The organism is Rhodococcus sp. P14, assembly GCF_000256505.1.
GTDB classification, from domain to species: domain Bacteria; phylum Actinomycetota; class Actinomycetes; order Mycobacteriales; family Mycobacteriaceae; genus Rhodococcus; species Rhodococcus ruber.
Map to the genome: position 1 here is coordinate 1 of NZ_AJFC01000130.1, position 44082 is coordinate 44082.

Consider the following 44082-nt stretch of genomic DNA (forward strand, 5'->3'; position numbering starts at 1 on the left):
AGACGCCCCATCGGGGTCCGGGCTCCGGCGACGATGACAGAACTGGTCACGATGGCTTCTCCGATCCTGTTGGCGAGCAGTGGTATTCGACTACGTTCTCAGACGAGCTCGTCGATGCGGACCTCGAGCGGCGCCGCGGTGGCCGCGAGGACCTCGTCGACGGTGACGCCGGGAGCGAGTTCGCGCAGCGCGAGGGTCCCGTCACCCACGACGTCGATCACCGCGAGATCGGTGATGATCCGGTCGACGACACCCTGACCGGTCAGGGGCAGCGAGCAGGTGTCGACGATCTTCGAATTGCCCTCGCGGTCGGTGTGTTCCATGACCACGATGACGCGGCTGGCACCGTGCACCAGGTCCATGGCGCCGCCCATGCCCTTGACCATCTTGCCGGGGACCATCCAGTTGGCCAGGTCACCCGTGCGGGAGACCTGCATGCCGCCGAGCACGGCGGTGTCGATGTGCCCGCCGCGGATCATCCCGAACGACAGTGCCGAATCGAAGAAGGCCGCACCGGGATTGACGGTCACCGTCTCCTTGCCCGCGTTGATCAGGTCCGGGTCGACGTTCTCCTCGGTGGGGTAGGGGCCGGTGCCGAGGATGCCGTTCTCCGAGTGCAGCGTCACGTGCACGTCCGGCGGGAGATGGCCGGGGATGAGCGTCGGCAGTCCGATGCCGAGATTGACGTACTCGCCGTCGATCATCTCCTCGGCCGCGCGGGCCGCCATCTGATCTCGGGTCCATCCTTTGGTGCCGGTCATCGTGCCGCCCCTTCCGTGGCCTGAACTGTCCGCTTCTCGATCCGCTTGACCTGCGGGCCGGTTTCGACGATGCGCTGCACGAAGATTCCCGGCAGGTGCACCTGGGCGGGATCGAGTTCGCCGGGCTCGACGAGTTCCTCGACCTGCGCGACGGTGACCTTGCCGGCCATCGCGGCCAGCGGATTGAAGTTCATCGCCGTCTTGTCGAAGATCAGGTTGCCCGCGGTGTCGCCCTTGACCGCGTGCACCAGTGCGAAGTCGGCGGTGATGCCCTGCTCCATCACGTACCGCTTGTCGCCGAAGGCCCGGGTCTCCTTCGGCGGGGACGCCACGGCCACCGAGCCGTCGACGTTGTACCGCCACGGCAGTCCGCCGTCCGCGACGGGGGTGCCGACGCCCGCGGGGGTGAAGAAGGCGGGGATGCCGGCGCCGCCGGCCCGCAGCCGCTCGGCGAGGGTGCCCTGCGGGGTGAGCTCGACCTCGAGCTCACCGGCGAGGTACTGACGGGCGAACTCCTTGTTCTCGCCGACGTAGGAGGCGGTCACCCGGCGGATCTGCCGACCGTTGAGCAGCAGGCCCAGGCCGTGGTCGTCGACGCCGCAGTTGTTGGAGAACACCTCCAGGTCGCCGACGCCGGACTCGACCAGCGCGCGGATCAGGGCGTCGGGGATGCCGCACAACCCGAACCCGCCGACGGCGATCGTCGCGCCGTCGGACACGTCCGCGACGGCCGCCGCGGGCGTACCGAACACTTTCGTTCCCATCAAGACCCCTCTCGAGAATTCGGTCCGTCCGGACCCGGTGCAGGATGTGTTCACTCAATGGACGAGCTCACATCGATCGCTTACCACTACAAACGCCAGGTACCCAGATTTCAAGACCTTGTCAGAGGCCCTTTCGAGATTGCTCGCCCATCGGAACGTCGTTACGGCTGGCGTTCACTGAGTGGACGTATCCTGGGGGCATGACGGACGAGCAGAGACCTCAGGTGATCGCGCGGGTCGGAGCACTCCTGCGGGCGATCGCCGGGCACGAACCGGTCGGATCGTCGACGTCCGACCTCGCGCGGGCGACGAGCCTCGCACGGCCGACGGTGCACCGCCTGCTGACCTCGCTCGCCGACGAGGGACTCGTCGACCGCGACCCGAAGACCGGCCGATGGTCGCTGGGACCCGAGCTCTACCTCCTCGGTTCGCTGGCGGCCGGCCGGTACGACATCACCGACCTCGCCCGCGACGTCCTGCGCGACCTCGCGCGGGAGACCGGTGAGAGCGCCTTCCTGTCCGCCCGGCGCGGGGACGAGACCGTGTGCCTCGCCAGTGAGGAGGGCAGCTTTCCGCTGCGCTCCCACGTCCTGCACGTCGGCATCCGGCTGCCGCTCGGGGTCGCGTCCGCGGGCCTGGTCATCCTGTCCCATCTCTCGGACCGCGACATCGACGAGTACCTGTCCCGCACCGACCTGACCGCGGGGTGGGGACCGGACCACACCCGGCACGCGGTGGAGGAACGGATCGCCGCGACGCGCCTGGCCGGCTACTCCACCAATCCCGCCCTGCTCGTGGAGGGAAGCTGGGGGATGGGGGCTGCCGTCTTCGACCATCGGGACGCACCGGCCTGGGCGCTGAGTATCACCGGGGTCGAGAGCCGTTTCCGCGAGGATCGCCGCCCCGAACTCGGGGAACTGCTGCTTCGGCAGGCGCACCGGCTCACCCAGTTGCTGCGCCACCGCCCCCGGCGAACGGGCTAGGACCGTCCGGCGAGGGCCTCGCGGGCCATCTCGGCCAGCTGCGCCGGCCGCCGGGCGAGGGCGTCGACGTCTATGTCCTGACCGCCCATCGTCCCGGCGCGGAACCTCGCCGCCACACCCTCCGCAATGGCGGCGAGCTTCCACAGCGCGAAGGCCTGGTGGTAGCGCAGGTCGTCGAGATCGCGCCCGGTCGTGTCGGCATACCGCGCGGCGACCGTGTCGACGTCGAGGAAACCCTCGGCGGGATCGGGTGCCCAGCCGATCACGTCGGCCGAGGCCCAGGTGGCGGTGAGCCACCCGAGGTCGGCCATGACGTCGCCGACGGTCCACAGTTCCCAGTCGAGAACCGCCCGGACCTCACCGTCGGGCCCGATCAGCAGGTTGCCCGGCCGGAAGTCGCCGTGCACCAACCCGGTCCACCGTTCGGCGGGCAGGTTCCGGGCCAGGAGGTCGTGGACGTCCCACACGGGACCGGGACCGACACCGCCGTCGGCGAGCTGACGGCTCCAGCGCCGCAACTGGCGCTCGAGGTAGCTGCCGGGTCTGCGCATCTGCGCCGGCGGTCCGGTCGTGGTGTCCACCGCGTGGATCTTCGCGAGGGTGTCCACGATGCTGTAGGAGGCGGCCCGCCGGTGCTGCCGGGGGAGCGCGGCGACCGTCTCGGCATCGTCGAGGACGATGCCGTCGACATGCGTCATGACGTAGAAGTCCGCGCCCGTCACCGCGTGGTCGGTGCAGTAGCCCAGTACCGGCGGTACCGGCACCGGGCCGCCGGCGAGCAGGTCGAGGATGCGCCACTCCCGCACGACGTCGTGGGCGGAGGAGAGCAGCGTCCCGGTCGGCGGCCGGCGCAGGACCCACCGCGTCCCCGCGTCGTCACGGACCCGGTAGGTCAGATTGGACCGGCCTCCGGTGATCAGTTCGAAGTGCAGCGGCGGTGCGACCGCCGGGAGGTTCTCGACGAACCACGCGGTGACGCGCGCGGCGTCGATCCCGATCGGCTCGCTCGCGGCATTCGACTGGGCCATCGCGCTCTGCTCTCGGTGGAAAGTCGTGTGTGCGGATCCTTCATGCCTACCCGCCCCGCGCACCGATCGGTGCGTGCCGTGCCGGGCGGGCCGAAAGTTCCGGAACGCCGTCCACGGGGATGGGATCTCGGCGACCGTGCGAGTATGAGGCCCGTGAATGTCCTCACCAGAAACCACGTACGCGTCACCGGCCGGGCCGGCGCGCCCGTCGTGGTGCTGGCACACGGGTTCGGTTGCGACCAGAACCTGTGGCGACTGGTGGTGCCGGCCTTGGAACGCGACTTCACCGTGGTGCTGTTCGACCACGTGGGCGCGGGCCGATCGGATCTGTCGGCGTGGAGCGCGGAGCGGTACTCGGATCTCGACGGCTACGCCGACGACGTGCTGGCGGTGTGCCGGACGCTGGATCTCGGACCGGTCGTCTTCGTCGGGCATTCGGTGAGCGCGATGATGGGGGTGCTCGCCGCCGCGCGCGACCCCGGCGCGTTCGCCGGGCTGGTGCTGCTCGCCCCGTCGCCGTGCTTCGTCGACGATCCGTCCACCGGATATCGGGGCGGGTTCAGCGTCGCCGACATCGACGAGCTGCTCGAGTCGCTGGAGGCGAACTACCTGGGCTGGTCGGGTGCGATGGCGCCCGCCATCATGGGCAATCCGGAACGTCCCGAACTCGGCGAGGAACTGACCGCCGCCTTCTGCCGCACCGATCCGGCCATCGCCCGGGTCTTCGCCCGCGTGACCTTCCTCTCCGACAACCGGGCGGACCTGGCGAACGTGAGTGTTCCGACCGTGGTGGCCCAGTGCTCCCGCGACGCGATCGCCCCGCCGGAGGTGGGTGCGTTCGTCCACGCGCAGATTCCGGGAAGCCAGTTGGTGACGTTGGACGCCACGGGGCACTGCCCGCAGCTCAGTGCCCCGGACGAGACCGTGGCCACGATCGCCGCCTTCGCTGGTTCGGTGGGCTGATGATCCCGGCCCGGGAGACGGACGACGGCCGGAACCCGGGCGCCGGGGCGACGGCGGGCGAGGATCGCGAGATGCGCGCCGCGCTGGCCGAGGACAGCGCCGAGAGCCTGTACGAGAACGCGCCCTGCGGCTACCTGTCCACCCTGCCGGACGGGCGGATCGCGAAGATCAACGCGACTCTGCTGCAGTGGCTGGGACTCCGGCGCGACGACGTGGTGGGCCGGCGGTACTTCTCCGACCTGCTCACGGTCGGTGGCCGCCTCTACCACGAGACCCACTTCGCCCCGCTGCTGCGCATGCAGGGGGAAATCAGCGGCATCGCACTGGAATTGAGGGCGGCCGACGGCACCCGCCTGCCCGTCCTGGTCACGTCGGTGGTCCGGTACGACAGCGGCGGGCAGCCCCTGCTGATCCGCACCACCGTCTTCGACGCCCGGGAGCGCCGGGCGTACGAGACCGAACTGCTGCGCGCTCGCCGGGAGGCCGAGGACGAACGACGACGCCTGCAGCGGCTGACCCGCACCCTCCAGGCGACGTTGCTGCCACCCGACCTGCCCGAGGTGCCCGGTCTCGATGTCGCCGCGCACTACCACATCGCCTCTCCGGACGAGGTCGGCGGCGACTTCTACGACCTGTTCCCGCTCGGTGCCGGCACCTGGGGCCTGTTCCTCGGCGACGTGTGCGGTAAGGGGGCGGCCGCGGCGGTGATGACCTCCGTCGCGCGCTACACCGTGCGTGCCGCGGCCGTCTACGCCTCCGGCCCGGCGGCGGTCCTGGCCGACCTGAACACCGTCCTCGTCGATCGGTACCGCATGCACGATCCGCGGTTCTGCACCGTCGTGTTCGGGATGCTCACCCCCGACGCGTCGCCGGGTAGCTTCCGCGTCACCCTGGCGTCGGGTGGGCACCCGCCGGCTCTGTTGCTGCGCGCCGACGGCAGCGCCGACTACGTGCCCATTCCGGGTGGTCAGCTCATCGGGTTGCTGCCGCGGGCCCACATCGCCAGCGCCGTCGTCCGGCTGGATCCCGGGGACACCCTGGTGCTCTACACCGACGGTCTCACCGAGGCCCGCACCGCTCCGGGCGCCGACGAGCGCTTCGGCGAGCAGGCTCTGCTCGACTTCGCCCGGAGGCTGGGTCCGGTCACCGCCGCGGAGGCCGTCGCCGCCGTCCGCGACCTCCTCGACACCCTCGGCACCGGGGTGGAGGACGACACGGCCGTCCTCGCCGTCCACGCGCCGCGCCGCAGCGTCGGGTCCTGACCCGGGTTCCCGGTCACACGGGGCTGCCGGAAGCGATTGACATCACACCGTCCCCGGCGCACACTATGCAAGCGCTCAGCAACTTGAATCTGACGTCAAGTTATGTGACTCCCTGCTGTGAAGGAGCACCGGATGACCGACGCACCCGCCGCGACGACCCGCGGCGTGGCCACCACCGACGACCTGGTCCTCGCCGAGCGGCGCGGACCGGTCGTCCTGCTCACCCTCAACCGGCCGGTCAAGCTCAACGCCTGGAGCAACGCCCTCGAGGACCGCTACTTCGACCTGCTCGAGCAGGCGGACGACGACCCGCAGGTCCGGGCCGTCGTCGTCACCGGCGCCGGCCGCGGATTCTGCTCCGGTGCCGACCTCGACGACCTGCGCCACGTCGCCGACGCCACGGACGACGACCTGGTGCGCCCGCGCCCGCGCGACTTCCCGCTGCGCGTCCGCAAGCCGATCGTCGCCGCGATCCGCGGCCCCGTCGCGGGACTCGGCCTGGTCGAGGCCCTCTACTGCGACGTCCGCTTCGGCGACGCGACCACCCGCTTCACCACCGCGTTCGCGCGCCGCGGACTCATCGCCGAATACGGCGTCACCTGGCTGCTGCCCCGCGTCGTCGGCCACAGCCGCGCCGCGGACCTGCTGCTGTCGAGCCGCATGATCGACGCCGGCGAGGCCCACCGGATCGGCCTGCTCGACCACCTGGTCACCACCGGCAGCGTGGTCGACGCGGCCGTCGCGTACGCGACCGACCTCGCTGTCCACTGCTCACCGCGGTCGATGGCGACGATCAAGACGCAACTGCGCGACGACGCAGACCGGTCCTACCCGGACGCCGTGGCCGGCGCGGACCGCCTGATGGTCGAAGCCTTCCGCGGTCCCGACGTCGCCGAGGGCGTCGCCAGCCACCTCGAGCGGCGCGCCCCCGAGTTCGCCGCACTGCCCGGGAGTGCCCATGCCACTGCGTGAAACCGTCGGCATCGACCCGGACGCGATCCAGCGCTGGCTGGGCGATCTCGGCATCGAGCACACCGCACCGCTGACCTTCGATCGCATCGGCCTCGGGCAGTCGAACCTGACCTACCTCGTGCAGGACGGCGACGGGCGCCGGTGGGTGCTGCGGCGACCACCGCTCGGGCATCTGCTGGCGTCCGCGCACGACGTCGCGCGCGAGGCCCGCATCCTCTCGGCACTCGAGTCCACCGACGTGCCGACACCGACCGTGTTCGGGCTCACCGACGATCCGGCGATCAGCGACGTGCCGATGGTGCTCATGGAGTACGTCGACGGACAGGTGGTGGACCGGATGTCCGTCGCCGAATCCCTGACGCCGGAGCGCCGCCGCCGGATCGGGTTGTCGCTCGCGCGGACGCTCGGCCGCATCCATGCCGTGGACCTCGACAGCACGGGCCTCGCCGCCCTGGCCCGCCCCAAACCGTATGCCGAGCGGCAGTTGCACCGCTGGGCCGGACAGTGGGAGAAGTCGAAGACCCGCGAGCTGCCCGAACTCGACGACCTGACCCGCCGGCTCCTGGCCGCGGTGCCCCCGCAGCACGAAACCACCCTGGTGCACGGCGATTTCCACCTCCGCAACGTCATCACCTCGTACGACGGCGGTGACGTCGTCGCGGCGCTGGACTGGGAGCTGTCCACCGTCGGCGACCCGCTCGCCGACGTCGGGTCGCTGTTCGCCTACTGGCCCGAGCCCGGGGAGGACACCGGCGGCGACTTCCCCGCCTCCACCCTCGAGGGCTTCCCCAGCCGCGCCGAACTCGCCGCCGTCTACCTGGACGAGACGGGCCGCGACCCGGCGGCACTGCAGTTCTGGCACGCGCTCGGATTGTGGAAGGTGGCAGTGATCGCGGAAGGCGTGATGCGTCGCGCGCTCGACGAACCGCAGAACAAGGCCGCGGCCGGCACTCCCACGATCGAACGCATCGACGCCCTGGTCCACAAGGCCCGCGAGATCGCCGACGACGCCGGCATCTGACGCCCCGACCCCTCGACACGCAGGAGACGACGATGTCCCCCGACGAGCAGACGACCGCACGCGACCTCTCCGCGCGTGTGAAGACGCTTCTGTCCGAACATGATCCGCGCACGACCCAGTCCGAGGACTTCCTCGGTGCACGATTCGACGCCGGTCTCGCCTGGGTGCACTTCCCGCCGGGCCACGGCGGTCTCGGCCTGCCGCAGAGCCATCAGGCGCAGGTCGAGGCCGAACTGGCCGCCGCCGGCGCGCCCCGGCCCGCCGCCGGCCGCAACGGCATCGGCCTGGGCATGGCCGCCCCCACCATTGCCGCCTTCGGCACCGAGGAGCAGAAGAGCCGGTTCCTGCGCCCGATCTACACCGGACAGCACATCTACTGCCAGCTGTTCAGCGAGCCCGGCGCCGGCTCCGACCTGGCCGCCGTCGCGACCCGCGCCGTCCGCGACGGTGCCGACTGGATCGTCGACGGCCAGAAGGTGTGGACCTCCGGCGCACAGAACGCGCAGATGGCGATCCTGGTGGCCCGCACCGATCCGTCCGTGCCCAAACACGCAGGGCTGACGTACTTCCTGCTCGACATGAACGATCCCGGCGTCGACGTGCGGCCGCTGCGGCAGATCACCGGTGAGGCCGAGTTCAACGAGGTGTTCCTCACCGGAGTGCGGGTACCCGATGCCGACCGGCTCGGCGACGAAGGGCAGGGCTGGCGCGTCGCCACCACCACCCTCAACAACGAACGCGTCGCGATCGGCTCCGGCGCACCCCGCGAGGGCGGCATGATCGGCAAGGTCACCGAGGCCTGGCGCGAGCGCCCCGAGGTGCGCGACCCGGCGCGGCACGACGAGCTGATGCGGCTGTGGGTCGAGGCAGAGGTGACCCGGTTGACCGGGGAACGCCTGCGTCAGCAACTCGCCGCGGGCCAGCCCGGCCCGGAGGGCTCCGGCATGAAACTCGCGTTCGCCCGGCTCGCCCAGACGATCTCCGGCTTCGAGGTGGAACTGCACGGCGAGCAGGGCCTGCGCTACGACGACTGGACCCTGCGCCGGCCCGAATCGGTGGACTTCACCGGCCGCGAACCCGGATACCGGTACCTGCGCGCCAAGGGCAACTCGATCGAGGGCGGCACGTCGGAGATCCTGCGCAACGTCGTCGCCGAGCGGGTGCTCGGGCTGCCGCCGGAACACCGTGTGGACAAGGACATTCCGTGGAAGGACATGGCGCGATGACCGACCTGCTGTACTCCGACACCGAGGACGCCCTGCGCGACAGCGTCCGTCGCATGCTCACCGAACGCTGCCCTGCGTCCGTCGTGACGACCGCGTACGACGCTGCGCCCGCTGACTTCTCGGGCGTGTGGAAGACCGTGGCCGCCGAACTCGGACTGGCCGGACTGCTGGTCCCCGAATCTCTCGGCGGCGCCGGCGCGAGCACCCGCGAGGCCGCGGTCGTCATGGAGGAGATCGGCCGGGCCGCCGCCCCGGTGCCGTATCTGTCGAGCGCGGTGCTCGCCACCGTCGCGCTGCTGCGTGCCGGCGACACCGGGACCGTGCCGGACCTGGCGGCCGGTGCCGTCACCGGCGCCCTCGCGGTCCCGCTGTCGACGGGGCCGGACGCCGCGATCACCGGGGTGCGTCGCACCGGCGACGGCCTGACCGGCCGGGTCACCAGCGTTGCCGGAGCACACGAGGCCGACGTGCTCGTCGTCCCCGTCGCGGGCGCCGACGGCCTCGAACTGCACACCGTCCGGTCGGACGCCGCCGGCGTCACCGTGACCCCCGTGCTGTCCCTGGACATGACCCGGCCGATCGCCGACATCGAGTTCACCGGGGCCGCCTCCACCCGCGTCGACGACGGCGACGCGGCAGCGGCGGTGGCCGAGGCGCTCCGGTGCGGGGCGGTGCTGCTCGCCTCCGAGCAGCTCGGGGTGGCCCAGTGGTGCCTCGAGACGACCGTCGCCTACGTCAAGGAGCGCCGCCAGTTCGGTCGCGCCGTCGGCTCGTACCAGGCGATCAAGCACCGGCTCGCCGACCTGTGGCTCGAGGTGGGCGCGGCGCAGTCGGCCGCCCGGTACGCAGCCGACGCGTACGCGCGCGGCGACGACGACACCGCGATCGCGACCGCCGTCGCCCAGTCGTACTGCAGCGACGTCGCGGTGCACGCCGCCGAGGAGTGCATCCAGTTGCACGGCGGCATCGGAATGACCTGGGAGTACCCGGCGCACCTCTACCTCAAGCGGGCCAAGGCCGATCAGCTCGCGCTCGGCGTCCCGTCCCGGCACCGGGCCCGCCTGGCCGAGCTCGTCGACCTTCCGGTTGCATGAACTCGACTGCGCTGCAACAACACACGAGAGGACAGGTGTCGCGACGATGAGCTGGTACGACGACAGGCCCTGGATGGCGCAGTACGATCCCCGCGTAGCCGAGGCCGGGCCCGTCCCTCGGCGGACCGCCCTCGAGGTGTTCGCGGACGCCGTCGCCACGGCGCCGGACGGGCCGGCGATCACGTATCTCGGTGCGACGCTGACGTATCGGGAGGTCGACGAGCTCAGCGACGGGGTGGCGGCGTACCTGCTCGCGCAGGGATTCCGCAAGGGTGACCGGCTCGCCGTGTACCTGCAGAACGTGCCGCAGTTCGTCCTCGCGCTGTTCGGTGCGTGGAAGGCCGGCGGCGCGGTGGTGCCGCTGAACCCGATGTACAAGGACGAGCTCGACCACATCCTCACCGACGCAGGCGTCGTCGCCGTCGTGTGCGGTGAACAGGCGTGGGCGGACCGGGTGGCCGAGCGGGCCACCGGGGCGGGCGTGACGATCGCGTTGACGGCGAGCGAGCTGGACCTGCAGACCTCGAACGACGAGCGGCTCTTCACCGGTGTCGAGCGCCGCCGGACCCCGGGTGTCCCCGACCTGCTCGAGGTCGCCCGCGAGTGGGCCGGCCGCCCCGTCCCCGACCCGGGCCTGGTCCCCGACGACATCGCGCTCGTCTCCTACACCTCCGGGACGAGCGGACTGCCCAAGGGCGCCACCAACACCCACGCGAACCTCACCGTCAACTGCGTTCTGCTGCGTCTGTACGACGAGATCCCGGCGGGTTCGCCGATCTTCGCGCTCGCGCCGCTGTTCCACATCACCGGGATGGTCGTGCAGCTGCTCACGGCGGTGGATCTGGCCGGTCCGCTGGTCCTGGCCTACCGCTTCGACGCCGGGGTGGTGCTCGACGTCCTGAAGCGGGAGCGGCCCGCGTTCATGGTCGGCCCGTCGACCGCGTTCATGGCGCTGCTGGCGCATCCGTCGTTCTCCTCGGACGCGTTCGAGTCGCTGCTGACCCTCAATTCCGGTGGCGCACCGCTGCCGCCGGCCATCGTCGAACGCTTCCGTGAGCGGACCGGCCTCTACATCCGCAACGGTTACGGCCTGACGGAGACCAGCGCGCCCTGCGTCGTCGTGCCCTCCGGTCGCGAGGCACCGGTGGATCCGGACTCGGGCACACTGTCCATCGGTCTGCCGCTGCCCACCGCGACGGTGCGCATCGTCGACGAGGACGGCAAGGACCTCGGACCGGGGGAGGTCGGGGAGATCGCCGTCGAGGGGCCGATGGTCGTCCCCGCCTACTGGAATCTGCCCGAGGCCACTGCCCAGTCCATTCCGGGCGGACGGTTGCTGACCGGTGACGTCGGCTTCATGGACGCACAGGGCTGGGTGTACGTCGTCGACCGCAAGAAGGACATGATCAACGCCTCCGGGTTCAAGGTCTGGCCCCGCGAGGTCGAGGACGTGCTCTACCGGCATCCGGCGGTCCGGGAGGCCGCGGTCGTCGGCGTGCCCGACTCCTACCGCGGCGAGTCGGTCGCCGCGTTCGTGAGCCTGCGCCCGGACCAGCAGGTCGACCCGGACGAACTGGTGACCTGGTGCCGCGAGCGGCTGGCCGCCTACAAGGCACCCCGGTCGGTCGAGATCCTCGACGAGCTGCCCAAGACCACCAGCGGGAAGATCCTGCGCCGCGAGATGCGCAGGGTCGCATCGTCCTGACCCGAGGAGGAGACACGTGCCGAGCATCGACGAGATCCTGCGCCTGCGCGAGATCGCCCCGGCGACGTTCCGCGCCGCCCCGGTGCCGACCGAGATGGAGCGCACGTTCGGCGGTCAGGTCGCGGGGCAGGCGCTCGCCGCGGCGGCACGGACTGTGCCGCAGGAGTTCGGCGTGCACTCGGTGCACGGCCACTTCCTGCGCCCCGGCCGGCCGCTCGAGCCCGCCGACTACCACGTGGACGCCGTGCGGGACGGCGGCAGCTTCCGCACCCGCTACGTCACCGCGGTCCAGGACGGCGAGACGGTGTTCACCCTGACCGCCTCCTTCCACCGCGGCGACGACGGGCACACCCACCAGGCGGCCATGCCGCCCACGACCGGACCGGAGGAGGTCACGGAGAACGGGCGCCCGTGGGCCGCGTGGTACGACTTCCCGGAGTGGGACGACTGGGAACGTCGCTGGCTCCCGGCGGACGAGGCCACACCCGACGCGCCGGCGCGCCGGCGGCTGTGGATCCGGCACCGCAGCCCGCTGCCCGACGACCCGGTCCTGCACGCCTGTGCCCTGACCTACTGCAGCGACATGGCGCTGCTCGACATCGCCGTCCTGCCGCATCCCGAACGCCCGATCCAGGGGGCGTCGCTCGACCACGCGGTGTGGTTCCTGCGGCCGTTCCGGGTGGACGAATGGCTGCTGTTCGATCAGGTGTCGCCGTCGTCCGATTCGGGACGCGCCCTGATCCAGGGACAGATCTTCGACACGACCGGACGACTGGTCGCCGCCGTCGCGCAGGAAGGCATGGTGCGGTTCCACACCGAGCGCGCCGCGGCCGTCGGTGCCGGACGCTCAGAAGGGCGGGATCGATGAACCGCGCCGCGCCCGAGCGCTCGGCCGTCCTCGTCGACTTCGGTGGCGTGCTCACCACGAGCGTGTTCGCCGCGTTCGAGCAGTTCGGCGCGGCACTCTGCGATCCGGGACTGCCGCTGCGGCTGCTCGGCGGCGACCCGGACTCGCGACGGCTGCTCGCCGACCACGAGTCGGGGCGCATCGACGCGGAGGAGTTCGAGCAGGGCTTCGCCGGACGGCTCCGCGCCCACGGAGCTGCCGTGACCGCGGAAGGACTCGCCGCCCGGATGCAGGCCGGGCTGCGGCGCGACGACCGGACGGTGGCCCTCCTCGACGATCTGCGGGCCGCCGGCGTGCCGGTGGCGCTGGTGTCCAACGCCTTCGGACGGGACTGCTACGCGGGCTTCGAGCTGACCGCACTCGCGGACGAGGTGGTGATCTCCGCCGAGGTCGGCATCCGTAAGCCGTCACGCCGGATCTACGCCCTCGCGTGCGAGCGCCTGGGGGTCGCCCCCGAACAGGCCGTCATGATCGACGACCTGCAGCAGAACCTCGACGGAGCGGCGCGGATCGGCATCGCCGGTGTGCTGCACACCGACGCCGACCGCACCCGCTCCGAGCTCGCCGAGCGATTCGGCTTCGTGACGGGGCAGGTGCCCGGCCAGGTGTGAGCCCCGGGCGCGCGGGTACCCGCCACCCATGACCAACGCACATCCTCACGGTCTCGATGCCGCGCCGTCCGGCGCTGCGGGCTCGTCGGACGAGTCGGTCAAGGAGAGGCAGCTGCTGCAGGTGCTGACAAAGGCGGTGAACACCCTCGGTGAGGCCGGGGTGCGGTTCGCCGTCGGCGGCGGCTGCGCGGTGTACGCCCGTGGTGGCCCGGCGTCCGACCACGACGTGGACCTGTTCGTCCGCCCGCACGATGTGGACGCCGCGCGGGAGGCGCTCGTCGCCGCCGGCATGCGTCCCGTCGACCCGCCCGAGAACTGGCTGAGCAAGGTCTACGAGGGTGATCACCTCGTGGACCTGATCTTCCGGCCCAACGACCGGGACGTCGACGATTCGATGCTCGCCCGCGCACAGTGGATGCGCATCGGTCCGACCGCGGCGCCGGTGATCAGCGGCACCGACCTGATGAGCGACAAGCTCAACGTGCTCGACGCCCACCGCTGCGACTTCGCGCCGTTGCTGCGTATCGCCCGCGCCCTGCGCGAGCAGGTGGACTGGGGGCAGGTGGCCACCGCGACGGCCGCGTCGCCGTATGCCCGCGCCTTCCTCGGCCTGCTCGCCGATCTGGGCATCATCGAACCCGACCCGGAGGCCCGACGATGAGTCACGAACACCCGGAGCACCCGCAGTACGTGGTGGCGCACCTGCACCGCGCCCTGGCCGAGGACCCCCGCACCGCCGAACAGGGCGTGCGTGTCACGATCCGCGGCACCGACGTCTACCTGACCGGCGAGGTCGCCAGCGCCGCGCGTCGTGACGCGCTGACCGTGGTGGTGCAGGAACAGTTGCCGGGCGTCACCGTCCACAACGACGTGCACGTGGTCGACTCGCGCGACCCCGGAACTTCGGTGGAGGAACTGCGATGAGGATTGCTGCCGTCGGAGACGTACACCTGGCCGAGGACGCCCGCGGGCATCTGCGGCCCGCTCTCGAACACCTGCACGAGCACGCCGATGTGCTGCTGCTCGCCGGTGACCTCACTCGGCACGGCACCGCCGACGAGGCGCGTGTCGTCGCCGACGAGTTCGGCGATCTGCCGGTGCCTGTCGTCGGTGTGCTCGGCAACCACGACTACCACAGCGACGCCCAGGACGAGATCACCGAGCTGCTGCGCGACCGGGGCATCGTCGTGCTCGAGGGGGAGTCGGCCGTCCTCGACGTCGACGGGGCCCGGCTCGGCGTGGCGGGAACCAAGGGGTTCGGCGGGGGTTTCGCGGGCAAGTGCGCGAGCGCGTTCGGTGAGCCGGAGATGAAGCAGTTCGCCGGACACACCGTGGAACTCGCCGACAGGTTCCGTGGCGCCGTCGCCGAGCTCGACGGTGCCGACGTCCGCGTGGCGCTGCTGCACTATTCGCCGATCAGCGACACCCTGCGCGGCGAGCCCGCCGAGATCTATCCGTTCCTCGGGTCGTATCTGCTGGGCGAGCCGATCGACGAGTTCCACCTCGATCTCGCGGTGCACGGGCACGCGCACGCGGGGTGCGAGCGCGGCACGACCCCGGGCGGTGTGCGGGTTCGCAACGTCGCACAGCCGGTCATCCGCACCGCCTACGCGGTGTACCGGTTCGAGAACTGATCGCGCCCGGCCGGTCGCGGGGTGGCCCGGCCGGGCTCGGTCACCCGGGCGAACCCTTCGAAACTTCCTGTAGTTCTTCGACGATCCACCGGTGCCAAGCGACCTGGGCCCCGGCGCCGCATCCGTGGTGGAACGGCGTTTGCGGCTCTCCGGCTCGTACCACCACACGGAACCGGCGCTGTGCCAGGTGCACTTCGACTGTGGTGCTGTCCGAATCGGGTGCGGCGGTCTCGCGGAGGTACTCGAGCGCGTCGACAGCGGTGATGCCGCCGGCTCGGCGCGCGGCGTGTTCCGCGGCCTGTGCCGGAAGCGAGAACGCGGCGCGGCCCCGCAGGTGGGGTAGCGCCAGGATGCCGGAGAGGTACGCGTCGACGACGTCGCGGGCGCTGTCGGCCCCCAGGCGGCTGAAGTACAGCCCGTCCGGCAGGACCACCATGTTGGCCGCGAAGCGATCTCCCCCCACGTGCGTGCATTCCCACGCGTCGGCATCTTCGGACGAGGTCAGTGCGGCCAGGATCGGCCGGCCCAGTTCGGCGCAGCATGCATCCTTCTTCCCGTGCGTGCAGACGGCGAACACCGGGGTCCGGCGCGGACGACCGAAGGCCGGCTCGGTTCCTGCGGCGATCGTCTCGAACGGCAGGTCGGTCAATTCGCCGTAATCGCCCAGGCTGCCTTCGCGCATCCACGATCGGATCCCGTCGGACCAGGCCAGAATGCACAGCGGTCGTTCGATGTGCCGGCGGCGCGCGCGACGGATGAGCAGGACCCGGACGTCGCTGCGTGCTGCGTCCACGGCATCGGTGACCGCGTCGGGCAGCACACCGTCCGGAGCGGACGCCGGCCACGGGCCGGGGTGCTCGATCAGCACCCACAGCCGCGTCCGGCCTGCTCGGGCGGCCATCGGCTCGCCGGCGTCGGAGGACCGCCGCGTGCACGCATCACGGCGTCGACTCGTCTGTGGGTTGACGACGACGGACGGCGAGAGTCCGGTGGGGAGGCGCCACACATCGGTCCTTTCCGTAGGTTAGGCTGCCCACACTATTGGGTGTGGTGGTTCGGCAGGGTCTCCCGGGGCCCGGTCGAACGGGAGCTGTGGAACGGGAGCAGGTATGGGACGGCGTGCAGCGCGGGTGCGGAGTGCGGCGATCGGCATCGCGACAGCCGCGGTCGTCGTGGCGACGACCGCGTGTGCGGGGCAGAGCGAGACGAGTGCTGCCAGGCAGCCCGGCGAGGCTCCGGTGCGCACGGTCGAGCACGCTCGCGGAATCACGCAGGTGCCTGCCGACCCGCAGCGGGTGGTGGTGCTCGAGCCCGTACATCTCGACACGGCGGTCGCACTCGATGTCGTACCGGTCGGCGCCGCGGTGCTCAGCGAGGCCACCGGTGTGCCCGCTTACCTCGGGGACAAGGCCGACGGCGTGGAGGTGGTGGGCACGGTGCCCGAGCCGAACGTCGAAGAGATCGCTTCCCTGCAGCCCGATCTGATCATCGGTACCGAGACGCGGCATGCGGCACTGTACGAACGGTTCGCCGCCATCGCGCCGACGGTGTACATGGCCTCCCAGGCCGACCCGTGGCAGGACAACGTCCGATTGGTCGCCACTGCACTGAACAAGACCGAGCGGGCCGAGAGCCTGCTCGACGACTACCGGGCGCGGTGCGAGCAGGTCGCCACCGAGCACGGCACCGAGGGCCGAACGGCGCAGCTGATCCGGCCCCGCGACGGCATCCTGACCCTGTACGGGCCCTCCTCGTTCGCCGGCAGCACGCTCGAGTGCGCCGGATTCACCATCCCGCCACGCGATTGGGAGAACTCCATCTCGATCGATCTGTCCCCGGAACGCGCGGCCGAGGCCCAGGCCGACCTGGTCGTGGTCACCTCACTGAATCCGGCGGACCCGACGACCATGCCGCCGGCACTGACCAACAACGTCGGGTCCTTCCCCGACCTGCATCTGGTCGACATGTCCTACTGGATCACCGGGGTCGGACCGCTGGGCGGAATGACCGTCCTCGACGACATCGACCGCATCCTCGATGCCACCCCGTCGTAAACACCCGTTTTCGCCGCGCTCACCGTGACCGTGATGCTAGCTTAGGCTTACTTCAGTCTCGGCCCGGTCGAGGAGGCGCAGATGACACGCACACTTCGTTCCTGCGGGGCGATCATCGCTCTGGGGATCATGGCGTTCGCCGCCGGCTGCGGCGAGACGGAGGGTCAGCCCGACGACTCCTCGGGCACCACCAGGACCGAACAACAGCAGTCCGACCAGGATTCGGTGCCGGCCGGGGTGGTCGAGCAGTACAGTAGCGCGGCAGAGGAGATTGCCGCCGAAGGTGGCGAAACCACCTCGGGGCCTTGGCGCGTGGCGTACATCGTCGAACCCGCGGAGCCGTGGTACGAACCGGCCGACGGGCAGCAGCAGTTCCGGGAACCGGCCCCCGACGAGACCCACCACATCGAGATCCTCCCGTTCGAGGCGTCCACCGGACGCATCGTGCCGCAGGTACCGATCACCCTCGAGGTGCTCGATCCGAACGGCCGGGTGGTCGACACCGCACCCCTGAACTTCTACTACAGCACGTTCTTCCACTACGCCAACAATTTCTCGGTCCCGGACCCCGGTCGGTACACCCTGCGCGCCACTCTCGGGACCCCCACCTTCTTCCGGCACGGTGAAGCGGACCAGGAGCCGGAACTGACCCAGGGCGCAACTGTCGAGTTCACCGACGTCGAACTGACACCGGAGAACTGAACGGTCGCCCGGATCCGCCCAGCGGTGGGTGGAACCGGGGCGTGGGTCACGGATGAGTGCCTCCACGAGTGAAGAGTGTTGCGAGCTTCCGCCGAGGGAATCGAAGGTGGGCTCGTGAGCACTGTTGTTCGGAGTCGCCTGCGCTGCAGGTGACGGGTGTGTCCCATGAGGCAGACGGCGCCGGTATGGCCCACGTGGTCACCGGCGACCGGTCCGTTCGCATGTCCGTGTGCGGGAGGCTCTCGATCTCGTCGACGAGCGCGTGACCAGCTCTTGCGCTGCGTGGCCGGATCAGGCTGCGTTGAAACGGGATCCGATGGACCCCCAAGGGGGCTGCTGCCCTCGTTGCTCGCTCACCGACTCGATTCCCCATTTGTCACGACCGGCAACGCCCTCGAGGGTAAGGTCTCCCGGCTCGCACCGAATGGCGCAACTGAACGACCGCAACCTTCGCAATGAGCACATCGTCGTTTACGAACGCAAGCGTGACTGTGAGCGATGAACGGGCCGACACTTGTCGCAATCGCAACGTCATCCAGGACGTTCGGCCGAGGAGTGGCAATGCTGGTGGAAGGCGATGGCGCAGTGGCCGCCCGGGATCATCCTGTTGTCGAGAGAGCCCGCACCTCGATCACCGGGCAGACGTTCCGAACGCAGAGCCCGTCGGTTCCGGTCGGCATGCTCCTGCTGACCCTCGGGGTCTCGCCGGCCGGCCGGCACAGAAAGGTGCTGTTGCTGGTGGCGCTGTCGATGACCGTGGTCGGTGTGGCGCTCGGGCCGATCCCCTCCGATTGCACCGCACCCTCCCATCCGTCCCCTCCCGAGGAGTACCGATGACTCAGAATTCACACGACGACCGCGTCGATGTCGTACGCGAGGCACACGGTCCGTTGCACGGGATCCGCGTCATCGACATCAGTACCGTGTACGCCGCCCCGATCACCGCCATGCTGCTCGGCGATTTCGGCGCCGAGGTGATCAAGGTCGAACACCCCACCGGCGATCCCGCCCGGACACACGGTGTGAACAAGGACGGGCACGGGTTGTGGTGGAAGGTCATCGCGCGGAACAAGAAGTGCATCACCCTCGATCTGAGTACCCCGGAGGGTCAACAGATTCTGCGTGACCTCGTGGCCGACGCCGATGTCCTGGTGGAGAACTTCCGTCCCGGCGTGCTCGAGAAGTGGGGACTCGGACCGGACCGGTTACAGTGTCTGAATCCCGGTCTGATCACGTTGCGGGTCACCGGATTCGGGCAGACCGGCCCCTATGCGGCGCGACGCGCATTCGGCACCTTGGCGGAGGCGATGAGCGGGTTCGCGCATCAGACCGGTGAGGAAGACGGCCCCCCGACGCTCCCCCCGTTCGGTCTCGCGGACGGCGTGGCCGGTATCACCGGTGCTTTCGGGGTGACGGCCGCGCTGTACCACCGCGACAGTCCGGAGGGACACGGGCGAGGCCAGGTGATCGATCTCTCGCTGCTCGAGCCACTCGTCGGGATTCTCGGACCCGGCCCGAGCGCCTTCGACCAACTCGGCACAGTCGCCGGCCGGCAGGGCAATCGTTCCCCGAACAACGCACCCCGCAACACCTACCGCACCGGTGACGGCCGGTGGGTCGCCGTCTCCGCCAGCGCCACCTCCGTCGCCGAGCGAGTCATGCGCCTGGTCGGTCGATCGGACATCGTCGACGAACCGTGGTTCGGCTCGGCAGGGGACCGGAGCAGAAACGGCGACCTCCTCGACGACGCCGTGGCGAAATGGATCGCCGCCCGCCCGCTCCACGAGGTCACGGCCGAGTTCGAACGGGTCGGCGCCGCCCTCGCACCCGTCTACGACGTAGAGCAGCTGATGAACGACCCGCATGTTCTCGCCCGTAAGTCCATCACCACCGTCGACGACGAGGACCTCCGCCCGCTGAAGATGCAGAACCTCATGCTCCGCATGCTGCGCACACCCCGCGCCATCCGGTTCCCCGGCCGCCGCCTCGGCCAGGACAACGACCGCGTCTACCGGGAATCACTCGGCCTGGATCCCGATCGCATCGCCGAACTGCGGCACAAGGGGGTGCTGTAGTGGAGCGAAGCGGTCGCCTCCGGACGCATCGGCAACTCGAACCGTGGCTCGGCCGTGCCGTCACCTGCTGCTGCCGACCGGCTGTGCCCGAGAACCCCACGCGTCCAGATAAATTCGACCCGAACCCCGTCCCATGCTACTGAGGAGTCCCGCGCCGTGCACACCCCCATCATCCGCTCCGAGCCGATCGACGCCGCGCATGCGCGATCATGGGTTCTCGTACCGGCCAATCGGCCCGAGTCGTTCACCGCGGCCGCGTCGTCCGCCGCCGATGCGGTGATCGTCGACCTCGAAGATGCCGTGGTGCCGGCCCAGAAGCCTATGGCACGAGAGGCGCTGGCGGCCTGGTTGAGCAACGGCGCTCATGCCTGGGTCCGGATCAACGACACCACGACCCCCTTCTGGGCGGACGATGTCGCGTTCCTGTCCGGCTTGCAGGGCGTCGACGGGGTAGTGCTCGCCAAGACGGAGAACCCGGCTCAAGTTCAGGCCACGGCGGAACATCTGCCGCCGGGCACCCGGATCATCGCGCTGGTGGAAACAGCCCTCGGAATGACCGCGGTCCACGACATCGCGCGCGCCCCCGCGACGTTCCGGCTGGCCTTCGGCAGTGGGGATTTCCGCCGCGACACCGGGGCCCATGCCACCTTCCTGGCGATGGCCTGTGCGCGAAGCCAACTGGTGATCGCCAGCCGTGCCGCCGCCCTGCCCGGCCCGATCGACGGACCGACGATCGGGCTCGAGGGCACCACCCTGGTCGAAGACACCGAGCACGCGGCGGAGATGGGACTGACCGGCCGTCTGTGCATGCACAGCGAACACGCCGCGGTCGTCAATCGGATTCTCTCACCGACCGACACGGACATCCTGTGGGCGCGCGAGGTCATCGACACGCTCGGCGAACACGGAGAACACGTCAGCGCAGGCAGTGATCTGCCACGGCTGGCGCGCGCCCGGCGCATCACCGGCCTCGCCGCGCTCTACTCGATGCTGTAACCGCGCACCCCGGGGTGCGCGGTCCGGCCAGGACAACGAGCACATCCACCGGGACTCGTTCGGACTCGATCGACGAAACCTCGACGCACTGAAAGCACTAGGACGGTTGAAAATGGAGCGAAGCTACCTGTTCGCACCCGGGCACAACGAGAAACTGCTCAGCAGAGTATTCGACGCCGGCGCGGACGCGGTCGTCCTCGACCTCGAGGACGCGGTGCCACCAAACTGCAAGTCGGCTGCACGCACGAACGTCGCCGCTGTTCTCGCCGACCGCCCGGCCTGGGTGAGAATCAACGCTGCCGGCACCGAACCGGCGAGGGCCGATCTGGCAGCCGTCGCAGCCGTGGCCCGCGGCATTCGCATCCCCAAGGTGGAGTCGGTGGAGGACGTTCGCTGGGTGGCCGACCAGGTGCCCGGTACGCCCCTGATCTGTGCGATCGAAAGCGCCAAGGGCGTGGCGAACGCGATCACGATCGCCGCCGAGCCGACCGTCGCGCATCTCGCCCTCGGTGGAATCGACCTGCAGAAGGATCTCGGGACCGACAACGGCGACACCGCCCTGCACTACGCGCGATCCCACCTGGTGATCGCCTCCCGCGCGGCGGGAATCGAACCCCCCATCGACAGCGTGTACCCGCACCTCGACGACACCGACGGACTGCGCCGCCAGGCCCGGGCGAGCCGTTCACTCGGATTCTTCGGCAAGTCTGCGATCCATCCCAGCCAGCTGCCGGCCATCCACGCCGAATTCAGTCCCCGCGAAGACGAGTTGCGATGGGCACGGGAGGTCGTCGAGGCATTCGACCGCGCAGGCGGCGCCGCTCTGCGCCTACCAAGCGGCGAATTCGTCGACCTTCCCGTGGCCGAGCGGGCACGCAGCATCCTGCGGCTGGCCGAAGTGCTCTCCTGACGTGTTGCTCAGCCGCGCTCCTCGTCTCGCGAATGCTCGCCGGGTTCTCAGGAGTCGGCCGTGGTCTTCAGGACGAGTTTGCCGGTGTTGGCACCGTCGAACAGCATGTTGAGTGTGCGTCCGAACGCCTCGACGCCGCCGGTCTCGACCTGTTCACGGGTCACCAGTTCGCCGCGGCGGATCCATTCCGACACGGCAGCCATGCCCTCGGGGAAGCGGTCGAGGTAGTCGAAGACGATGAACCCGGTCATCGAGGCCCGGTTCACCAGCAGGGACAGGTAGCGGGACGGGCCCGGCTGCGGGTCGGTCGCGTTGTAGCCGGAGATGGCCCCGCACAACACGACTCGCGCGTTCTTGCGCAGCACGGCCAGCGCCGAGTCGAGCGTCTCCCCGCCGACGTTGTCGAAGTAGATGTCGATCCCGTCCGGTGCGGCGCCGTGCAGCGCCCGGCCCACGGATCCGGCCTTGTAGTCGATGGCGGCGTCGAATCCCAGCTCGTCGGTGAGCCACGCGCACTTCTCGGGTCCGCCGGCGATGCCGATGACGCGGCATCCGCTCAGTTTCGCGATCTGTCCGGCGATGCTGCCGACGGCCCCGGCGGCGCCCGACACGAGCACGGTGTCGCCGGGCTTCATCCGCCCCACGTCGGCGAGCCCGAAATATGCCGTCATGCCGGGGAATCCGAGCGCACCCAGCCACACCGGCGACGGTGCGAGGGACTCGTCGACCGCGACGACGCCGCTGCCGTCGGAGACGGCGTAGTCGCACACGCCGAAGTGCCCGGAGACGAGCTGTCCTTCCTTGTAGCCGTCGTGGCGGGATTCGTGTACCCGCCCGACGGCGTGGGCGCGCATGACCTCACCGATCCCGACCGGCGGGACGTACGACCGGACGTCGTTCAGCCATCCGCGCATGGCGGGGTCGAGGGAGACGTACTCGACGCGGACGGTGAACTCACCGTCGGCCGGCTGCGGGACCGGGGCGCTGGTGACCTCCCATGTGGAGTCGTCGGGGCGGCCGACCGGTCGTCGTGCCAGTCGGACCTGCCTGTTCACGGACGCCATACGTCTTCCTTTCGATTGCAGAAGAGCCCTGCTGCGGTGCGGTGATTCGGATGTGCGGCGGTCGTCCCGGTTAGTTGAATTCGACGCCGGATTCAACTATACACAGTGGGTGACCGGGATCACCCCGTCGCCGCCGGATGCCCCGAGAACGGAAGGTCGACATGGCACGCGAGCTCGACACGGTCCCCACCGACTCCGACGCCCTCGAGGCCGCGCTCACCGGGATCCGGCGGGTGCAGGAAGCGCACTGGCCGCCGGAGGTGCCGCGGACGGTGGAGTACCCGATCGACGAGCGCGCGCTCGTGGACTACCTGCGGCACTGGGCGCACGTGCGCCCGCATGCCCCCGCGATCGAGTTCTACGGTCGCACAGTCGGTTACGCCGAGTACGACGACCTCTCCGACCGGTTCGCCGGCTGGCTGCTCGCCCGCGGCGCCCGGGCCGGCGACCGGATCGGTGTCCACCTCGGCAACTGTCCGCAGTTCCACGTCGCGATGCTCGGCATCCTCAAGATCGGCGCCGTCCACGTACCCGTGAATCCGATGCTGCGCGAACACGAGCTCGCCCACGAGCTCGCCGACGCCGGCGTCACGATCCTGCTCACGCAGCCCGAACTGCTCCCGCTGGTGGAGGCGGTCCGGCCGCGCACGCCGGTGCGGCACGTCGCCGTCACTGCCCTCGGCGACATGCTCACCGGTACGAGGCCGGGGGAGGTGCCGCCACCGTTCCCGGTCACCGATCCCGCCGCGGGCGACTGGGCGAGCATTCTCGACAGTCCCCGCGCACCCGCCGTCGCGACGGACCCGGACGCGCTCGCCGCGCTGAACTACACCGGCGGCACCACCGGCATGCCGAAGGGCTGCGAGCACACCCAGTGGCACATGGTCTACCCCGCGGCCGCGGCCACCGTCGGCGGCGGCCGGCGGGTGGGGGAGACCACCGTGGTGCTCAACTACCTGCCCATGTTCTGGATCGCCGGCGAAGTCTTCGGCATCCTCAATCCTCTCGTCAACGGCGGCTCCGTCGTGCTGATGACCCGGTGGGACGCGGACGCCGCGCTGGCTCTCGTCGAGCGGCACGGCGTCACCAGCGCGGTCGGCACCGTCGACAACTACGTCGAACTCATGGACGCGCCCGGCTTCGACGGGAATCGTGCCGCCACGCTCGACAACGCCATGGCGGTGTCGTTCGTGCTGAAGCTCGACCCGGCGATCCGCCGGCGGTGGCGCGACGCGACCGGCCACACCCTGCGGGAGGCGAGCTACGGCATGACCGAGACGAACACCGCGGACACCTTCACCCTCGGCTTCCAGGACGGCGACTTCGACCTCGCGAGCGAGCCGGTGTTCTGTGGCCTGCCCGTGCCGGGCACCGACATCCTGATCGTCGACGAGGCGGGTGCCCCGGTGCCGCTCGGTGAGACCGGGCAGATCGTCGTGCGCAGCCCCTCGGTGACCACCGGGTACTACCGCAACGCCGAGGCTACCGCGGACGCGTTCCAGGGCGACTGGCTGCGCACCGGCGACGTCGGCCGGTTCGACGAGCGCGGTGCGCTGCACTATCTCGCCCGCAACAAGGAGATGATCAAGACCAACGGTATGAGCGTCTTCCCCGCCGAGGTCGAGGCGCTGCTGCGCATGCACCCGGGGGTCGCGACGGTCGCGGTGGTCCCCAGGTCCGATCCGGACCGAGGGCAGGTCGCGTTTGCGTTCGTCCAGCCGGTCCCCGGCGCGACCGTCACGGCCGGCGAACTCACGGCGTGGGCGCGCGAGAACATGGCGGGTTACAAGGTGCCGATCGTCGAACTCGTCGAGGCGATGCCCATGACGGCCACCGGCAAGATCCGCAAAGGCGATCTGTTTGCGCGGGCGGAGGGGAGTCACTAGGGAGCGGGGTTCCGGGCCGGCGGGTGACGCACCCCAACCGGCTGCAATGATTGGTAGGCTAACCAAACCAAGGGTAGCCTGAGCTATCTTCTTGTGCGATCGATCCATCCGCGGCTGCGGCCCCCGAGCACGGAAGAGGGACCAGGACCGACCGCTCCTGCAACGACAGCGGTGACTCGCCGTCGCCGGACGGCGAACCACCGGAACTCCTCGACCTCGTCGGGATCGGATTCGGACCCGCCAATCTCGCATTGGCGATCGCCGTCGAAGAGCACAATGCCGAAGCCCCGCACGACCCCGTGCGGGCCCGGTTCTTCGACCGGCAGCCCGCGTTCGCCTGGCATCCCGGAATGCTCCTCGAGGGCTCCACCATGCAGATCGCCTTCCCGAAGGACCTGGTCACCTTCCGCAACCCCACGAGCCCCTACACCTTCTTCGCCTACCTGCACGACCGGGGCCGGCTCGTCGACTTCGTCAACCACCAGACGTTCTTCCCCACCCGGCACGAGTTCCAGGACTATCTGCAGTGGGCGGCCGCCCGCGTCGACGCCGACGTGCGGTACGGCACCGAGGTCGTCGCCGTCGAGGCCGTACGCGACCCGGCGGGCATCGCCGACCGCCTCGCCGTCCACGCCGCCGACGGCACCGTCGTGCACGCCCGCAACATCGCCGTCGGCGTGGGGCTGCGACCCCGCATCCCCCCGTGGGCCACCGAGACCGTGCGGTGCTTCCACAACCACCGGTTCCTGTTCCACCTGGCCGAGATGCCGGCGCCGGTGCACCAGCGGTTCGTCGTCGTCGGTGCCGGCCAGAGCGCTGCCGAGGTGGTGCAGTACCTGCACAGCCACTACCCGCAGGCCGAGGTGCACAACGTGTTCGCCCGCTTCGGCTACAGCCCCGCCGACGACAGCCCGTACGCCAACCGCATCTTCGATCCGGCCACCGTCGACGAACTGCACGCCGCACCCGAAGCGGAGCGGGAGCGACTGCTGGCCCTGCACCGCAGCACCAACTACTCCGTCGTCGACCCCGACCTCATCGCCGCGCTGTACGCGGCCGAGTACCGCGAGCGCGTCGGCGGCCGGCGGCGGCTGTTCATGCGGCGCGCCTCCGAGGTCGCCGCGGTCACCGAGACGGCCACCGGAATCGAGGTGGACGTGCGCAGCACGCTCGACGGACTCACCGACACCCTGACGTGCGACGCCGTGGTCCTCGCCACCGGATTCGACGCCGCCCCGCTGCCCCCGCTGCTCGGCGCTCTCGCTCCCGAGTCGTCGCCGCTGCGCACGGTCGACCGGGACTACCGCCTGCCCACCGAGGGCGACGTCCGGGCGGGGATCTATCTTCAGGGCGGCACCGAGAAGACCCACGGGCTGACGGCCTCGCTGCTGTCGAACGTGGCGATCCGGTCCGGGGAGATCCTCGGATCCGTCCTCGAGCAGCGCGACGGAAAACTACCAGCGGGTCATGACCGGGCCCCGGAGCTTGCTAGGGTACGGGAGCAGCACACCTATGCGACAAGTGAGGCGAGATGAGCACGAATCCTTTTGACGACGAAGACGGCCGCTTCTACGTCCTCATGAACGACGAGGAGCAGTACTCGCTGTGGCCGACTTTCTCCGAGGTGCCGCAGGGGTGGCGCGTGGTGTTCGGGGAGGAGTCGCGTGCAGCGTGCGTCGAGTACGTGGAGAAGAACTGGACCGACATGCGGCCGAAGAGCCTGCGTGACGCCATGGAAGCCGACGAGAAGGCCCGCAACGCCGGCGCCTGACCGTCCGAGGTAACGCGTAGACGAGAGTCACGCCGCGGGTGCGCCACCCGCGGGGTGACTCTCGTGGCGTTTCGCCCCCCGGTACGGACGGACCAGCCGGACGCGCCGCAACTGCGGCCGGCGCAGCGACCCCGCCCGCAGCACGCTGCGCGGATGCCGGACCGTGCGGGCCAGCCACTCGCCGAGCGTCACCCCCGCCGCCAGCGCGCACCCGATGCCGAACGCCGAGAACAGCGCGGTCAGTCCGAGCAGCAGTTCGTTGCCGATCACCGCATACAGGCCCCGGTACAACGACAGGCCCGGCAGCAACGGGGTGATACCGGCGACCGCCACCACCAACGGTGGGGTCAGCGCCCGTCGCGCCATCAGGCCGCCGGCGAAACCGACCACCGTCGCGGCCGTCGCCGACGAGATGATCGGACCCACCGCGAACTCCATCGACATCAGGAACACGAGGCTGCCCACCGCACCGCCGAGCGCGGCGGCCGTCAGCGCCCGCCGTTCGGCGTAGCACGCCAGCGCATAGAACAGTGCCGACGCCGCACCGGCGAGTACCTTCACCGGCAGGGCGGTCGCCGTGGGTAGCGCATCGTTGCTGATCACCGGCAGCTCCGCGCCCAGCGCCTCCATCACCTTCAGCGCCGTCGCCACGCCGGCGATGATCCCGCCCGTCATCATCACCAGTTCGAAGAACCGCGCCGACGCGGTGATCGGCGCTCCGGTGATCGCGTCCTGCACCGAGCCGACCAGCGACAAGCCCGAGAGCAGTACCGTCACGCCGGCCGCGATGATCAGCCCCGGCGGGGCGTCGACACCCAACGGTTCGCGCAGGTTGAACAACAGGATCGCGGGCGTCGCGGCGATGATGCCGCCGACGACGTGCTGGAAGAAGAACGGCAGACCCATGCCGTTGAGGATGCGGTTCGTCCGGTCGATGACCGCCGTCGATGCGAACGCCATCGCCGCCACGAGCGCGCCACCCCCGAGCAGCACCGAGATCGACGCGGCCATCGCCGCCCACGCGAACGTCGCCACCCAGCGGTGATACGGGTGCGGCGCCGTCGTGATCGCCAGCAGATCCTCACGGGCCTGCGCCGGGGAGATCGCCTCCCGCCGGATGCGCCGGGTCAGCCGGTCCACCGCGGCGAGCCGCGTGAAGTCCATCGACCGGTACTGCACGACGCGCATCGTGCTCGCCGGCGGCATCGTCGGCCCGCGGTACGCCGAGAGCACGATCGAGTTGTAGGTCACGTCGACGTCGCACTGCGCCAGGCCGTACGTCGCGGCGACGAAACGCACCTGCTCGGAGGTGTCGATCGCGCCGGTGCCCGCGGCCAGCAGCACCTCGCCGACGCGGACGGCGACGTCGAGTGCCTCGGCGACCGTCGCGTCGTCCGTCAGGTCGATCGGCTGCAGCGGCGCCGGCGCCTCGGTGATGGTGTCCAGGGTCGCCCGGCGGTCGAGGACAAGCTTTCCGAAGGCGGCTGCCATCGTTCCCACCGCTGTGCGCTCCCAACTCTGTCGTCGTCGATTGCGGCCGTCGCGGCCACCAATCCACCGTAACGAACCGGGGGGTGGCATGCCGGGCCCGGTGTCTCGGTATGATTGGCGCGCTCGACTGCCTCCTTAGCTCAGTGGTAGAGCACTCGCCTTGTAAGCGAGCGGTCGTCAGTTCAATCCTGACAGGGGGCTCCACCAGCGGCGCGGGGGCATCCGCGCGGTTCTCGGTCGGACGCGACAACAATTGCATTCGCGTCCGGCTGCCCGGATCGCGGATGCGCTCAGGTCTCGCTGTCCGGGTGGATCGGTGAGGCGCGCAACCCGGTCTCGTCGCTCTCGTTCGCGGCGACCTCGAACACCTGCAACGGCGTGTTCGGGGGAGGGGCGTCCTCGGTTCGATCGGGCGCTGCTGCCGCGGAGACGGCGGGCGACGACTCGATCCGGCGGCGGATCTCCGCGAGCAGGGCGTCGGTCGGCACCCGGGTCAGGTCGGGTCCGGCACCGGATTCCGGCATCTCCGTCACGGTGATCACCCCCGGAGCTCGTGACAACGTGTCGACCGATTCTCGCAGAGCGCCCGGCGGTGGGTCACCGGTTTGCGGAGGCGTTGCGCATCGCGCGGCGGGCCTGTTCCGCGGTGAAGTTCGGCGTCACGCGCAGTTCCTCGAGGGGGACTTCGCGTTCGGCGCTGCGGACCTCGACGCGCACGGGATCACCGGTCGTGTCGTCGGACAGGCCGAGAGGAGCGCCGCGCTCGCCCTGGAGGTACTTGTCACCCCACTGCTGCAGCGCGAGTACCACGGGGAGCAGGTCGCGGCCCTTCTCGGTGAGGACGTACTCGTACCGCGTCCGCTGCCCGGGTTCCTTGTACGGCCGACGCTCGAACAGGCCCTCGGCGGTCATCTCGCGCAGTCGGGCTGCCGCGACAGCCTCGGTGACCCCGACGCGGCGGGTGAAGTCGTCGAACCGCCGGGTGCCGTAGTAGGCCTCGCGCAGGATCAGCATCGCCGAGCGGGTTCCCACCGTGTCCATCGCCTTCGCGATCGAGCACTGGGTGGTCTGCCAGGCATCGCGATCGGCGAGAAAGCCCTCCAACCGTGCCGCATCCATGCACCCATCCTAAGTGACTTGCCCGCGACATAGTCAGGCCGACGGTCGGTTCCCGGCACGAAGGCCGTCGGCTGGCTACCCGACGAACCGTGGTGAGGCACATCACAGAGTGCGCTTGTCGAACTGGGGGTAACACCTATCGTGTACCGCTCGATGATCTTGATGATGCCCCCGTCGCGCGCTCAGCGACGTGGAGCGTCGTTCGTCTCCGTCCCCTGCGGAGACGAAGGATCGTCACACGACACCTTGGAGGTAGGAATGGTTCTCGGTTCCCTCGCTGCAACGCTGTTCACTCTGCTCGCCGGTCTCGGCATCCTGCTCTGATCCATCACCCCTCGGGCGCTCCCACCTCGAAGTGGGAGCGCCCGAGGGGTTTCGTGCAGTCCAGCGGTCGAACGCGATCAGCCCTTCCGTTCCGCACCGGCCCGTGTTCCGACTCCCGCATCACCTGCCGCTGTTGCCGTTGCCGCCGCTGTTGTTGCCGTTGCCGCCGCCGCCGTTGCCGCCGCTGTTGTTGCCGCCGCCCTCGTTGCCACCTTCGTTGCCGCCGCCCTCGTTGCCACCTTCGTTGCCGTCACCGCGGCCCTCGTTGCCGCGGCCGTCGTCACCGTTACCGTTCCCCTCGTTACCGTCCTCACTGCTTCCGTTCCCACTGCTTCCGTCCTCACTGCTTCCGTCCTCACTGCTTCCGTTCCCGGACTCCGGCACTACCGGCGGCACGATCGGGGCCGGCGCGGGAACGGTGGTGAACACGGGCGTCGGGCTCGCCTCCGGGGCACCGGGTGAACTGGGGTTGCCGACCGGAATCGGGATGCTGACGGGAACGCTGCTCGTCCCCGCGACCGACGGCGCATCACCGCCCCGCCCCCAGGCCAGCAGGAGCAGGGCAACCGTTACTGCGGTCGTCACGCCGAGTGCCAGCAGGATCCGGCGACGACCGGGGTCGGGCTCGGGGGTCGCGTCGAACCGCACAGCAGTCGTGGCGGGCGCGAGTGGCACGGCGGCGGTGAACTCCCGCGTCGGCCCGTGAGGCACCGGGCTCACCGGAGCTGCGAAAGGCCGGCCCTGCAGGGCGGCGAGCATGTCCCGGGCACTGGTGAAGCGTTGTCCGGGATCGCGTGCCATCGCCCGCTCGATCACGGCCACGAGTCCGGGGTCGACGTCCGGTCGCGCTGCGGCCAGCGGGGGCGGCGGTCCCTGCGTGATCGCCCGTGCCAGCGCCAGCAGGTTGTCGTAGTCGTAGGGCTTGCGCCCGGTCAGTGCCTCGTACCCCACGGCCCCGAGGGCGTACAGATCGTCGTGCACGCTCGCCGGTGTGCCGGCGAGCCGATCGGGACTCAGGTAGGCGACGGTGCCGACGAGTTCGCCGGTGCGGGTGTAGTCCTCGCCGGCGCTCTTGGCGATGCCGAAGTCGGTCACCTTCACCGCTCCGGCCTCGGTGAAGAGAATGTTGCCCGGTTTGATGTCGCGGTGGAGGATCCCGGCGTCGTGCGCCGCGGCGACCGCGGCTGCCACGTCGATCAGGATGGCCCGCACCCGGTCCTGCGGCATCGGGCCGAGCGCGATCTCGTCGGCGAGGGTGCCGCCGGGCAGGCGCTCCATCACGATGTAGGGCACTCCGGCGTCCTCGCCGCTGTCGTGCACCGCGACGATGTGCGGATCGTCGAGGGACGCCGCAGCGCGTGCCTCGGCCTCGAAGCGTCGGCGCACGTCGGGCAGGCGTCCGAATTCGCCCCGAAGCACTTTCACCGCGACGGGTCGCCCGAGACGGGTGTCCCAGCCGTCTCTGATCTCACCCATCCCGCCGCAGCCCAGCACGCCGCGCAACTCGTAGCGGCCGGCGAGCAGTTCGGGGACGGGCATGGTTCCAACGCTAGTAGCCCCGGCCGGTCCCGTCGCGCTGGTCCGTCGCGCGGGGCGCCAGCACGGTCCGTTCGCTCGGTGGGGCGAGGCGGTCCTTCGAGCCGGCGTCCGGGGCCGGCTCGGGCACAGTTCAGCGAGACCGGGTCCCTCGAGCCGACGAGCGACCCACCACGCTGCGGACGAAGGTGACGAGGGCGGCGACGATCCCGATGACACTGCCCACGATTCCCAGCCCCAGGACGATGCGCGCCACGAGCGGCCAGTCGAACGAGGCGTCGCCGAAGTCGAACGGGAACACCTGCCAGATCGTCAGCAGCGCCAGCAGCGCAACCGTCGTGGTGACCGCGTCTCCCAGCGCCTTGAACCACACGGGATCCCGCATCAGGTACAGGAGATTGGCGACCAGGCTGACCAGGATCGAGGCGTTGACCCAGCCGATGACGGACCGCGTGTCGTCGGTGAGGAACGGCACCGCCTCCCAGCCCGGCCACACGTTCGCGGCGTACAGCACCACCGCGTTGAGGAGGGCCGCGACGAGATACCCGAATCGTCGGGCGGCGACCGGGGAGCGCGGTCGGGTCGAAGTGGGTGTCATGGCGACCTCCCTCGGTCGGAACCGTCTTTCACGCTAGACCGGGGGTCCGTGCCGGGGAAGAAGGTCACCGCCCGGCCGATGAGTTTACCGCCGCCCGGCGGTCGGAACAGGTACGGCATCGTTCGCAGTGAGGAGTCAGCACCATGTTGGACCGTTCCTTTTCCAGTTTCGCTGTCGACGACGTGGCGGCGGCCGCGAAGTTCTACGGAGACGTCCTCGGCCTCTCCGTGTCCGAGGAGCACGGGATGTTGCACCTGCACCTCGACGGCGGACGCGACACGTTGATCTATCCGAAGGAGGACCACACTCCGGCCACCTACACCGTCCTCGACTTTCCCGTTCGCGACCTCGAGAAGGTGGTGGACGAACTCGCCGCTCGCGGTGTCCGGTTCGAGCGCTACGACGGCGTCGACGACAAGGGCATCTTCCGTCGGGTCGGCCCGCCGATCGCGTGGTTCCGGGACCCGGCCGGCAACATCCTCGCCGTCCTCGAGACGGACGAGGCTCCGGACGAGGAGCGGATTCGTGCGCTGATCGAGGAACACACCGCGGCCCGCAACGCCAAGGACGTCGATCGGCTCGCCGCGTGCTACGTCCCCGGTGCGACGGTGTTCGATCTGGCGCCGCCGCTGCGCAAGTCCGCCCCCGCTCCGCAGGTTTGGGCGTCGTGGTTCGCGGGGTTCGACGGCCCTCTCGACTGTGAGGTGCGGGACCTGCGCGTCGAGACGGCCGGCGACGTCGCGTTCTGCCACGCACTGTCGCGGCTGGGAGCGACACAGCACGGCGGGCCGCGCTTCGACCTGTGGTTCCGCGTCACGTTCGGTCTACGCCGCGTCGAGGGGTCGTGGCGGATCGCACACGAGCACGAGTCCACCCCGTTCCACATGGACGGCACCTTCCGGGCCGTCACGGACCTGCAGGAGTGAGCGGATCAGTCCGGTGCCCGCAGTTCGTGCCTGCCGCTGTTGCCCGAGCCACCCGAGTTGCTGCGCAACCACCGGCCGGGCAGCTTGCCCGCGAGATCACCCAGCGGGCCCACCGCCTCGCGGAGCAGTTCGGCGGTCTCCTGCAGCACGTCGATGCTGGTGCTCATCCGATGGATCGTGGGGGTCAGCTGCACCAGCGTCTCGGACAGCGACACGATCTGGTCGAGCGGTCCGCCCTTGGCGAGCAGGCGTTCGAGGGCGCCCTGTTCGGCGAGCAGGGTGTCGAGCACCCCGCCCTGCTCGAGGGCCCGTTCGACCAGGCCGCCGGGCTGGAGGGCGACGTCGACGATTCCGCCGGGAGCGGTGAGCCGTTCGACGGGCCCGCTCTCGGCGAGCAGACGCTCGAGCGGGCCGCTGGGGGCGGTGAGCCGATCGAGGAGGCCGCCGCTCGACAGCAGGCGGTCCAGGGCTCCGTCCTCGGCGAGGACCTTCTCGAGCGGACCGCCGGGCGCCGTCACCCGGTCGAGGGCGCCACCGGGTTCGAGGAGCCGGTCGAGGGGGCCGCCCGGGGCGGTGAGCCGGTCAACCGGTCCGCCGGGCGCGAGGAGGCGATCCAGCGGTCCGCCGGGACGCAGCGCCTGGCCGAGCGGACGGTCGTCGGCGGCAAGCACGGAGACCTGTTGCAGCAAACCGAGCGGTCCCCGCGGGCTCGCGACGCCGACCGCGTTCAGCCCCGCATACGTCTGGGGGGAGACCGCCAGGCGGACGGTCCCGATGACGCCTTCGGCCACGCCGAGGGCCGAGTCCGCCGCAGCGAAGCCGAGACGGACGGGGAACGCGAGCGCGGACGCCAGACTCATGCCTGTCACTGTAACCGGCGCAACAGTGCGGCTCGGCGGGACGAGCCGCCGCCGCGGGTCCTCAGGAGACGCGGAGCGTTCCCCCCCGGGCATACACCTCGGTGCAGCCGCAGCCCCGAGCGAGTTCGGAGCAGTCGATCACCAGCACGTGCCGCACCCGGGAGGTGTCGAAGCAGTCGGGATCGGTGCATTCCACGGTCGTCGTCGCGTGCACGACGAGGGTGCCGTGACAGTGGTCGAGATCGGATCGGCACGCCCGGCACGTCGTCATGGGCGGGACCTCCTTCGCGGTGGCTGTCTTCGTCCCGTAATAGCATCACGCGCCGACAACGTGGTGGACGTGCGGGGGCGTGTCCGGCCGGATCGACGCCTCCGGCGGGCCGGATCGGCGCCTCCGGCGGGGCCGGGTCAGCGCCTCCGGCGGCGGGCGAGGACGGCAACAGCCAGCACACCGGCGCTCGCCCCGACCCCGGCGGCGATCCACCAGCCGCGGGCGTTCCCGGATCCGGGCACCGTCACCGCGACGGGTTCGGAGGTCGCGCCCGCGGCGCCGGGCGCGCCCGAGTAGACCGCGGTGATCGTGTGGCTTCCGGCGCCCGAGAGGCGATGCTCGACGGCGGCCCGGCCGTCGACGACCGCCACCGGCTGACCCAGGTCGGTGCCGCCGTCCCGGAACAGCACCGTGCCGCCTTCGACGTCCGGCGACACCGTCGCCGTGAGGGTGACGACCGTCCCGTCGTCCACCACGTCCGGGGCGTCGACGGTGACCGTCGCGGGCACCTCGGCGACGTCGGAGATCGTGATGACCGCGAGCGGACCGGCGCCGGCGTTGAGGGGCCCGGTCATCGTGTCCCGCGGTGAGCAGCGTGTCGGTCCCCACTGGGTGGAGCCGAGGAACGTGGCCTGGGTGAGCGAGGTGTTGTAGTTGGCGTCGTCGTCGACCAGGCCCGCGGCGCCGGCGGTGCGGAGCATCGGCGTGATCACGCCCGCGTCGCCCGCGATCATGGTCACCTCCACCGCGGGGAGCCGGAACCAGCTGTCGCCGACGGGACTGGGGGTGCCGTCGAGCTGCAACTGTGTCTTGGGCGCCCGGATCCCGGCCTCGCCCTCGGTGCCGGACGTGGGGCTGTTGCCGATGACCTCGTTGTTTCCGGACAGGCGCAGGATCGTGCCCGCCGGGTCGGGGACGCCGTCCTCGTTCACCCGCAGCACGCCGGGCGGCACGTTGTCCAGGTTGAAGGCGGTCCCGGGCACGACCGCGGCGTCGACGAACGTCGCGTTGGCGGGAATCGCGAAGTCGTTCTTCAGGCGGGAGACGCTGCGGGTGGTAGCGCCGCGGCTCGAGTCCGGATACGCGACGGGGGCCGTCTGGATCCGGTAGCTGAACCGTTCACCCGGGCGGACCCGGGCGGGCGCGTCCACCGTCGCGGACGATCCGAGCAATTCGTCGACGTCGATCACCGACCGCACCCGGCACGCGAGGCCGAACGAGACCTCGACCTCCTCGGCGGCCCCGGGCGGGCAGGCCACGAGCAGGGACACGGCGACGGCCGCGGCCGACGCCGCCCCGCGGCGCAGCCACTTCGGCGACACGGCGGCTCCTCACGATGCGGATACGTCTCACAGTGCGAACACGTCCATGATCCCCGATCGCCGCACCCCGACGGCCCGGATTCGGCAGGGCCGGCCGTACAGGAAGTTCCCAGGGTTCTCGCAGCGGCATGCCAGAGCACTCCGGGAGAATCGGCGCCGTGACCGACAAGACCCGCGAAGCCCGGATTCTGATCGTCGACGACGAGCCGAACATCGCCGAACTGCTCTCGGTGAGCCTGAAATTCCAGGGCTTCGAGGTCGAGACGGCGAGCAACGGCGCCGAGGGGCTCGACCGGGCCCGGGCGTTCCGGCCGGACGCGGTGATCCTCGACGTCATGATGCCCGGGATGGACGGGTTCGGGATGCTGCGCCGGCTCCGGGCCGACGGCTCGGACGCGCCGGTGTTGTTCCTGACGGCGAAGGACGCCGTGGCGGACAAGGTGTCCGGCCTGACCCTGGGCGCGGACGACTACGTCACCAAGCCGTTCAGCCTCGAGGAGGTCATCGCCCGGCTCCGGGTGATCCTGCGACGGGCCGGCAAGGTCGCCGCGGACGAACGCTCGGCCCGCATCACCTTCGCCGACATCGAACTCGACGACGACACCCACGAGGTGTGGAAGGCCGGCCGGCCGGTGTCGCTCTCACCCACCGAGTTCACCCTGCTGCGGTACTTCATGGTCAACGCGGGCACGGTGCTCAGCAAGCCGCGCATCCTCGACCACGTGTGGAGCTACGACTTCGGCGGCGAGGTCGGCGTCGTGGAGTCGTACGTCTCCTATCTGCGGCGCAAGGTCGACACCGGGGACACCCCGTTGATCCACACCCTGCGCGGGGTCGGGTACGTCATGCGGGAACCCCGCGCGTGAGCCGCGTACGGCCGCTGCCGCTGCGGTTGACGCTGGTCGCGGCGCTGGTGGCGTTGTCGGGCCTGGGACTGCTGGCGTCCGGGGTGGCGGTGACGTCCGCGTTGCAGGGTTCGCTGCTCGCCCGGACCGACCAGGACCTGCGCACCGCGGCGCAGACGTGGGCCAAGCCGCCCGGGACCGGCCGCGAGCTGCCGCCGCCGGACGCTCCGAGTTCGAACCGGCCGCCGAGCCCGTTCTATGTGCGGGTGGTCGACCCGGACGGGCGGGAGCGGTTCGTCGTCAACGACGAGTCCACCGCGCCGGCGCTGCCCGGCGAGCCGGTGTGGGAGCCGCAGACCGTGGGCTCCGCCGACGGGTCCGACGTGCGCTGGCGGGTGGTGTCGACCCGTAGCGCCGCGGGCCTCGTGACCACCGTCGGTGTCACCCTGGTCTCGATCGAGGACACCGTCGATCGGCTCGTCGTGCTGCAGGTCGGCATCGGCGCCGCGGTGCTGCTCGTGCTCGGGGTCGCCGGGTACTTCGTGGTGCGGCGCAGTCTGCGGCCGCTGAAGGAGGTCGAACGCACCGCGGCAGCGATCGCGGGCGGGGATCTGCACCGGCGGGTTCCCGAGCGGGACCCGCGCACCGAGGTCGGTGGGCTGTCGGTGGCGCTGAACGGCATGCTCGGCCAGATCCAGGAGGCCTTCGCGGCGACGGCGGCGTCGGAGGAGTCCGCCCGCAGATCCGAGGAGAAGATGCGACGGTTCGTCGCCGACGCCGGCCACGAGTTGCGCACCCCGCTCACCACGATCCGCGGGTTCGCCGAGCTCTACCGGCAGGGCGCGAGCAGCGACACCGCACTGCTGATGGACCGCATCGAGAGCGAGTCCCGGCGGATGGGCCTGCTGGTGGAGGATCTGCTCGTGCTGGCCCGCCTCGATGCCCAGCGGCCGCTCGAGCAGAATCCGGTGGACCTGCTCGCCCTGGCCGCCGACGCCGTGCACGATGCGCGGGCCGTCGCGCCGGAGCGCACCGTCGAGCTCGAGGTGTTCGACGGCCCCGGGATACCGGAGGTGCTCGGCGACGACGCGCGACTGCGGCAGGTGCTCGGCAACCTCGTCACCAACGCCCTCACCCACACTCCGGCCGACGCGCGCGTCACCGTCCGGGTCGGCACGGCCGGACCCGACGCCGTGCTCGAGGTCGTCGACACCGGCCCCGGCCTGAGTGAGGCGGACCGCGCCCGGGTCTTCGAGCGTTTCTATCGCGCCGACGTCTCGCGCGCCCGTTCGTCGGGCGGCAGCGGTCTCGGGTTGTCGATCGTCGCCGCGCTGGTGGCGGCCCACGGCGGCCGGGCGGAGGTGGAGTCCGCGCCGGGCGCCGGGTCGACGTTCCGGGTGCTGATCCCGCGGATGCCGGTGGGATGACGGTCCGGCCCTGGGCTACGGTGACGTAACTAACTTTCGAGTAAGGAGACGTCGTGGGACTGTCGGGGACGGCGCAGCGCGCCGTGCGCAACGCGTGGGCGCTGTTCGTCGGCGACGGAATCGAACCACCGCACGACACCGCGTCGGCCGTCGTCGCCGACGGACCGCACCGTACCCTGCGCCGCTACGGTGAGTCCGACGCGGGCGCCCCGGTCCTGCTCGTGCCGCCGCTCGCCGCGCCCGCGCGCTGCTACGACCTGCGCCCCGGGCAGAGTCTCGTGCAGCACCTCGTCGCCACCGGTCGCAACGTCCACGTCCTCGATTTCGGCACCATGGACCGCTCCGACCGTCATCTCGGGTTCGAACACTGGGTCGACGACATCGTGCCCGAGGCGATCGCGCGGGTCGCCGAACTGTGCGGCGGCCGCGACGTCGACCTGGCCGCCTGGAGCCTCGGCGGAACCCTGTGCCTGCTCACCGCGGCCGCCCATCCCGGGTTGCCGATTCGCTCGATCACCGCGTTCGGCACGCCGATCGACTACGAGCGCATCCCCTTCCTCGGGCCGGCCCGGCACCTCGGCCGCCTCGTGGGCGAACCCGCCCTCACGGCCGTGACCCACCTGCTCGGGGGCGTGCCCGCCCCGCTGGTGCAGCTCGGTTACCGGGCCACCGCCCTCGAACGCGAACTGACCCGGCCGTGGTTCGTCGCCCGCAACCTCGCCGACGCCGGCACCCTCGCCCGGATGGAGGCGATCGACCGGTTCCAGGCGGACATGCCCGGCTACCCGGGCCGGCTGTTCCATCAGATGGCGATGCGCCTCACGGTCGCGAACGAACTCGCGACGGGCCGGGTCCGGTTCGAGGACCGGACGATCGACCTCGCCGACGTCACCGTGCCCGTGCTCGCACTCGCCGGCAGCGACGACGTGCTCGCACCCGTCCCGGCCGTCGAGGCGATCGGCCGGGTACTGCCCGGATCGCCCCACGTGCGGTTCGAGGTCGTGCCCGGCAGCCACCTGGGACTGCTCGCCGGCCCCGCCGCCCGCGGCACGTCGTGGGCGCACTTCACCGGGTTCCTCGACGACCCCGCACCGGTGCCGCCGCGGACCGGAAGGTCAGGCGGGGACGTGGTCCGCGTGCCCGAGTTCCCGTAGCGCGGCCTTCAGCTTCGCCTGGGCCTCGTCGAGCGACTCCGGCGACGGGTCCTTCTCCGCCTTGCTGATGTCGAAGTCACCGAGGTCGTACGCCGGGAAGACGTGCAGGTGCAGATGCGGCACCTCGAAGCCGGCGACGAGCAGTCCCGCACGCGGCGCGCCGAACGCCGAGCACACCGCCCGGCCCATGATGCGGGCGACGTGGTGGACCTTGTCCCACAGGTCGTCGTCGACGTTCTGCCAGTGATCCACCTCCTGCCGCGGCACCACGAGCACGTGGCCCTGGTTCACGGGGTTGATGGTCAGGAAGACGACGACGTCGTCGTCCTGCCACACGAACCGGCCCGGCAGGTCGCCGGCGATGATCATGCTGAACACGGAAGCCATACCGGGGAGAATAGGCGGACCCCCGCAGCCGGCGCCTCTCGTATCCTCGTCGCATGCCGTCGCCGCAGTCACCCCGGACGGGACCGCTGCGCGCGCTCGTCGCCGACCTGATCGACCGGCACCTGCGCACCGTCGCGGCGGGGGAGCGCCGCGTGGTCGGGCTCTGCGGCCCGCCCGGCGCCGGCAAGAGCACCGCCGCCGACCTGCTCGTCGACCTCCTGCGCGACGCCGGCATTGCCGCCGCCCCCGCTCCGATGGACGGCTTCCACCTGTCCAACCACCGGCTCGACGCCCACGGCACCCGATCCCGCAAGGGCGCGCCCGAGACGTTCGACGTCGACGGATTCGCGGCCCTGCTGCGCCGGATCCGCGACGACCGCACGGAGACCGTGCACGCACCCGAGTACTCGCGCCGCCTCCACGAACCGATCGCCGCGTTCCACGAGATCACCCCCGAGACCCGCGTCGTCGTCACCGAGGGCAACTACCTGCTCCTCGCAGACGGCGGATGGGAGCGGATCCGCCCGCTCCTCGACCTCGTCGTCTACCTCGACGCACCCGACGACGAGCTCGAGACCCGCCTGGCCCGGCGCCACCGGGCCACCGGATCGACCGTCGCCCAGGCCGCCGAATGGGTCCGCACGGTCGACCTGCCCAACGCGCACACCGTCGCACGGACCCGGGACCGTGCCGACCTGGTGTGGTGCCCGGTCGTGGGAACCGGAGGGGACGCCGGAGCGGCCCGGTAGCGCCGGGCGGTCCCGGTCGTCCGTCCCGGTACCCCGTCGCCCGCGCACGGACCATGGGGCACCGATGCGTCGGTCCGGAGCCCCGGACCGGTCCCGTAACCTGTCCTGCGTGCGCGTACTCGTTATCGGTTCCGGTGCCCGTGAACATGCCCTCGTCCTGGCCCTGACCCGCGATCCCGGCGTGACGGCCGTGCTGGCGGGGCCCGGCAACGCCGGCATCGGCCGGATCGCCGAGCAGCTCCCGGTCGACGCCGCGTCCGCCGAGGACGTCGTCGCGCTCGCGAAGGCGCAGAATGTCGACCTCGTGGTGATCGGCCCGGAGGTGCCCCTGGTCCTCGGCGTCGCCGACGCCGTGCGCGCCGCGGGCATCGCCTGCTTCGGTCCGTCCGCGGTGGCCGCCCGCATCGAGGGCTCGAAGGCGTTCGCCAAGGACGTCATGAAGACCGCCGGGGTCCGCACCGCGCACAGCGAGGTCGTCGACAATCCCGCCGATCTCGACGAGAAGCTCGACCGCTTCGGCCCCACCTGGGTGGTCAAGGACGACGGGCTCGCCGCCGGCAAGGGCGTCGTCGTCACCGCCGACCGGGCCGCCGCCCGCGACCACGCCGCGGAAATCCTCGAGAACGGGCACCCCGTGCTGCTCGAATCGTTCCTCGACGGCCCCGAGGTCTCGCTGTTCTGCCTCGTCGACGGCGAGACCGTCGTGCCGCTGCTGCCGGCGCAGGACCACAAGCGCGTCGGCGACGGCGACACCGGCCCCAACACCGGCGGCATGGGCGCCTACACGCCGCTGCCGTGGCTGCCGCAGGGCATGGTCGACACGATCGTCGCGGACGTCGTGAAGCCCGTCGCCGCCGAGATGGTCCGCCGCGGATGCGGCTTCTCGGGCCTGCTCTACGCGGGCCTGGCCATCGGCAAGGACGGTCCGGCCGTCGTCGAATTCAACTGCCGCTTCGGCGATCCCGAGACCCAGGCCGTGCTCGCCCTGCTCGAGTCGCCGCTCGGCGAGGTGTTGAACGCGGTCGCGACCGGCACCCTGGCCGAGCTGCCGCCGCTGCGCTGGCGCGACGGCGCCGCCGTCACCGTGGTGCTGGCGGCCGAGTACTACCCGGCCAGCCCCCGCACCGGCGACGTGATCGTCGGCGCCGACGCGGAGGGGGTGCTGCACGCGGGCACCAGGATCGCCGACGGCGCGGTCGTCTCGGCCGGCGGACGCGTCCTCAGCGTCGTCGGCACGGGCGCCGATCTCACCGCCGCCCGCGACGAGGCGTACGCCACGCTCGCCGGCATCAAGCTGCCGGGTGGGCACTTCCGCAAGGACATCGGACTGGCCGCCGTCGAAGGGCGCATCACGATCCCGTCCTAGGGGGGACGTACCCGCGCGGTGCCCGGACACGGGCGCGCTCCGGTCGGCGCGCGGGTGTCCGTCGAAGGAGCTGACGTCGCGACGGTCCGTCGGTGCATGCCCACCGGGAAACATCCGGCCGAGCGCGAGCGGCTAACGTCGAGGTCGTGCGCTTCGAATCCCGACGATCCAGGATCCAGACCTTCCACGTCATGGACGTGTGGAAGGCGGCCACCGAGCGGCAGCGCACCCACGGCGACGTGCTGAGCCTGGCGGCGGGTCAGCCGTCCACGCCGGCACCCGCCCCGGTGCTGCGCGCCACCCACCGTGTCCTCGACGACGAGCTGCTCGGCTACACCGAGACGTTCGGGATCCTGCCGCTGCGCGAGGCGATCGCCGGCTACCACCGCGACCGCTACGGCGTCGACGTCGGGGCCGACGACGTGGTCGTCACGACCGGATCGTCGGGGGCGTTCACGCTGCTGTTCCTGGCTGCCTTCGACGCCGGCGACACGGTCGTCGTCGCCCGGCCCGGCTACCCCGCCTACCGCAACACCCTCGCCGCCCTCGGCTGCAGGGTGGTCGAGCTGGACTGCGGACCGCACACCCGTTACCAGCCGACCGTCGAGATGCTCGAGGCCCTCGACGGGCCGATCGCCGGACTCGTCGTCGCCAGCCCCGCCAACCCGACCGGCACCATGATCGAGCCGGCCGAGCTGGCCGCACTCGCCCGCTGGTGCGACGACCACGACGCGCTGCTCATCTCCGACGAGATCTACCACGGCATCGAGTTCGGAACGCACGGTGCGCCCGCCACGAGCTGCGCGTGGGAGACCTCCCGCGACGCCGTGGTGATCGGCTCGGTGTCCAAGTACTTCTCGATGACCGGGTGGCGGCTGGGCTGGATGCTCGTGCCGGAGGGACTGCGCCCGCCGCTGCAGCGCCTGGCCTCCAACATGACGGTGTGCCCGCCGGCGATCTCCCAGTACGCGGCCGTCGCCGCGTTCGGCGCGGAGGCCCGGGCCGAGCTCGACGGGCACGTCACGCGGTACGCGGCCAACCGGGAGCTGCTGCTGCGGGGCCTGCCGGAGCTGGGTGTCACCGAGCTCGCCCCCGCCGACGGTGCCTTCTACGTCTACGCCGACATCGGCCACCTGCTCCCGGACGGCGAGAACTCCACCCGCTGGTGCGCCCGGCTGCTGCACGAGACCGGGGTGGCGCTCGCGCCCGGCGTCGACTTCGACACCGTGCACGGCGATCGGACCGTCCGGCTGTCCTTCGCCGGGTCCACCGCGGACGTGCAGGCGGCGCTGGAACGGCTGCGCGCCTGGCTGCCCGGATCGTGACGAAACCCGACAGATTGGTCCTACCTGCGAGTATTCGGGCCGTTTCCGTCAGGCGCGACCACCGGGACTGGCACCATGACAAGGGTGTCGATCGCAGCCACCCCCAAGGGCGAACGGCGCCGCCAGGCGCTCGTCGCGGCGGCGGCCGACCTGATCCTCGAGGGCGGAATCGATGCCGTCCGGCACCGTGCCGTCGCGCACCGGGCCGGACTTCCACTCGCCTCCACCACGTACTACTTCCACTCCCTCGACGACCTCGTCGCGAGCGCGGTCCAGCACAACGGCCGGCGTGAACTCGACGTCATGCGCTCGCGCGTGCAGTGCGTCCCGCCGAGCGACCGCGGACCCGAGTCCACCGCGGACCTGATCGTCGACCTGCTCGTCGGGCCCGGCGGGGTCGGCGAGATCGAACGCGAGCGCCTCATCGCCCGCTACGAGCGGTGCGTCGCCACCGCCCGTCACCCCGAGCTGCGCGACGTCCAGAAGGAGCTGCGCGCGCAGATCGAGCAGCTGCTCACGGACCTGCTGCAGCGGTGCGGGCGGTCGGTGCACGAACCACAGCTGCGGCGGCTCGTCGCGGTCGTCGACGGTGCCGTGCTCGGCGCGCTCGGCGACCTCGACCCCGATCCGCGGGCCCTCGCGCGGTGCATCCTGCCCGGCGTCCTGGAGGGAGTGGCACCGCCTGCCGAGCAGGAGGCGTGACGGGGCGCCGTAAACTGATGTCCTGTGAGTCGCATCCCGAACGTCCTTGCCACCCGTTACGCCAGCCCGGACCTGACCGCGCTGTGGTCGCCGGAGCACAAGATCGTGCTCGAGCGCCAGCTGTGGCTGGCGGTTCTGCGGGCGCAGGCGGAGCTCGGGATCGACGTCCCCCGGGAGGCGCTCGCCGATTACGAGCGGGTGCTCGAGCAGGTCGACCTCGAGTCGATCGCGGCGCGGGAGCGCGTCACCCGCCACGACGTGAAGGCCCGCATCGAGGAGTTCAACGCCCTCGCCGGCCACGAACACGTGCACAAGGGCATGACCAGCCGCGACCTCACCGAGAACGTCGAGCAGCTGCAGATCCTGCGTTCGCTCGAGCACGCCCACGCCCACGGTGTCGCGATCGCCGCGCGGCTGGCCGAGCGCGCCGCCGAGTACTCGACGCTGGTGATGGCGGGCCGGTCGCACAACGTCGCGGCGCAGGCCACCACTCTCGGCAAGCGGTTCGCGTCCGCCGCCGACGAGTTGCTCATCGCGCTCACCCGGTTGCGCGAGCTGATCGCCCGGTATCCGCTGCGCGGCATCAAGGGACCCATGGGCACCGCGCAGGACATGCTCGACCTGCTCGGCGGTGACGCCGACAAGCTCGCGCGTCTCGAGGCGAAGGTCGCCGAGCACCTCGGCTTCGCGAACGTGCTCACCAGCGTCGGCCAGGTCTATCCGCGCTCCCTGGACCACGACGTGCTCTCCGCGCTCGTGCAGGTCGCGGCCGGGCCGTCGTCGTTCGCGCACACCATCCGCCTGATGGCCGGGCACGAGCTCGTCACCGAGGGCTTCCAGCCGGGCCAGGTCGGCTCGTCCGCGATGCCGCACAAGATGAACACCCGTTCCTGCGAGCGGGTCAACGGCCTGCAGGTGGTGCTGCGCGGGTACGCGTCGATGGCCGCCGAGCTCGCCGGCGCGCAGTGGAACGAGGGCGACGTGTTCTGCTCGGTCGTGCGGCGCGTCGCACTGCCCGACGCGTTCTTCGCCCTCGACGGACTGATGGAGACCTTCCTGACCGTCCTCGCCGAGTTCGGTGCCTACCCGGCGGTGATCGAGAAGGAACTCAACCGCTACCTGCCGTTCCTGGCGACCACGAAGGTGCTCATGGCGGCGGTGCGCGCGGGTGTCGGCCGCGAGACGGCGCACGAGGTCATCAAGGAGCATGCGGTCGCCGTGGCACTGGCGATGCGCGAGCAGGGCCGCGAGCCGGACCTGCTGGACCGGCTGGGGGGGGGGCGGGGGGGGG

45 protein-coding genes and 1 tRNA gene are annotated in these 44082 nt (G+C 70.9%); 32 read left to right on the forward strand and 14 right to left on the reverse strand.

What is annotated here, in order from left to right; translation table 11 throughout:
* Positions 1–98: 98 nt before the first annotated feature.
* Positions 99–761, reverse strand: coding sequence for a CoA transferase subunit B (locus OEY_RS0109815; RefSeq protein WP_003938908.1), 663 nt, complete (start codon positions 759–761; stop codon positions 99–101).
* The gene (locus OEY_RS0109820) at positions 758–1525 is read right to left on the reverse strand and encodes a CoA transferase subunit A (protein ID WP_010593713.1); all 768 of its coding nucleotides are present in this window, start codon (positions 1523–1525) and stop codon (positions 758–760) included. The genes OEY_RS0109815 and OEY_RS0109820 overlap by 4 nt, the downstream gene beginning before the upstream one ends.
* A gap of 200 nt (positions 1526–1725) precedes the next feature.
* On the opposite strand from OEY_RS0109820, the gene OEY_RS0109825 reads away from it, so the two are divergent.
* Entirely contained in the window at positions 1726–2508 is a 783-nt protein-coding gene (locus OEY_RS0109825) for an IclR family transcriptional regulator (protein WP_026138139.1), read from the forward strand.
* Here OEY_RS0109825 and OEY_RS28250 read toward each other — a convergent pair.
* Positions 2505–3536, reverse strand: a complete 1032-nt coding sequence (locus OEY_RS28250) for a phosphotransferase family protein (RefSeq protein ID WP_010593715.1) — start codon at positions 3534–3536, stop codon at positions 2505–2507. The genes OEY_RS0109825 and OEY_RS28250 overlap by 4 nt on opposite strands.
* A gap of 153 nt (positions 3537–3689) precedes the next feature.
* Between OEY_RS28250 and OEY_RS0109840 the strand changes: the two genes are divergently transcribed.
* From OEY_RS0109840 to OEY_RS0109895, 12 genes are all read left to right on the forward strand, one after another.
* Positions 3690–4499, forward strand: coding sequence for an alpha/beta fold hydrolase (locus tag OEY_RS0109840; RefSeq protein WP_010593716.1), 810 nt, complete (start codon positions 3690–3692; stop codon positions 4497–4499).
* Positions 4499–5761 carry a SpoIIE family protein phosphatase gene (locus tag OEY_RS0109845; protein ID WP_010593717.1) on the forward strand — a complete coding sequence of 421 codons (1263 nt, stop codon included), beginning with the start codon at positions 4499–4501 and terminating at the stop codon, positions 5759–5761. Before OEY_RS0109840 ends, OEY_RS0109845 begins: the two co-directional genes overlap by 1 nt.
* 132 nt (positions 5762–5893) lie before the next feature.
* On the forward strand, positions 5894–6733 hold the full coding sequence (locus OEY_RS0109850; protein WP_010593718.1) for an enoyl-CoA hydratase-related protein: 840 nt from the start codon (positions 5894–5896) through the stop codon (positions 6731–6733).
* Entirely contained in the window at positions 6720–7754 is a 1035-nt protein-coding gene (locus OEY_RS0109855) for a phosphotransferase family protein (protein ID WP_010593719.1), read from the forward strand. Before OEY_RS0109850 ends, OEY_RS0109855 begins: the two co-directional genes overlap by 14 nt.
* A gap of 32 nt (positions 7755–7786) precedes the next feature.
* On the forward strand, positions 7787–8980 hold the full coding sequence (locus OEY_RS0109860) for an acyl-CoA dehydrogenase family protein (RefSeq protein WP_010593720.1): 1194 nt from the start codon (positions 7787–7789) through the stop codon (positions 8978–8980).
* Positions 8977–10074 (forward strand): acyl-CoA dehydrogenase family protein, encoded by a 1098-nt coding sequence (locus OEY_RS0109865; protein ID WP_010593721.1) that lies wholly within the window; start codon positions 8977–8979, stop codon positions 10072–10074. The genes OEY_RS0109860 and OEY_RS0109865 overlap by 4 nt, the downstream gene beginning before the upstream one ends.
* Before the next feature lie 46 nt (positions 10075–10120).
* A complete protein-coding gene (locus OEY_RS0109870) occupies positions 10121–11779 on the forward strand; it encodes an AMP-binding protein (protein ID WP_010593722.1) in 1659 nt (552 codons plus the stop codon).
* A gap of 16 nt (positions 11780–11795) precedes the next feature.
* The gene (locus OEY_RS0109875; protein WP_010593723.1) at positions 11796–12647 is read left to right on the forward strand and encodes an acyl-CoA thioesterase; all 852 of its coding nucleotides are present in this window, start codon (positions 11796–11798) and stop codon (positions 12645–12647) included.
* Entirely contained in the window at positions 12644–13297 is a 654-nt protein-coding gene (locus tag OEY_RS0109880; protein ID WP_010593724.1) for an HAD family hydrolase, read from the forward strand. The genes OEY_RS0109875 and OEY_RS0109880 overlap by 4 nt, the downstream gene beginning before the upstream one ends.
* Before the next feature lie 28 nt (positions 13298–13325).
* Complete coding sequence (locus OEY_RS30255; RefSeq protein WP_029539981.1) at positions 13326–13958, forward strand: nucleotidyltransferase; 633 nt, start codon at positions 13326–13328, stop codon at positions 13956–13958.
* Positions 13955–14221, forward strand: coding sequence for a BON domain-containing protein (locus OEY_RS30260; RefSeq protein WP_029539982.1), 267 nt, complete (start codon positions 13955–13957; stop codon positions 14219–14221). Before OEY_RS30255 ends, OEY_RS30260 begins: the two co-directional genes overlap by 4 nt.
* Complete coding sequence (locus tag OEY_RS0109895; RefSeq protein WP_010593725.1) at positions 14218–14931, forward strand: metallophosphoesterase family protein; 714 nt, start codon at positions 14218–14220, stop codon at positions 14929–14931. Before OEY_RS30260 ends, OEY_RS0109895 begins: the two co-directional genes overlap by 4 nt.
* 40 nt (positions 14932–14971) lie before the next feature.
* Here OEY_RS0109895 and OEY_RS0109900 read toward each other — a convergent pair whose 3' ends face one another.
* Positions 14972–15832 carry a sucrase ferredoxin gene (locus OEY_RS0109900; protein WP_099528137.1) on the reverse strand — a complete coding sequence of 287 codons (861 nt, stop codon included), beginning with the start codon at positions 15830–15832 and terminating at the stop codon, positions 14972–14974.
* 208 nt (positions 15833–16040) lie between these two features.
* Between OEY_RS0109900 and OEY_RS0109905 the strand changes: the two genes are divergently transcribed.
* The 6 genes from OEY_RS0109905 to OEY_RS0109930 all read left to right on the forward strand — a co-directional run bounded on the left by OEY_RS0109905 (position 16041) and on the right by OEY_RS0109930 (position 21668).
* The gene (locus tag OEY_RS0109905) at positions 16041–16985 is read left to right on the forward strand and encodes an ABC transporter substrate-binding protein (protein ID WP_043805119.1); all 945 of its coding nucleotides are present in this window, start codon (positions 16041–16043) and stop codon (positions 16983–16985) included.
* Between the two features lie 81 nt (positions 16986–17066).
* Positions 17067–17687, forward strand: coding sequence for a hypothetical protein (locus tag OEY_RS0109910; protein WP_010593728.1), 621 nt, complete (start codon positions 17067–17069; stop codon positions 17685–17687).
* Between the two features lie 561 nt (positions 17688–18248).
* On the forward strand, positions 18249–18524 hold the full coding sequence (locus tag OEY_RS0109915; RefSeq protein ID WP_010593729.1) for a citrate transporter: 276 nt from the start codon (positions 18249–18251) through the stop codon (positions 18522–18524).
* Entirely contained in the window at positions 18521–19762 is a 1242-nt protein-coding gene (locus OEY_RS0109920; RefSeq protein ID WP_010593730.1) for a CaiB/BaiF CoA transferase family protein, read from the forward strand. Before OEY_RS0109915 ends, OEY_RS0109920 begins: the two co-directional genes overlap by 4 nt.
* 156 nt (positions 19763–19918) lie before the next feature.
* On the forward strand, positions 19919–20758 hold the full coding sequence (locus OEY_RS0109925; protein ID WP_010593731.1) for an HpcH/HpaI aldolase/citrate lyase family protein: 840 nt from the start codon (positions 19919–19921) through the stop codon (positions 20756–20758).
* A gap of 112 nt (positions 20759–20870) precedes the next feature.
* Entirely contained in the window at positions 20871–21668 is a 798-nt protein-coding gene (locus OEY_RS0109930) for an HpcH/HpaI aldolase/citrate lyase family protein (protein ID WP_010593732.1), read from the forward strand.
* Between the two features lie 47 nt (positions 21669–21715).
* Here the strand turns inward: OEY_RS0109930 and OEY_RS0109935 are convergent, their stop codons facing one another.
* Positions 21716–22732, reverse strand: a complete 1017-nt coding sequence (locus OEY_RS0109935; protein WP_010593733.1) for an NADP-dependent oxidoreductase — start codon at positions 22730–22732, stop codon at positions 21716–21718.
* A gap of 161 nt (positions 22733–22893) precedes the next feature.
* Between OEY_RS0109935 and OEY_RS0109940 the strand changes: the two genes are divergently transcribed.
* The 3 genes from OEY_RS0109940 (at position 22894) to OEY_RS0109950 (ending at position 26389) form a co-directional block, all read left to right on the forward strand.
* Positions 22894–24618, forward strand: a complete 1725-nt coding sequence (locus OEY_RS0109940) for an AMP-binding protein (protein ID WP_010593734.1) — start codon at positions 22894–22896, stop codon at positions 24616–24618.
* A 224-nt stretch (positions 24619–24842) separates the two neighbouring features.
* On the forward strand, positions 24843–26153 hold the full coding sequence (locus OEY_RS0109945) for a lysine N(6)-hydroxylase/L-ornithine N(5)-oxygenase family protein (RefSeq protein WP_443216040.1): 1311 nt from the start codon (positions 24843–24845) through the stop codon (positions 26151–26153).
* Positions 26150–26389, forward strand: a complete 240-nt coding sequence (locus OEY_RS0109950; protein ID WP_003936798.1) for an MbtH family protein — start codon at positions 26150–26152, stop codon at positions 26387–26389. Before OEY_RS0109945 ends, OEY_RS0109950 begins: the two co-directional genes overlap by 4 nt.
* Positions 26390–26416: 27 nt before the next feature.
* Here OEY_RS0109950 and OEY_RS0109955 read toward each other — a convergent pair whose 3' ends face one another.
* Positions 26417–27880, reverse strand: coding sequence for a threonine/serine ThrE exporter family protein (locus OEY_RS0109955; RefSeq protein WP_010593736.1), 1464 nt, complete (start codon positions 27878–27880; stop codon positions 26417–26419).
* A gap of 129 nt (positions 27881–28009) precedes the next feature.
* On the opposite strand from OEY_RS0109955, the gene OEY_RS0109960 reads away from it, so the two are divergent.
* A tRNA-Thr gene (locus OEY_RS0109960) sits at positions 28010–28084 on the forward strand.
* Positions 28085–28170: 86 nt separating this feature from the next.
* Here the strand turns inward: OEY_RS0109960 and OEY_RS0109965 are convergent.
* The 4 genes from OEY_RS0109965 to OEY_RS0109985 all read right to left on the reverse strand — a co-directional run bounded on the left by OEY_RS0109965 (position 28171) and on the right by OEY_RS0109985 (position 31457).
* Complete coding sequence (locus OEY_RS0109965; protein ID WP_225222260.1) at positions 28171–28404, reverse strand: hypothetical protein; 234 nt, start codon at positions 28402–28404, stop codon at positions 28171–28173.
* 73 nt (positions 28405–28477) lie between these two features.
* Positions 28478–28999, reverse strand: coding sequence for a winged helix-turn-helix transcriptional regulator (locus tag OEY_RS0109970; protein ID WP_010593738.1), 522 nt, complete (start codon positions 28997–28999; stop codon positions 28478–28480).
* A 444-nt stretch (positions 29000–29443) separates the two neighbouring features.
* Complete coding sequence (locus tag OEY_RS0109975) at positions 29444–30862, reverse strand: serine/threonine-protein kinase (protein WP_010593739.1); 1419 nt, start codon at positions 30860–30862, stop codon at positions 29444–29446.
* 130 nt (positions 30863–30992) lie between these two features.
* Complete coding sequence (locus OEY_RS0109985) at positions 30993–31457, reverse strand: hypothetical protein (protein WP_010593740.1); 465 nt, start codon at positions 31455–31457, stop codon at positions 30993–30995.
* A 143-nt stretch (positions 31458–31600) separates the two neighbouring features.
* Here OEY_RS0109985 and OEY_RS0109990 point away from each other — a divergent pair, with 143 nt between their 5' ends.
* Positions 31601–32383: a nuclear transport factor 2 family protein gene (locus tag OEY_RS0109990; protein WP_010593741.1), complete on the forward strand. Its 783-nt coding sequence runs from the start codon at positions 31601–31603 to the stop codon at positions 32381–32383.
* A 5-nt stretch (positions 32384–32388) separates the two neighbouring features.
* Here OEY_RS0109990 and OEY_RS0109995 read toward each other — a convergent pair whose 3' ends face one another.
* The 3 genes from OEY_RS0109995 to OEY_RS0110005 all read right to left on the reverse strand — a co-directional run bounded on the left by OEY_RS0109995 (position 32389) and on the right by OEY_RS0110005 (position 34836).
* Complete coding sequence (locus OEY_RS0109995; protein WP_010593742.1) at positions 32389–33243, reverse strand: hypothetical protein; 855 nt, start codon at positions 33241–33243, stop codon at positions 32389–32391.
* A gap of 61 nt (positions 33244–33304) precedes the next feature.
* Positions 33305–33514 carry a hypothetical protein gene (locus OEY_RS0110000; RefSeq protein WP_010593743.1) on the reverse strand — a complete coding sequence of 70 codons (210 nt, stop codon included), beginning with the start codon at positions 33512–33514 and terminating at the stop codon, positions 33305–33307.
* A gap of 137 nt (positions 33515–33651) precedes the next feature.
* Positions 33652–34836 (reverse strand): Ig-like domain-containing protein, encoded by a 1185-nt coding sequence (locus OEY_RS0110005; RefSeq protein WP_010593744.1) that lies wholly within the window; start codon positions 34834–34836, stop codon positions 33652–33654.
* 128 nt (positions 34837–34964) lie between these two features.
* On the opposite strand from OEY_RS0110005, the gene OEY_RS0110010 reads away from it, so the two are divergent.
* From OEY_RS0110010 to OEY_RS0110020, 3 genes are read left to right on the forward strand one after another with little or no spacing between them, the layout of a single operon-like run.
* Positions 34965–35702, forward strand: a complete 738-nt coding sequence (locus OEY_RS0110010) for a response regulator transcription factor (protein WP_017680577.1) — start codon at positions 34965–34967, stop codon at positions 35700–35702.
* Positions 35699–37108 (forward strand): sensor histidine kinase, encoded by a 1410-nt coding sequence (locus tag OEY_RS0110015; protein ID WP_010593746.1) that lies wholly within the window; start codon positions 35699–35701, stop codon positions 37106–37108. Before OEY_RS0110010 ends, OEY_RS0110015 begins: the two co-directional genes overlap by 4 nt.
* Before the next feature lie 53 nt (positions 37109–37161).
* Complete coding sequence (locus OEY_RS0110020) at positions 37162–38262, forward strand: alpha/beta fold hydrolase (protein ID WP_010593747.1); 1101 nt, start codon at positions 37162–37164, stop codon at positions 38260–38262.
* On the opposite strand, the gene OEY_RS0110025 is transcribed toward OEY_RS0110020, so the two are convergent.
* Complete coding sequence (locus tag OEY_RS0110025) at positions 38224–38649, reverse strand: HIT family protein (protein WP_029539983.1); 426 nt, start codon at positions 38647–38649, stop codon at positions 38224–38226. The two genes, OEY_RS0110020 and OEY_RS0110025, sit on opposite strands and share 39 nt — an antisense overlap.
* A gap of 53 nt (positions 38650–38702) precedes the next feature.
* Here OEY_RS0110025 and OEY_RS0110030 point away from each other — a divergent pair, with 53 nt between their 5' ends.
* From OEY_RS0110030 to purB, 5 genes are all read left to right on the forward strand, one after another.
* Positions 38703–39398: a nucleoside/nucleotide kinase family protein gene (locus OEY_RS0110030; protein WP_010593749.1), complete on the forward strand. Its 696-nt coding sequence runs from the start codon at positions 38703–38705 to the stop codon at positions 39396–39398.
* Positions 39399–39507: 109 nt separating this feature from the next.
* Positions 39508–40764 (forward strand): phosphoribosylamine--glycine ligase, encoded by a 1257-nt coding sequence (gene purD / locus OEY_RS0110035; protein ID WP_010593750.1) that lies wholly within the window; start codon positions 39508–39510, stop codon positions 40762–40764.
* 146 nt (positions 40765–40910) lie between these two features.
* Positions 40911–42089, forward strand: a complete 1179-nt coding sequence (locus OEY_RS0110040; protein ID WP_029539984.1) for a pyridoxal phosphate-dependent aminotransferase — start codon at positions 40911–40913, stop codon at positions 42087–42089.
* Positions 42090–42173: 84 nt separating this feature from the next.
* Complete coding sequence (locus OEY_RS0110045) at positions 42174–42791, forward strand: TetR/AcrR family transcriptional regulator (protein ID WP_010593752.1); 618 nt, start codon at positions 42174–42176, stop codon at positions 42789–42791.
* Between the two features lie 24 nt (positions 42792–42815).
* Positions 42816–44082: adenylosuccinate lyase (gene purB / locus OEY_RS0110050; protein WP_010593753.1), on the forward strand; the 1267-nt coding region annotated here is incomplete at its 3' end.

Bases quoted from the DNA above. Each gene is read 5' to 3' on its own strand.
- OEY_RS0109815 (WP_003938908.1), bottom strand. From the start codon at position 761: ATGACCGGCACCAAAGGATGGACCCGAGATCAGATGGCGGCCCGCGCG.
- OEY_RS0109820 (WP_010593713.1), bottom strand. From the start codon at position 1,525: ATGGGAACGAAAGTGTTCGGTACGCCCGCGGCGGCCGTCGCGGACGTG.
- OEY_RS0109825 (WP_026138139.1), top strand. From the start codon at position 1,726: ATGACGGACGAGCAGAGACCTCAGGTGATCGCGCGGGTCGGAGCACTC.
- OEY_RS28250 (WP_010593715.1), bottom strand. From the start codon at position 3,536: ATGGCCCAGTCGAATGCCGCGAGCGAGCCGATCGGGATCGACGCCGCG.
- OEY_RS0109845 (WP_010593717.1), top strand. From the start codon at position 4,499: ATGATCCCGGCCCGGGAGACGGACGACGGCCGGAACCCGGGCGCCGGG.
- OEY_RS0109850 (WP_010593718.1), top strand. From the start codon at position 5,894: ATGACCGACGCACCCGCCGCGACGACCCGCGGCGTGGCCACCACCGAC.
- OEY_RS0109855 (WP_010593719.1), top strand. From the start codon at position 6,720: ATGCCACTGCGTGAAACCGTCGGCATCGACCCGGACGCGATCCAGCGC.
- OEY_RS0109860 (WP_010593720.1), top strand. From the start codon at position 7,787: ATGTCCCCCGACGAGCAGACGACCGCACGCGACCTCTCCGCGCGTGTG.
- OEY_RS0109865 (WP_010593721.1), top strand. From the start codon at position 8,977: ATGACCGACCTGCTGTACTCCGACACCGAGGACGCCCTGCGCGACAGC.
- OEY_RS0109870 (WP_010593722.1), top strand. From the start codon at position 10,121: ATGAGCTGGTACGACGACAGGCCCTGGATGGCGCAGTACGATCCCCGC.
- OEY_RS0109880 (WP_010593724.1), top strand. From the start codon at position 12,644: ATGAACCGCGCCGCGCCCGAGCGCTCGGCCGTCCTCGTCGACTTCGGT.
- OEY_RS30255 (WP_029539981.1), top strand. From the start codon at position 13,326: ATGACCAACGCACATCCTCACGGTCTCGATGCCGCGCCGTCCGGCGCT.
- OEY_RS30260 (WP_029539982.1), top strand. From the start codon at position 13,955: ATGAGTCACGAACACCCGGAGCACCCGCAGTACGTGGTGGCGCACCTG.
- OEY_RS0109895 (WP_010593725.1), top strand. From the start codon at position 14,218: ATGAGGATTGCTGCCGTCGGAGACGTACACCTGGCCGAGGACGCCCGC.
- OEY_RS0109900 (WP_099528137.1), bottom strand. From the start codon at position 15,832: ATGGCCGCCCGAGCAGGCCGGACGCGGCTGTGGGTGCTGATCGAGCAC.
- OEY_RS0109905 (WP_043805119.1), top strand. From the start codon at position 16,041: ATGGGACGGCGTGCAGCGCGGGTGCGGAGTGCGGCGATCGGCATCGCG.
- OEY_RS0109910 (WP_010593728.1), top strand. From the start codon at position 17,067: ATGACACGCACACTTCGTTCCTGCGGGGCGATCATCGCTCTGGGGATC.
- OEY_RS0109915 (WP_010593729.1), top strand. From the start codon at position 18,249: ATGCTGGTGGAAGGCGATGGCGCAGTGGCCGCCCGGGATCATCCTGTT.
- OEY_RS0109920 (WP_010593730.1), top strand. From the start codon at position 18,521: ATGACTCAGAATTCACACGACGACCGCGTCGATGTCGTACGCGAGGCA.
- OEY_RS0109930 (WP_010593732.1), top strand. From the start codon at position 20,871: ATGGAGCGAAGCTACCTGTTCGCACCCGGGCACAACGAGAAACTGCTC.
- OEY_RS0109935 (WP_010593733.1), bottom strand. From the start codon at position 22,732: ATGGCGTCCGTGAACAGGCAGGTCCGACTGGCACGACGACCGGTCGGC.
- OEY_RS0109940 (WP_010593734.1), top strand. From the start codon at position 22,894: ATGGCACGCGAGCTCGACACGGTCCCCACCGACTCCGACGCCCTCGAG.
- OEY_RS0109950 (WP_003936798.1), top strand. From the start codon at position 26,150: ATGAGCACGAATCCTTTTGACGACGAAGACGGCCGCTTCTACGTCCTC.
- OEY_RS0109955 (WP_010593736.1), bottom strand. From the start codon at position 27,880: ATGGCAGCCGCCTTCGGAAAGCTTGTCCTCGACCGCCGGGCGACCCTG.
- OEY_RS0109965 (WP_225222260.1), bottom strand. From the start codon at position 28,404: ATGCCGGAATCCGGTGCCGGACCCGACCTGACCCGGGTGCCGACCGAC.
- OEY_RS0109970 (WP_010593738.1), bottom strand. From the start codon at position 28,999: ATGGATGCGGCACGGTTGGAGGGCTTTCTCGCCGATCGCGATGCCTGG.
- OEY_RS0109975 (WP_010593739.1), bottom strand. From the start codon at position 30,862: ATGCCCGTCCCCGAACTGCTCGCCGGCCGCTACGAGTTGCGCGGCGTG.
- OEY_RS0109985 (WP_010593740.1), bottom strand. From the start codon at position 31,457: ATGACACCCACTTCGACCCGACCGCGCTCCCCGGTCGCCGCCCGACGA.
- OEY_RS0109990 (WP_010593741.1), top strand. From the start codon at position 31,601: ATGTTGGACCGTTCCTTTTCCAGTTTCGCTGTCGACGACGTGGCGGCG.
- OEY_RS0109995 (WP_010593742.1), bottom strand. From the start codon at position 33,243: ATGAGTCTGGCGTCCGCGCTCGCGTTCCCCGTCCGTCTCGGCTTCGCT.
- OEY_RS0110000 (WP_010593743.1), bottom strand. From the start codon at position 33,514: ATGACGACGTGCCGGGCGTGCCGATCCGATCTCGACCACTGTCACGGC.
- OEY_RS0110010 (WP_017680577.1), top strand. From the start codon at position 34,965: ATGCCAGAGCACTCCGGGAGAATCGGCGCCGTGACCGACAAGACCCGC.
- OEY_RS0110025 (WP_029539983.1), bottom strand. From the start codon at position 38,649: ATGGCTTCCGTGTTCAGCATGATCATCGCCGGCGACCTGCCGGGCCGG.
- OEY_RS0110030 (WP_010593749.1), top strand. From the start codon at position 38,703: ATGCCGTCGCCGCAGTCACCCCGGACGGGACCGCTGCGCGCGCTCGTC.